Source organism: Paenibacillus polysaccharolyticus, assembly GCF_900102085.1.
GTDB lineage: Bacteria > Bacillota > Bacilli > Paenibacillales > Paenibacillaceae > Paenibacillus > Paenibacillus polysaccharolyticus.
Genome location: NZ_FMVM01000007.1, coordinates 230686 through 288356, shown reverse-complemented (window position 1 = coordinate 288356; position 57671 = coordinate 230686). Strand labels below are relative to the sequence as shown.

The following is a 57671-nucleotide window of genomic DNA, read 5'->3' as shown; positions in this document are numbered from 1 at the left end:
ATCGATCAGCTTACGGAGGAAGGTACTATTCAGGTATTTAACACGGTGAGCTTTGATGAGACCATTCTGGGCGTAGTCGGTCAGCTCCAGTTCGAGGTATTCGAATACCGGATGAAGGGTGAATATGGGGTAGATGTGCAGTTGCAACGGATGCAGTATCAGTTTGCCCGCTGGATCGTGGACGAGAACTTAGACCCGAGCAAATTCCGGATTAACTCTGCCCTGGTAAAAGATAAAAAGGGCAATTACGTTGTACTGTTCGAGAATGAGTATGCGATGAGAACGGCGATCGATAAAAATCCAACGGCAAAGTTCCTCGAAACCGCGCCTTAATGTTATCTTGATATAATGAAATCCCTCCGCCGGGTGGTGGAGGGATTTTTTTGCTTTACCCTTACCGATCTCGGCGGGGTTGATCCTGCCGGGTTAGGGGAGCTTTTTTTGCAGACAGAACAAACGGTTTGATGGTTCCCTTCACCCGTCAGTGCTTCAATTATCGAAGCGGTTGTACGGGAATGGTGTGCAGATGCTCCTGCGCGATCTGAATCAGTTCCTCCTGCTTGGCAGGCTCTGTGTTCTTCCAGATCATCTCGAAAATGGCGCCAAGTCCAGGCAACGCTGCTTCGGGTCCGTCTACTGAACCTTCGATCATCTCCCGGAGCTGGTCATCACTTTTGTCATGAACCTTATGAACAATCGCTTCACGCAGGCTTAATGTAATGGGCATCGCAATTCCCTCCTCGGTTTATTCGGCTGCTGTATTACTGTTCCCTGTGGAGGGTGAGCGCATTCAAGTTTTTCCGTCTTTGTGGTATACTACGAAGGATTATTTACGTTGGCATCGTACCAGAACTGGTGCGTCTTGCCGTAATGCAGCGGGAGGTTAAATACCCTGATGGCGAAGAAACAATATGCTGTAATCGGTATGGGACGATTCGGATCAAGTATAGCGAATGCGCTGAGCGGCATGGGATTTGACGTGCTGGCGATTGACGCGAACGAGCAGCGGACGCAGGAGATGTCCAATGTGGTAACCCATGCAGTATCGGCAGACTCAACGGATGAAGAAGCGCTGCGAGCGCTGGGCATACGTAATTTTGACGTTGTTGTTGTAGCGATTGGTGAAGATATACAGGCGAGTATTTTGACTACTTTGATATTGAAGGATATGGGTGTGCCCGTGCTGATTGTAAAAGCTCAAAATGAGTTACATGGCAAGGTGTTGCAGAAGATTGGTGCGGACAAAGTCATTTACCCGGAACGGGATATGGGTCTGCGTGTAGCGCATCACTTAACATCACCCAACATTCTGGACTATATTGAATTATCCGAGGATTACAGCATTTTGGAGATCAGAGCATCCGAGCAGATGATTGGCAAAAACCTGCTGGAGCTGAACATTCGGGCGCGTTTCGGCTGTAACGTCATGGCCATTAAAAGCGGAGGTTCAATGAACATCTCCCCTTATGCCGAGGATCGGATTGCAGATGGAGATGTGCTGGTTATTGTGGGGCACAAGGATCATCTGACGAAGCTTGAGCTGGCCTATCCGAAGTGATTAAGGAATAATAATGAGCCCGAAAATGGGAAGGATGGAACGATGGATATTGTATCACCGCAAAATACACGTGTAAAAGAGTGGGCACAGTTGCTGGAGAAAAAGCATCGAACCCGTCAACATAAATATATAATTGAGGGCATTCATCTCGTACAGGAAGCGCTACGTGCCGGAGCTGATCTGGAGTGTATCGTATACGACGGTGAGCAGGGAGTGCCTATAGAGCTGGCTGGACTGGAGAATCCACTGAAGCGAGTCGAGTGGGTCAGTGTGTCTCCTGCCGTGATCGCCAAATGTACGGATACGATGACGCCTCAGCCGGTATTTGCAATCGTGCGAAAAAGCAAAGAGCCACTGCAAAGTCTGATTGCAGAGCGGCAAGGATTGGTCGTTGTGCTGGACAATGTGCAAGATCCCGGAAATGTGGGCACGATCATTCGCAGTGCGGATGCCGCCGGAGCGGCAGGTGTCGTTCTTGGCGCTGGTTGTGCGGATGTGTATAATCCGAAGACGATTCGATCAACGATGGGCTCTTTGTTCCATTTGCCGATTGTGGAGGGAGAATTGCAGTCGTTGCTTCCTGAGGCAAAAGCCGCAGGTGTGAGGCTGGTTAGCACCTCTTTGCAGGCAGAGTATTCGTGTTACAGTTATGATTTTACCCAGCCGGTGTGGCTTGTCATTGGCAATGAAGGCAAGGGAATCTCGGACACCACGGCACAGCTCGTAGATGACGCAATTACGATTCCGATGCAAGGACAAGCGGAGTCGCTTAACGCCGCGATGGCAGCAACGATATTGTTGTTTGAAGCGATGCGGCAGCGGATGGGTTGAAATAGTACCTACCCTTATTATCCACCCCTATTACCTCCACCAATTGAATGGAGACTGGAAAAAGTGAGGGTTTTCCCTCAGCAGATTTCAGTCTTTTTGGTGATGATGTGAAACATTGAATGACCTATTCCACCTTCAATATGAAGTGTCTGGAATAGGTTTTATTTTTATTCAGGATTGAATTTACCAAATTAAATCGAACGATATCATAGACCTAAACCAATATATAGTATCAGCAGAAAGGGGGATGGGAAATGAGTGAAGAGAATGAGTACATAACATTGGTGAAACTGACCTTGGCTGGAGACCATGAGGCTTATGGAGAGTTATATGAGAAGACGGTAACGGATGTGTATCGTACGGTTCGTTTTCTAGTGCATGTGCGCTGATTATGCTAGCTATTCTTTTTCCGTCCGTCCTATCTAATGGCTACCTCTCATCCTCAACCGATATTGGTGCGGTGTGGTGTTGGTGGCTTTACGAAATATTTTGCAAAAATAAGAGGGGCTAGACATGCCGACACGGTGGCCGATCTCAGGAATGGATAAAGATGTACGACCAAGCAGTACGCAGGCTTGACGAATACGTGTGGCCTGAGCATATGCAATAATGCTGGTGCCGGTCGCCTTTTTAAACACATGGGACAGGTGATAGGGAGAGAGATGCAACTCACTCGCAATGTGTTCTAAACGAAAAGGTTCCGCGTAGTGTTGCTCAATCCATTGCATGGTTGCTTGGGCGTGGGGATCAATGATCTCTGAATGACCTGTTGGTTGGTTTGACAAATACTGATCCGGGAGACCGGCTGTTCTGTTCCAGATGTGACGTAGTTGCGTCAGTACATCCAGTACAAAAAGACAAGCATCTTCAGCAAGCTCATAAGGTAATAACTCAGGGTATTGTTCTCCGAAATGTTCCATTCGCTGAATGAGCGGTGAATCCGGTACGAGAAAGATCGGTTGAATAGAATACTGCTCATTGAGAAGGTGCTCGGTAAAATGATGCGTGGTTATGAAGTGTGGCCAATAGGCGTGTAGTAACTCTAACTCCACCATAAGCACCGTGCGTACAAATGGGTGTGCTTCAGATACCTGAATTTGCACATGGTGCATCTGAAAGGGGCGGAAAATCATAAGCGTACCCGGTTCAAGTGGAAATACCTTTCCCTCGGTAATCAACTGCCCGTAACCGTCATGAATATAAGTTAATTCCAGTTGTGAATGAGCATGAAAAACCTCACGAAAGGTTGCACGGGATGTACGGCGGCATACCAGGCTGAATTGCCTATCACTTATATGTGGCATAGAAACCAGATGACCTCCCTTACCATCGCAAGATAGTTATATTTTATCACAGAATACATGCATAAAAGCGCTCTATTCTGAGGTATTGTGAAGAAACTAAGGGAGGGATAGAGTGATGATGAATGTAGCTATTATTGGTGCGGGTGCGATTAGTAATGCGCATATCTCTGCGTATATGAAGTTCCCGGAGCGGTGCCGGATTGTGGCAGTAGTCGATGTGTATATGGAAAAAGCGCAAAAACGAATTGAAGAATACGGACTACACGATGCTGTGGCAGTAGCGGATTATCATGAACTACTTCAAAAAGATATTGATCTTGTATCGATCTGTACACCTCCATATACTCATGCTTCCATCGCGTGTGATTTCATGAAGGCCGGCAAGCATGTATTAGTTGAAAAACCGATGGCTTCTTCATTAGAGGAAGCGGACCAGATGCTGAAAGCAGCGCAGGATAGCGGCACACTGCTGTCGGTTGTTGCCCAGAATCGATTTACCACTCCCATGATGAAGCTTAAAAGTGTACTGGATAGCCGGCATATGGGACCGATTCTCCATGTTCAAGTGGACTCCTACTGGTGGCGGGGACATTCCTATTATGATCTGTGGTGGCGCGGGACCTGGGAAAAAGAAGGCGGCGGCTGTACGCTTAATCATGCGGTACATCATATAGATGCCATGCTCTGGATGATGGGGGCGCCCATCGAAGTGCAGGCTATGATGGCCAATACGGCGCATGATAATGCCGAGGTGGAGGACATATCTATGGCGATGCTACGCTTCAGCCAGGGAGCAGTGGGCATGATTACAAGTTCCGTGGTACATCACGGAGAGGAGCAGCAGTTGATTTTTCAAGGAAAAGAAGCCCGCGTGTCCGTTCCCTGGAAAGTGGTCGCATCCACTTCGCAAAGTCATGGATTCCCCGAACCTAATCCGGATCTTGAACGTAAGCTTCAGGAGCAGTATGATGCATTGCCGGAAGTTATTCATTCAGGCCACGCCGGACAGGTTGAGAATGTGTTGGATGCTATAGAGTATGGGACATCGCTAGTTGTTGATGGGGAGAGCGGACGGAATACACTGGAGCTAATTGTTGGGATATATAAGTCTGCAAGTACGGGGGAGAAGGTGGTTTTTCCAATACCATCGGACGATACATTTTATTCCAGAGAGAGTATGATGCGGCGTGTGGTTCACTTTTACGAGAAGAAGTCGTCTGTTGAAAATTTTGAGGATATAGGTATTACGCTTGGGCGCCGATTGGATGAAGAGTAATCATCTTATGTAAATCAAATCCCCTTTCGAGTAACCGAAAGGGGATCTTTTCTTAAAGATGTTACTCTAGAATTAAGCTAAAATGCATCCTTTAGTGATGATTTTACGATAATATCGTAGACTACCTGTGTTTTATCATCAACCAGAAATGCGATCATACAAACATCTTCCATATTTGATATACGATCATAGATTGAAATATCCTGATAAGTACCATCATTCATCTTTTTATAGTGATAATCGATGATCCCATTTCCTCTTACTCCAGATGATCCATATCGGCTTATAACATCGGTTATGGTGCTTTCACCCAATACGATTCCTTTTTTCGTAAGTCGTGAAACACCTGGTCGAATCGAATCTTCTTCATATAAGTATGTTTTCCAGCCATCTAATTCTCCATTTTGGTTAAAATGAGCATTGAATAAAGGATACATATCGTCATCAAAAATACTCTTCCCTGAAGAATTACCAAATTGTGCATCAATGGATTTTTTCGAGTCTCCAAATCTGAGTTCTGAATTATTGCCCTGAATAACCAAATTAAAATCTTCATCCGTCACAGGTTCTGTACTAAAATCAGGAATCACCTCAGGAGGTGTGTTCGCCATTTCAGGCAGAAGACCGAGGTCCGTAGGGATTTTTGGTCTTTGCTCAATGGTTAGTTTTCCATGTAAAGCAAGTTGGCGTATCCATTGAAGTGCCTCTGCCCTCGTAAGTGTACTTTCACCATCAAACTGTTGCGGAGAAGTTGCTTTGCTATTGGCTAATCCTTGTCCGATCAGGTAGGTGACCGCATATTGGCCAGTATAATGAACACCTTGGGATCCACTGATGATTTCGGCAACACGTAGTTTTGTGATCGGTTTCATTCTCAATGCAAAGTTGTTTGCTCCAATTGTCGGATGGTTGTATAGTTTAGCTGTTCTGTAGAGGCCTTCTGTCCAATTCTCACTGGGACGATACGCACTATTTGCACTTGCATTTGGAATAGCTAGACCCACTGCTCTGTAGAACATTTTAAGAAATTCAGCCTCTGTAATGACTTGGTCTGGTTTAAGGTTGGTATTCGTATATCCATTGATTATGTTACTGGAGATACCCCATTGAAATAAACGCTTGGCCCAGTGTTGATCCATATGCTTGATTGGTATTCCTTCCCATGTCCGGGCAGTTAATTCTTCACTATACAGCTCTTGAATTACAGATTCAGCTGTTACGGTTGTGGAACCTAATAATAATGCAGTTAAAATAGAGCAAGCGGCCATACGTTTAAGGCTTTTCAAATTATGTACCTTCCTTTGTTGGAAATTATTATAGCTATAATAATTTATCGGTTGCTTATCTTATGATGTAAAGAATAGGAATAAAATAGCAGAGGTGAAAGAGGATATATCCCTTTCTTACCTCTGCCTTTATGTTGGTGAGTTGATACAATTAAATTTACAACCACTTCTCCGCCCATCGCTCGACAGCGCTTAACGCGCGCCCGAGTTCGCTTCCTTTGCGGGACAACATATATTCAGTCCGAACAGGACGTTCAGTAACGACATGCCGCACGACCAATCCCTCTTCTTCCAATTCCTTCATACGTTCATTCAATACACGTTTGCTCAAATCGGGAATATAAGCATGAATTTCACTGAAGCGTTTGGGTTCTTCCATCAACGCATGGATAATTAAAGCTACCCATTTTCGGCCAATGATCTGATAAGATTGTTCCACTTTTGAGCACATCTGTTTGGCATTCTCATCATCGTTCATAACTGTACTCCTTTGGTTTAGTATCCCTTGTACTATACTTAGTATACTTATTGTAACCTTCTTGTCCACAGGTCTTATGTATAAAATGTCACAATCCAATTGCTATTAAACTTACCACATAAAGCGTTAACATTCAACAAAACCCCTGTAAACACTGGAGTTCACAGGTTCGACACGAATGTTGACGAATTGTGACGACAGGTGTAATATGGGTAACGTTAATTCTAAAGGTTACAATTTATAACCTGATCTAAGTTGATTAAGATTGTGGAGAGAAGGAATGTTCCCATGGTTGGATTGAGGCAACGGTAATAAACGGAGGCAAGGCGGGCGACGTGCCCACTTATTCCGTCTTTTGTCATGCTTGGATTTGACCATTTTGCAACATCATATACTATACTGCACAGATCATAGGAGGCACTCCAATGGATGCAATGACATTTGTCCTGTTCGGGGCAACAGGCGATTTAGCCAAACGTAAAATTTACCCTGCATTATACAATCTGTATGTAGATCAGAAAATGCCGAAGGCATTCTCCGTCATCGGTTTGGGCCGTCGTGAACTATCGGATGCAGACTTCCAAGCGAATGTGGAAAAGTCACTACAGGAATTCTCCCGTCAGAAGCCGGAGGAGGCATCACAGGTACGCGATTTCATCGGAGCTTTCCGTTACTGTTCGCTGAACAATACGAAGCTTGAAGATTACACCCGTTTGCTTCAGCTGGTGCAAGAGCGTGAACAAGAATTGAATATCCCGGAAAACCGCATGTTCTATATGTCGGTTGCACCTGAATTTTTCGAGCCAATCGCGCTGAATATTCAAGAAAGCGGCCTGGGTAACACAAAAGGCTGGAAGAAACTGATCATCGAAAAACCATTTGGACATGATTTGCAGTCTGCTCGTGAGCTGAATGAGAAGTTGAGCAATACCTTTGCGGAAGAAGAAATTTATCGGATCGACCACTTCCTGGGAAAACCAATGGTACAGAACATCGAAACACTGACGTATGCCAACCCGGTGATTCAGGCACTTTGGTCTAACCGTTACATTGCGAACGTACAGATTACAGCCAGTGAAACTGTAGGTGTTGAGGAACGCGCTGCGTATTATGACCAAAGTGGTGCGCTCCGCGACATGTTCCAGAATCACATGCTTCAACTGCTGATGATGATTGCATTACATCTGCCGAAACGTTGCACACCGCAAGAAATTCAGTATAAAAAGAAAAAAATTGCTGAGTCTTTGCGGCCTTTGACTAAAGAAAATGTGACTTCTGAAGTGGTTCGTGCCCAATATGGTGCAGGCGAGCTTCAAGGTTCCGCAGTTGTGGGTTATCTGAACGAGCCTGGTATTCCTGCTAACTCACAGAATGAAACATATGTAGCCGCAAGACTGTGGTTGGATGATCCGTTCTGGGACGAGGTTCCATTTTATATCCGCACAGGTAAACGCATGGCTGAGAAATCAACCCGAATCGTCGTTGAATTCAAGGCGCCGCTCAAAACTGGACATGAGTCTGAAAACACGATGGCTCCAAACCTGTTGACGCTGGAAATTGGTCCTGGCGAAAGTATCTCTCTTCAACTAAATGCGAAGAACCCACTGAACCATGGCGAGGTAGAACCGATGCATATGACCTTTAACTCAGGAGAACGTAACGTTCCTGAAGCGTACGAGAACTTGATCTTTGACGCGATGCGTGGAGATTCTACTTTCTTTGCACACTGGAACGAAGTTGAACTGGCATGGCAGTGGGTACAACCGATTCAGGAAGCCTTTGCGGCAGGTACTATTCCACTGGATACGTACAGTGCAGGTTCGAATGGACCTGAATCAGCCGATCGCCTGACTGAGGAGAATGGATTCCGTTGGTGGTAAGAGAGGAAACATTCCTCAACAATTTTTAAATAATTCATCGCTAAAATTATACCGTTCCAATTTTGCATAAGACCTTCTGACTAATTCAGCCAGAAGGCCGCAAACATTTTATATATAGATGGCAGAAGCATCACGGCTTAAGCACACATCATCATGGACCACGTAGTGGAGGGGACGGAATCGATTCTGCAGAAACGAAGTGTTCGCCTTTGTAGTCCAATTTTACCCGTACAGCTAGGAAATCATAAAAATTGGAATACAACAGCGATCGAAAGAACGATCCGTAACCGGAACGGTTGGTGGGCAAAAGCGGAATGTGTTCTGTATCCTGATTCTACTCAAAACATTCGCAAAACAGGAGGATTTTATCATGAAACTTGGACTTATCGGACTCGGAAAAATGGGCTTGAACCTGGGCAGAAACCTGATTGATCACAAACACGAAGTGGTTGCCTTTGACCTGAATGCAGAAGCGGTTAATGAAATGAAAGAATACGGCGCTCAAGGCGTGTCTTCATACAAAGAAATGGTTGAATCCTTGGAATCTCCGCGCGTGCTGTGGATCATGGTTCCTCATAACGTTGTAGATGCAGTGCTGGCTGAAGTGAGCCCGCTACTGTCCAAAGGTGATATCATCATCGAAGCAGGGAACTCTCACTACAAAGAGTCCATCCGTCGTTATGAGCAACTGAAACCACAAGGCATTCATTACATGGATGCAGGAACTTCAGGCGGTATGGAAGGTGCGCGTAACGGTGCATGTTACATGATCGGTGGAGATCCGGAAGCTTGGGCGATCGTTGAGCCGGCTTTCAAAGACACTTCCGTAGAAAACGGTTATCTGTATGCAGGTAAAGCAGGTAGCGGTCACTTCCTCAAAATGGTGCACAACGGAATCGAGTACGGTATGATGGCTTCCATCGGTGAAGGCTTCGACGTATTGGAGAAAAGCGGATTTGACTTCGACTTCGAACAAGTTGCGCGTGTATGGAACAACGGTTCCGTCATCCGTTCCTGGCTGATGGAATTGACAGAGCGTGCGTTCTCCAAAGATGCGAACCTGGATGAAATCAAAGGGGTTATGCACTCCTCCGGCGAAGGTCGCTGGACTGTTGAAACGGCATTTGACCTTCAAACGGCTACACCGGTTATCGCCCTGTCCTTGCTGATGCGTTACCGTTCCCTGGAAACCGATACGTTCACGGGTAAAGTCGTTGCAGCATTGCGTAACGAATTCGGTGGACATGCGGTGGAAAAAAACTAATCTGTTCATTAGAACAAACCTAAAGATTCCTTATTTGTAAAAAGTAAACCTTTCGCCTGTGCAGATGACATATCTGTTACGGGCGGAAGGTTTTTTTTGCGCCTGGAGTAGCCTGATGTGCACATCCTGCGGATTCGCCGATCAGGCCACTCCAACGTGCATTACAGGGTGCTGTCCTTCTTTTTCAGGACAACATTGCATATGGATATCATATAAGCCTATGGCTCATCCCGCAGGGGAGGGAAGCTCCGATGATACGAAAGAGATGGCGAAGCCGCAGACGACGCTCTAAGCCGCCAAGCGGTAAGCGGAAAGTATGGTTAATTGCTTTGCTCGTAGCTATATTTTGTTTGATGCAGGGCTTCGCATACGTGGACAAAAAGATGAAGCCGCCCATTATGCATCTGGCCAAGATCAGGGTGAAGCAGATTGCAACCGAGGCGATTAATAAAGCGATTACGGCTCAGGTTGCTGAAGGCAAGACAACGGAAGGTCTGATTGATTGGAAAACCGATACGGCGGGCAAAGTTTCAGGTTTCATGCTGAACTATAACGAACATATGCGCATCACGGCAAGTACGATGAATGTCGTGCAGTCTACCCTTCAGAACGTGCATATGTTAAAAGAAAAAATACCGCTGGGTCAGGCGCTGGGCAGCCCGGTTATGGCTTCCTTTGGCCCAAGCATCCCCGTTCGTATTGAACCTCAGGGGGCGGTGAAGGTTGACCTGAACACCCGTCAGCAGAATGCAGGTATTAACATGATTTTGGTCGAGGTATACATCCACATTATTGCCGAGGTTGCCGTTGTAGTTCCTTTTGACATGGAACCCGAGACCGTAGATACCGAAATCCCGATCTCATATTTACTCGTTGTGGGTGATGTACCGATGTATTATTACGATAATCAGGGCAGGCCTGTCGGAAGCAACGGTAGTAATGCTCCCGCAATTGCCTTGCCTTCAGGGCAGGCAGGCGTATCTAACGGCGGTAACGGTCACACGGGAAGTGGAAGTGGTGCGAACAGTGGGAATGGCAATGGAAACGGCACGCACAATAGTGGTGAGACACCAGGTAATCAGCCACAGATTCCAAATCCGCAGCAGGCGCCGGGAAACAATACACAGTCAAACGGGCTGGAACTTGAACTGGACCCGCCTGATCTGAACGGGAGTTTCCAGTCCGGACAAAATGGGCATTAGGCGCGAAGCGCTGGATTGCTTGCTCTCAGGCAATATTCCATCAAGCTTAACCATAGAAAGAGAAAGGGGAACCTCTCGTCAATCGTAGAGGTTCCCCTTTCAGAGCGCGTATTTAACAAGGTGTATGCTGTGCCTTTACTTGCTCTTCTTGTTTCTTTGGCTTCGTTCTTCCTGTTCCCAGTGTCTGAGTAACGGATAGGGATCGAAAGACCATTCATGCAGGCCGCTGTCACGGTAAATGCCGTAATGAAGATGCGGGGGGAACTTGCCTTGAGTTCCCGGCTTGCCGTAGCCAGAGCTGCCAACCCAGCCTACAACCTGCCCGGGAGTGACCACATCACCGATCCGAACTCCTTTATCAAAGCCGGACAAGTGAGCGTAATAATGATAGTGGTTGTTCAGATCCCGAATACCAATCCGCCATCCGCCGAATGGATTCCAACCTTTGATCTCCACAATGCCATAACATGTACTGCGAACAGGCAGACCATGTGGAGCAAAGATATCTGTACCTTCATGAATACGATATCCGCCCCAACTTCGTTTGGTTCCCCATGTGCTGCGATAGGAATAATTGGTACCCAAAGGAACGGGAAAGGCATGTCCGAATAGATCCAGATTGTCAAAATGCTCATATAATTTGGCAAATTGCTGAATTCGCTGCACGGCTCTTGAATTGTGATAGTACTCCCACAGGCCTATGCCAAAGTCTTCCTGTTTGTTTCCGTATTGCTGCATGATTGAGGCCATGCTGTAGAGTACATCCAAATCGTTGTTGGAGTCCGCAATCCCGTCTCCTGAACCATCTCTGCCTTTTCCATTGAAAAAAAGAATCGATTGCGGATGCTGGTCTGTCTCATCCGGGTTCAGCCAGCCTCTCCAAGCCGGAGACGTCAAGAAAATACCGGTCAAACGTTCAGGGTGTTTACGATCTTTGGGATGTGCTCGTGTAATCGTTCGTTCATACTGATCAATGGCGGCCAGCCTGTACCATGGAATTTGGGTCATCTGACCAATACTTTCATACAGATGTCGACGTGCGGCAAAAATGTCGGTTGCTTTGGGCTCTGCAGCTTGGGTTTGGGTCATTGTTTTATGGACAGACTCACCGTAAACATCAGCAGGCAGGAATGGGAGAAGCATCGCGCCTGCGAGTAACGTTTTGATGCAAAAGCTGTACGTATTACGGAGTATCCACTGATGTTGCACAGGGAAGCAGCCCCTTTCCGTTGAGATGATGCACTTATGCCCGATAAATCAAGCGATATCTTAGCGTTCTTCAAACGTTCTGTTTTTATCCATTTCGTTGTGTAAGCACAAGATGTGACAAATGGGGGTTTTTCCAAGCCTTTCATGGTATAATATGTTCCGAGCAACAGCCTAACTTCAGTAGAAAGAAGGTTTATGCATTGGCTAAACGTGTTAAAGAACCGAAACCGGACTGGATTCGGATCAAATTGACAACCGGAGATAATTATCAGGAAATTAAAAACATGATGCGTTCCAAAACATTGCATACCGTATGTGAGGAAGCACGGTGTCCGAATATTTATGAATGCTGGGCGAATCGAACAGCGACTTTTATGATTTTGGGCGATATTTGCACAAGAGCATGCCGATTTTGCGCGGTCAATACCGGTTTGCCTACGGAACTCGATTTACAGGAACCGGAACGTGTAGCTGAAGCAGCTGAACAGATGAACCTGCAACATTGTGTCATTACAAGTGTGGCCCGGGATGATTTGAAGGATGGAGGAGCAACCATTTTTGCCGAAACGGTAAAAGCTGTACGCAAGCGTCTGCCATTGTGCAGTGTGGAAGTGCTTATTCCAGATTTTATGGGTGATCGGGATTCACTGCAGATCGTTATGGATGCTAAACCGGATATTTTGAACCATAACATCGAAACCGTTGAACGGTTGTCAGACAAGGTGCGTGCCAAAGCCAAGTATAAACGTTCACTGGAATTGCTCGCTCGTGCCAAAGAGATGCAACCTAACATCCCAACGAAATCGAGTATTATGCTCGGTGTAGGTGAAGAATATAACGAAATTTTGGCAACGATGGATGATCTTCGTGCGGTGAACTGTGACATTATGACGATTGGTCAGTACTTACAGCCATCCGAGAAACATCTGTTTGTTGAGAAGTATTATCCGCCTGAAGAATTTGCAACATTGAAACAAGAAGGATTGAAGCGTGGATTCAGTCACGTCGAATCCGGTCCGATGGTACGCAGTTCTTATCATGCCCATGAACAGGTAAAATCAGCGAATCAGCATACGGAGCAGGCGGCAACACACGCGTGATGGAGGAATCCGGATTGGAACAGAATAAAAACACGGAAGAACAGCTGGAGAACGAGCAACAGAACGAGCAACAGCTGCAGGAAACGGAACAGGAGTCTGTACAGGAGCAGGAGAAGCCTAAGGCACCTGTCATTGTTCAAGTCGGCGGTAAAAATTATGAAATTGTACAGAACCACAAGCAGGGTTGGAACCCTGAAGTGTTCCGTGATCGGTACAGCGAAGTGCTGGAGCGTTACGACTATATTATTGGTGACTGGGGTTATAGCCAGCTTAGACTCAAAGGCTTTTATCGAGACAATCACCCCAAAGCAACGAAGGATTCAACCATCTCTTATCTTGTGGATTACATTAACGAGTACTGTAACTTTGGCTGTGCATACTTCGTACTGCAGAAGTGCAAAGAGCAGCCACAAGCCAAAGCAAAAAGCGGTTCCTGAGAAGGACCGCCTTTTTGATGCGTATACATAAACTTTTGGCTGGTCAGACAGGTTGCCTAATCAAGAAAGGCTGTGCGAACCCGGTTCCAGAACGGATATGGGCGAAAACGCGCAAAACTGACCTTCTGCTCCGAGACCTGGCAACGAACGGAGATCAGATCCTCCACCATTACATTGACATGATCAATGGTTAGCAACAGACGCTGATCTTTACGTGAGAAAATGTCACAATGGTGATGCTTGGGCAAAATCACAGGTGAACCGAGCGTCCGGTAGACACGGTTGTTAATGGATGCAATCTCAGCAATCTGAATAGCTTCAATCGTTGGATGTACCATGGCTCCGCCGAGTGCTTTATTGTACGCCGTACTACCTGAAGGAGTGGAAACACAGATCCCGTCCCCCCGGAACATCTCAAATGTAACGTCGTTGATGTCCACTTGTGCTACGACGGTACCATCTACCCCTTTTAACGTGAATTCATTCAGGGCGATGTACGAGGCGTTACCTGATTTCTTACGAATCTCCAGTTCGAGCAATGGATACTTCACAATACGAGGTTTAAGGAGATCGGGATCCCCTTTACCGCTCATAAGTCGAACCAATTCCCTTAATTCTTCCTTCTTCCAATCGGCATAGAAGCCGAGGTGGCCCGTATGAACCCCAACAAAAGCAATATCCGGAATGCGGTCGATGAAATTGTGAAAAGCTTGAAGCATCGTTCCATCGCCTCCGATGGAGATGACAATCTCCGGCGATTCTGCATCCAGCTTGAATCCTTCTTCCTTCGCCAGCGCATGAAACTGCTGACTGAGATCAATCGATAACTGGTCTCCGCGGTCTTGAACATAGTATCTCAAGATGAAAGCTCCTTTGTGGTCATTATACTACCGATGATAATCAATTCCGCGCCAGAACACAACGTCCGATTCAACTTCTGGGCAAACTATTTGGACAAAGCCCTATTTTTCGCTCCGTTTGGGAATCAGTAACGAACGAATCCAGGTAAGACATAAGAGAGTAGCGAGCATACCGACGAACATCTTTATTCCTGTTATTCCAATGACATTCCATCCGGGTGTGTGAGCGAAGACAGAAGGGTTCAGCGTGTTCTCCAGAAATGCAGGCGAGGCCGATATGTTCATGAATAGCGGCCATAACAAAATGACGAGTAGAGGTGCAACTGCCGCATGAATTGCTCGAGCCAGTAAAAAAGGCCCGTATCGCATTGGCGTATTGCTTAACACGCTCATAATTTGCGCATGTACGGATAACCCGCCCCAGGAAAGTACAAATGCAGCGGCAGCAACTTTAAAGACAAGAGGAATGGAGGTGGATGCAGCTCCAGCTTCTTTGGCTCCAAGTGTCACTTCAAATAATCCGCCGACCAGACTGTGGGACAGGGATGGTGGTAAACCGGCAAGTTGAAGTCCTTGTTCCGTTAGAGTGTATAGCATGCCTAGCCATCCGGTCTGAACCAATAATTCCATAATGACGGAGAAGAATACAACTAGCCCGCCTACGATAATAATAAGCCGGAGGGAAGAGGATATAGCATGCCGAAGCAATTCCCCTAAGGTCCGCCCATCGGCTTGTCTCGCTTCGTGCATCGCATAGATCGCACTCAGGAAACGGTTGCGATGCTCTCCGTGAGCGGGAGGGGATTCAGACGGTAGAGTTGCAGCGGGACGGCCATGGAAACGCATGAGCACACCTACAAGAATAGCCGCAGAGTAATGGGAGGCCACAAGAATTGGAGCGATGGACGTATTGTGGAAAAAACCGACAGACACAGCCCCAATCATAAAGATCGGATCAGATGAGGTAGTGAAAGCAACCAAGCGCTCACCCTCCTCTCTTGTAACCAGTTTCTGTTCCCATAATTGTGCGGTCAGTTTAGCCCCTGTAGGGTAACCAGAAGCACAGCTTACGGCAAAGACAAACCCGCCGCTTCCGGGAACGCGGAATATCGGGCGCATAAGTGGATTAAGCAATGTACCCAAAAAATGCACAATACCAAAACCGAGTAGCAACTCGGATAAAACCAGAAATGGAAAAAGGGAAGGGAACAGAACATCCCACCAGATCGATAGTCCCCTCACACTGGCATGCCAAGTTTCAGATGGGTACAAAGCCATCAGAACACAAAAGAAAAGGAGAGCAAGGATGACCAGGATTTGCATGATGCGCTTTGAAACGTTCATGAATTTCTCTCCTTTTAGGGTTAAGATGCAGGAATCACAGTCCATGATGGAGCTTTTGCCATAAATATATGAAAAAGATCGGACAAACAGTACAAAATAATAATGGGAAAGCGCTTGCAAAAGTGGCTGTGTTTTTGAATGATGTATGCTAAAATGGTAAAAACGCCTGAACGTCACCTAATTGCCATAAAGGTGGAATCAATAAGGATGGAGTGATGATCATGAGTCTTGTCGCCGGAGTCCTGGTCTGTGCATTTGTGTATGTGATACGTGCCTCGCTGGTGCGTACTGAAGAGGAAGATTGGCGAAGTTATTAATGGAATATGTGATGCGCCAGCCTTGAAGGTTGGCGCTTTTTTTGTCATTTTGGCCCGGAACTCCTTGGTACGTAAGGCTCTGGTCAAATCTGATCTTTCATGTGATATAGGACTTTTTGGTTTTTTTTGATAGAATGAAGATGCTGGCTTTTAGGGCCAGCTTGTTGATCTGTTGTTTATCATGTTCCTGTAGCATGTGTTATATTACAAAATTCGACATATTGAAGGAGGGAAGAAGTATGAATTCCAGTTTAAGTATTTATGACAATCTTGGCGGTGAACAAGGTGTTCGGGCGCTGGTGGAGGCTTTTTATCCAATCGTATTGCAGAATGAACAACTAGCACCGCTCTTCCCGGAAGATATTACTCCGGTAATGGACAAGCAATACATGTTCCTGTCTCAATTTTTTGGTGGTCCTGCATTGTTCTCTGAGGCCTACGGACATCCGATGATGCGTGCTCGTCATATGCACTTTGAGGTGACGGTAGAGCGAGCAGAGGCATGGCTTGCATGTATGAATCAAGCGTTAACACAAATTGGTGTGGAAGAACCGTTGCATTCGTTTATTTTGCAGCGTTTATCGGGGCCAGCTCACCATTTTGTGAATACGCCATAGTTCCAAATATACGACAAGCCTTACGGGAGAGGGATGGAACAAGTGGAATTAGAGCCGCTGTATAAGGTGAAGGTGACATGTCATTATTGCGAGAATGAATTTGAAACGTCACGAGTCAGACCTAGTTTGAAACGGCCTTACCGAACAGATTCTGATTTTTGTGCTTATTACAAACAGGAAAATCCGGATTTTTATGTTGTCCGAATCTGTCCTTCGTGTGGATTTGCCTCTACCGAAAATTCTTCAGGTAATCTGAATGAGATACAGCGCAAGGCGTTCATCGAGCAGATCGGAAACCGCTGGGTTAAGCGAGATTATAGTGGAGCAAGAAATCTGGAACAGGCACTTGCTACGTACAAATTGGGTCTGCTATGTGCTCAGGTTATTCAGGAAAAGGATCGTGTCGTTGCTGGCCTGTTGCATCATATAGCCTGGTTGTATCGGTATATGGAAGATCATACACAGGAGCATCGTTTTCTCGAATTCAGCCTGGAAGCTTATATCAAGGTGTTTGAACGGGAAGGAACAGGCGGTAATGAGGCCAAGTTACTGTATCTGCTTGGAGAACTGAATCGCAGAGTAGGAAGGTTCCATGAAGCGGTTCAATGGTTCGGTAGAGTCATTCATGACAAACGCATTACAGATGCAGCGATGATTCGTGCGTCAAGAGAACAATGGGCGTTGCTACGTGAACAGATGATATCAGGAAAAATGGAACTGCCACAAGAGATGCTGGAAACAGACAAAGAGGCTGCAAAGCGCAGCCCTCTCTAAGTGTATTGCAGGATGTATTTATCGAACAGGACGACTGGACAACAGGTAATCGTTATCGGTATCAATGACGGTCATGCTGCTATTACAGCAGGGAAAGACAAGCAATTTCTTTTTTCCTTCACGGATACGGATGAGTTCCTTGGGTTTGAGGGGAAGTAGCACATTGTTTGCACCGCAAAAAGGGCATTGCTGTACATAGATATCCCCCATAATGACATCGTATGGCCAACTGTTCTCAAAAGGAATCATTCGGATTTGTCTTCCTGATCTGAAGGTTTAGCGGCCTCTTCCTTGGCCAGTTCTGCAATCTTCTGCATGAGAATATGTTGAGGCATATGCATCAGATGTTCTAGAGGCACGCCCAGAGATGCTGCTAATTTGACGGCTGTTTCAGCCGATACTTGTAAAGGTTTCATACACTTACCTCCTGAAAAAGTTGCTTATTATTTCTCTAGTATAGAGATACGTTGCGTATAAAACCAGTTTTTAATTCAATTCTATTCACCCGAATCTATAGAAAGAGGTGCCTTATTAGATGAAAATGCCATTACATCCTGTATGGGATCTGGAGTCCATCTTTAGTGGAGGTTCTTCTTCCGAAGCATTCGCCGCATATCTGAGTGAACTGGAAACGGATGTGCGAAAGTTGCAAGAAACATTGAATCAAACGGTTGCTCCAGCAACATTGGAAGATACAGAGGCTTTTGATCCTATTCTTGAACTGTTGCAAAATTGTTATGTTCGAATCTCTGAAGGGTCTGCGTTCGTATCTTGTCTGTCCGCTCAAAATCAGCAAGATAAAAAAGCGACTCAACTTCAAGGGACTGTTAGTTCCATTGCTGCGATGCTCAGCAGCAGTAAATCCAAATTCGACAATACACTTAGCCAGATGCCAGAAGATGTATGGGCGGAATGGCTTGAACGTCCTGAAATCCAACCTTTGTCCTTTGTGTTAAACGAGAGTCGTACACAAGCGAAAGAAAAATTGTCACCGGAGCTGGAAGGGCTTGCTCTGGATCTGGCTGTGGATGGTTATCATGGTTGGGGCAAATTCTACAATACAATTGTAAGTAAAGTGAATATCCCGTTTGAACAGGATGGGGAGACAGTTATGCTGTCCGCAGGACAGGCCGCTAACAAGCTTAGTGACAGTGATCGTGCAGTACGTGAGCAGGTATATGCATCCTGGGAGCAGGCCTGGACAGATGTGGAGGATTTCTGCGCAGACACGTTGAATCATCTTGCGGGTTTCCGTCTGAAATTGTACGAGAAGCGTGGCTGGCATGATATCTTGAAAGAACCTCTCTCCATAAACCGGATGTCACGCCAAACACTGGATACGATGTGGGAAGTCATCAACGGAGCCAAACCGGTACTTGTACAGTATTTGGAGCGAAAAGCCCAATTGCTGGGTGTCGATAAGCTAAGCTGGAGCGATGTAGAAGCACCGGTAGGCAAGTCTGTTGGTAAAGTGACGTATGACGGGGCAGCTCAGACAATCGTGGAGCAATTTGCCAAGTTCAGTCCCAAACTGTCGAGCTTTGCAGAGATGGCTTTTGAGAAACGATGGATTGAAGCCGAAGATCGTCCAGGTAAACGTCCAGGGGGATTCTGCACTTCACTGCCACTAAGCAAAGCGACTCGCATCTTTATGACCTTCTCTGGAACGGCATCGAATGTATCCACACTCGCGCACGAACTTGGTCATGGATACCACCAGCATATCATGGAAGAACTGCCGGCATTGAATCAGCGTTACGCGATGAACGTAGCTGAGACGGCTTCTACATTCGCAGAGATGATCGTTGCCGATGCATTGGTGCAAACTGCAAGTGATGAGCAGGAGAAGCTGGCGTTGCTTGAAGATAAAATACAGCGTAGTGTTGCGTTCTTTATGAACATTCATGCCCGTTTCCTGTTTGAGAATCGTTTCTATGAGCAACGTAAGAAAGGCCTGGTAAGTGCCGACGAGTTGAGCAGATTAATGGTGGAGGCTCAAGAAGAGGCATACTGCGGCGTTCTGGCATCAAATCATCCTCATTTCTGGGCATCGAAACTGCATTTCTATCTGACAGGTGTACCTTTCTATAACTTCCCATACACCTTCGGGTACATGTTTAGTGCGGGAATCTATGCTCGGGCACAACAAGAAGGTACGGCTTTTGCGGGGAAATATGATGATTTGCTGCGTGATACTGGACGAATGACTGTGGAGGAACTAGCTCAGAAACATCTGGGTACAGATCTGACACAACCGGACTTCTGGCAAAATGCTGCGAATTTAGTTATTGCCGATATTGAGCAATTTTTAGAGATGACCTCAGATATAAAATAGCGTAGCCAACTATTTCGAGAAAAGAGAAGCCATAGTGGATTGTCTGACAGACATCTATTATGGCTTCTTTTATTTGTAATGCTCCTTAAAGTCGAATGTATATTTTGTCGTAAATAAATGAAAAAACTCGTTTTAAGGAGAGGGATTGGCAATTAATTGTGCAAATTATAGGGATAATTACCCAAAGTTGTTTATATTTGTTGAGTAAGCGTATATGATGTCATATAATGAGTCGTAAGTCCTTGCCTTATAGGACTAAAAGCATAATAGGAGGAGTGTTAACGTGAAAACGGAGCAACTTTCATTAGCAAGACAGTTAGATCTGGTGTTTAAAGAGCTTGATCAGGAGCTGTCAGGATTAGATTCAGGGGTAGTTTTTGTGCAAATACGAAATAACGTTATTGGGAAATTCGGCATTCGACATAATCCGATAACTGGTAAAGATGGACGGATGGAGATGGAGGGTGAGGGACTTAATCATGCGCAACGTGCTTCCTTCCGCGCTATGGCACTGGAGACACTGAAATTTAAGCGGAATTGGACACATGGTGAGATTAGCTATGACTTTACCGTTAGACAAGGCATGATCATGATCGATGCGACGATGGAATCCAATTACAACATGGCGAACTTGATGATTCGCTACCCTAGAACGAATACATATCTGGATTCGGGGATGGGATCTGGCTCATAATTTAGCAAAACCAGAGAATGATATCGTTAAGTTTATTACACATTGTTTACTACAGAAAGAAATAAAGCGGCACTTCCGAAGAAGGCCGCCATTCATTTTCAGCAACACTCAAGCAATAATTACGAGCTTACGAACGACCCGATAATTGCTGCTCAGCGATTTGTACCAGACGTTTTGTAATATATCCACCCAGAGATCCAGTCTCACGGGAAGTATAGTTACCGTAGTAACCATCTTGAGGAATTGTTACACCCAGCTCTTGCGCAGCTTCCATTTTCAGTTGTTGCAATGCTGCGTTCGCTTGAGGTACTACCAGATTGTTAGAGCGGCTTCCGCCACCTTGGTTTTGGCTTCCGTACATATGTCTCACCTCCTTGTGGGTTAGTGATGTTAGTATGGATCGAGAATGAGGAAATATACATGATATGGCGTAAGGGAATATATGGATAATCAAACGAAGGCATGTCAACTCAAAAAGCCGATCCAGTGCGGATCGGCTTGTTTTGCATCATTGCGAGAATAGCAAAAGTCGAGGTAGTTCATCTATTGTAAAAAAAGTATTGCTTAGTCAATTGGTGGAACAACCTCGATATGGGTGAACAGCTCTACAGGTTGCTCTGGTTCAAGCCGGATCAGTCCAGTTACATCCTCAGTCAATGGCAGATTCGGCGCATCCGGCAACCAGGTGTAAGGTTCAATACACAAGAATTGATCGGATTCTCCTTTGGTATACAAAACCCAGTGTTTGAAAAATGCTTCATCTACTGAATATTTCAGTGTATATCCATCATTTCTCCGCAAATGAGCCACTGCAGGCTGACCTTCCGCCGCACGAAGCAACGTATCCCAGTCTCTTCCCTGCATGTTGATTCCTTCCCCGATAGAGGACCATTCATCATGTAACGTTTCTATTTCGCCTGTAGGCAGCTGATCTTCATTTTGTGCATACAATCCGGAAACAGGTAGCTGTAGTGTCCAATCTTCAGGTTTACCGTCGAGCAAAAACCATGTATGATATCCCATCCCAAAGGGAGCAGGTGTTGAACTCAAATTGGTGACACGCAACCGCTGGGTCAGTACAGCATTTTTCAAGCTGAATGTCATTTCAAGTTTCAGAGGGGTGGGGAACTGTTCCATCCAATGTTTTTCATTTTCGGTTAATAGTTCGGTTGTGATTGCACAGCCGTCCTCATCTTCTTCAATATCACTGACACACCAAGACTGGCTGCGATGGAGACCGTGAATATGATTGCCATTCGCCGTATTCTGATCGAACTGATAACGTACTCCTTCATACTCGAATTGTCCCTGGTGAATACGTCCTGGTGGTATGAGCAACGGGACTCCAAAATGATAGGGCTTCTGTAAATAGAAAGCCAGATCGTTTTCGTCCGGGCGACGAACGATATCCCTATTCTGCACCAAATCGCGAATCGAGATGATGTTATTTCCCAGACGAGGCAGCAGGGTGATTTCCAATTCACGGCTATGTAGGATATACGTGTCGTAACCATTCCATTGACCTTTGGTCACTTGTTTCATATCGATGCTCCTTTTCCCACTTGAAATCTGTCTGCATGCAGTTGTGTGCTTCTGAACTGCTGCAGGCGTGTCATTGTGATCATTCCAACTTTTTGAGACATCCTGTAATGAGCTTCATAGCCTTCACAGGATAAGCAATACCATCATAACAGATTTTCAAGCTTCGCGAAAAAAAACTCATCTCATTTTGACATTCAGGCTTATGGGCATTAATATGGAATTCTAAAAGCTTATTATGAACTGAATGATATCAAAGCGATGACGGGGACAAGTAGGCAAGGAGTATTCTCTTCAGAAAGCCAGTGGTTGATGCGAACTGGTGTGAACTCTTTTTTGAATGGACCCTTGAGTGTATAACTGAACAGATCGAGCTATACAGGGAGATCTCATTAGGTTATGCCGGTTATTCCACGTTAAGGAACAATGAAGGCTTTTTCCCTGCTATATTCCTGCATATCAGGATAGCGGAGAGGAAAGCGAATAAGGGTGGCACCACGGTCTCACGTCCCTTGCGGATGTGGGGCTTTTTTGCGTTCGCAGAGCGAAGATGCTTTGTGTCCAAGCGTTGGAAGTTAAGAAGCCAAATTTTTGAATTCTAATTTCTAGTTAAGTTGGACGATTCATTTACACGATAACGGAGAGGATAGAAAAAACCTGGAAAAGCGAAGCGTTCGCCTTTATCACCGGATTTTTCCTTTTGAAATAAAGAATCAAAAAAATCTGGGGATAACAGCGATTGTAAGGTTATTCTGTCATCGAAGTGGGTTGTGTAAAATCTTTAGTTCAACTTATTTAGAATCTATGTGAATTAGGGAGGCGTATCAGATGAAAACGGTATTATCAGGTATTCAGCCGAGCGGTAAGCTTACACTGGGCAACTACATTGGTGCGATTAAAAATTTTGTGAAATTACAGCATGACTATAAGTGTCATTTTATGGTTGTAGATCTTCATGCTATTACAGTGGCACAGGAGCCAGCGGCACTGCGTGAACAGTCCGAGGCTGTGGCCGCATTGTTCATCGCGGCAGGAATTGATCCGAGCAAATCAAACGTATTCCTGCAATCTCACGTACCACAGCACGCAGAGCTCGGATGGTTGATGACAACGCTCACCTCTATGGGTGAGCTGGAGCGTATGACCCAGTTTAAAGACAAATCTTCCGGCAAAGATTCTGTCGGCGCAGGACTGTTCGTTTATCCATCCCTGATGGCTGCAGATATATTGCTGTATAATGCAGATCTCGTGCCTGTCGGGGAAGATCAGAAACAGCATCTGGAGCTGACTCGTGATCTGGCAGGGCGCTTTAACCATCGTTACGGAGAATATTTCACCATTCCTGAACCTTATATTCCACAGGTCGGTGCGCGTGTCATGTCACTGGATGATGCTTCCTCAAAAATGAGCAAAAGTAACCCCAATGCAGGAAGTTATATCGCCCTGTTAGATCCGCCGGATGTCATTCGCAAAAAAATTAGCCGTGCTACGACGGATTCCGGTCGTGAAGTTGTCTATGATCCGGCGAATAAGCCAGAGGTGAGCAACTTGATGAGCATCTATGCGGAATGTGCGGGTATGACACTGAATGAGGTGGCGGAGCGTTACGAAGGAAAAATGTACGGCCCATTCAAAAAGGAACTCGCCGAAGTCGTTGTCTCTGTTATCGAACCGTTACAAGCAAGATACAACGAAATTCGTGAGTCTGGTGAGCTTGCAGATGTATTAGAGACTTCGGCACGTCGTGCTGAAGAGGATGCTGCGAAGACGCTGGATGCGGTGAAAGAGCGGATGGGTTTCGTTCCTAGACGTAAGCTGTAATTGGGAATACAGGTTCAGCAAAGTCAATTTAGCATAAAGACCATGAACGGTTAATCATGTGAACATAGAAGAGGAGACGGATGAATCCATCCGCCTCCTCTTTTTTGACTTATTAACTTCGATAGCTTATGAAGCTGATTCGGAAGCCGAGCGGGCTTCCTGACGTTCTTTTTTCGCCCGGATGATAAATCCCCAAACGATATTAGCCATGGATAGAACAAACAGCAGGGCTGCAAGCCAGCCGTTGTAAGAAATCGTGATTGCTGTAACCGTTAACAAAACTATCGAAGAAAATGCAAACCATAAGGATAAGCCTTTGCTCATTGGGAAAAACCTCCATGTACAAATTTATTGAATTTTCGTATAACCTGAAGCGTGCGAGCCATAATAATCTTGCAAGCTTGCAATACATTACAGACACAGATTGAAAGGAGATTTTAAATATGGCTCAAGGATCTCGCTCTTCTAACAACTTGGTGGTGCCTCAAGCGACAGCAGCTCTGCAACAATTGAAAATGGAGGCTGCACAAGAACTGGGTGTAACTATCCCGCAAGACGGATACTATGGTAACTACACTTCCCGTGAGACTGGATCTTTGGGTGGATATATCACCAAACGTCTGGTACAAATCGCTGAGCAGTCTCTGTCTGGCAAATAATTTATATACCAAAGCAGTAAAAGCCCGGAGCGGATAACGCTCCGGGCTTTTCCCGCGCAATCGTTCCTATAACGATTGTGCCCTGCAACCAAGGTCTGCGTCAAGGGCGAGCAGATAAAAGTTTTTTATCCATTTTTTCATCACTTAGCCAGCCTACGTAAGTATCAATTGTTTTGAAGTTACGATCCATGACCACTACGGCGACAAAGGGATACTGTTTCCGGTGTCGATACCGAACATCAGCCCAGCGAACTTTATATCCGGCAGGAAGTTCCTCCACCTCGGCTACAGCATAAGAAGTGAAATAGAGGAATGCACTAACCTCCGGTGCCTTGCGTGAGGCTACAACGGCTGCATGAGTGGAAGAGGTGGCATGCAGGCTCCAGGTCAGCTCAGAACCATCGATCTTACCAAGCTCATAACTTCCATCCTTATTCGTTTTGACAACATGCCAGCGGCTCCAGGAAATCGTTGGAATCACAATGTATTTGGCTGGTTCCGGACTGTTATCCATACGTCTCACTTTTCGAACCACCAGTGCCCGCGCGATGGTACGCCATACATAATATATTCCAATCAGGATATACAGCGTAGTAAAGAGTGGAGCAGGTGCAATAAGGTCGAAAGCCCATAATAGAATCGCAATCACATGTGTAGTAAACAGGAACGGGTCAAAGATATGAATGATGTTCCAGGCAATCCAGCGTTCTGTAAAAGGACGGGCAGCCTGTGTTCCATACGTATTGAACAAGTCGGTAAAGACATGTATGCCTACAGCTACAGCAGTCCAGAGGGCAACATGACCAAGTGAAACTCCTGAAAAAATCAATCCGATCACACCCGTAATTAGCAGTACCCATAACAACAGAAACGGCAACGAGTGGGACAGTCCCCGATGATTTCGAATATATAGCGAATTACTTTTAAAACGCAGTGCAGTATCAATGTCAGGGGCTTGGGAGCCAGCGATCGTGCCTACCATGACGGCGGCTGCCAGCATGGGGTCGGTTGCAACGACAGGATCAACATAGGCGAGACCCGCCAAACCAATGCCCATAACAAAATGTGTAGAGGTATCCATAAATCTCTCCTTTATAAGGTGTAACGTCAGTGTATCGTCATCAAAATTAACCTTCTCTATCTAGGTGATACCCAATTCTAGTGTATATTATCCACCCGCATGGATGCAAAACATGCTAAGCCCTGGTAACAATCTGTCCATTTCCCAACAAATGTACGAACATTGTCAAACTATTCCGTGGTTTCTTGTGATAAAATTTATATCGGAAGTCGCGTGGATTTAATAAACATGTCGCGATGAGACATATTTTGTGAACAACGACCTTGTCATAAGCCAAGATATGTCCCGTAATGAAGGCACTGTATTATACATATGTATCCCTTGGCTGAAATGATAACGTAGATTTAATTTATCACGTTAACCGAAATCATTTTGTATCAGTAAGCCAGGGCAGCTTAACAGAGGGTTTTTATGGATCAAATATGTATGCGCATTCACTAGTACATTGTTAGGGGGAAGGGAAGAGGATGCAGGTCATTAAGAAATACAAATGGACGTGGATTTTGCTCGGTATTGCACTGATTATGGCGTTGTATTTAATGTGGAATACGGCATTTGCCAGCCAGGAGAAATTACCCGAGATTCGGGAGATCCAATCGTTTTCCATGGAAAATGTGGATGGTCGTAACGTATCGTTGGCGGATACGCAAGGCAAAGTGCGATTGTTCTACTTTTATTTCACCAGTTGCCCTGATGTTTGCCCGATTACGACATTTACGCTGTCTCAGGTGCAGGACTTGTTGAAAGAAGATGGAACATTCGGAGATAAGGCATCCTTTGTATCGATTTCCTTCGACCCAAAAGTAGATACGAGGGAGAAGATCAAAACCTTTGCCGACCGTTTCCACGCGGATTATTCTGGCTGGTATTTCCTGCGTGGGGATATGGATAAAACCAAGCAGTTCGCCAAAGAATCGTTCCAGATTCTGATCGAAGGCGAGAACAAGGATGATTTTGCCCATATGAACATGATTGGTCTGGTGGATGAGAATAACCAGCTTCGCAAGGTTTATAACGCTTTTAATACAGAAGATGTGCAGCCGGAAGCCATCGCAGAGGACATTCGCAGGCTGATTAAAGAATAACACCGTAAAATGTTAAGCACGAAGTCTTTAGCAAAGGCTGTCTCTGGTTGCTATAACCAGAAACAGCCTTTTATTTGTTGTTCTTTTTAATACGAAGGTTCGTCAGGATACTGGATATATTCCTCCAGTCCTGCCTTCTCTAATTGCGAGATGATGTATTCATCAGGTGTACCTTCAACCCCTGCGTACCCACGTCTTGTATACATTTGTACCGCATCGGGAAAAGCATCGCGCAGTACACCTCTTATCTTTTTACCTGAGCTGTCATTGTCCATGAATAAATAAACTTCATCATATCCTACTTGCTTGCGCAGCGTCTCCAGTTTAAGGGAGTTCAGCGTTCCGAATGTGCACAAAATATTGATCTCTGGACCCACTAAACGTTTGAGTTTACTGCGATCATTCTTACCTTCCACAATGACATGAATAGGCATCTTATTCACCCCTGATTCGAGAGCTGATGTCGACATTCCCCGGGAAATGTTACAGCGAAAATCGACTGAATGTACTTATAGTGTATCTGGAAATGGGGGAATGATGCAAAGTTTAAATTGTTCTGCAGAAGGCTCTAACGTATAAGTTGGTCAGGACAAGCTTATATACTTCACCCCAGGATGCTTTTCGCATCGGAAGATGAGAGCGGGGCAGTATGTCTTGACGTATAATAGGGAAGTAGCAAGATGCCGATCATCAGCAAAATAAAAGCAATGAAATAAGGAGATACCCCCAGCCTCAGCTGTCCAGCCGTAATCGGACCAATAAACGAACCAATAGAGGTGGCAATCGATTGCAGAGAGAAAATACGCCCAAGCTTGCCACCACCGCTTAAGTGAATAAAAAGTGTAGCCATCGCGGGGAAAATGATACCTTTGGACATCCCGAGCACAAATAACACGATGGATAACGAAATTTGCGGAACGGCTGCCATCACGAAAAAACTCAAGGACATCAGCAGTACACCAGCAACTAAACGCAGTTTGGGCGAATAACGGTTAAGAAACAGCATGCTGAGTGTAAAGAGCGCACCGATGCTAATGATTGAAAACAGTAAACCTGTCGACATCATGGAGGAATGCCCGCCTCCCCGCAGCGGTAATTCAAAGAACAGAATACCTTGAGCGCAGGCAATAACCAAGGGTAGCATGAAATAACGCCAGGAAACGGGCAGGAATGCTTTTGGCGCTTCTGCTGGCGAATGATCAGAGTTAGCTTTAGCCGAGCCGGAAGGCGCAAGGCCAGGTTTTGCGGGTTCGGTCAATGGCTGCGGCTGGCGAACGAGGCCACGCGGCATGGTAAGCAGTGCAATGACACCTGTCAGAATGAGTAGATAGCCGAGACTCGAGAAGGTGGCAGAGAACCCCATGGCACCGACGATCACGGCACCTGCGGCTGGTGACACCACCGAAGCCAGCGTGTGCACGACACCGTGACCCGACATGTATTTTCCTTGTTTCACCGGGTCATTGGAGAGTTGAGCGAGCAGGGCCAGACATGCCGGAGATAGAAAGGCTAATACAAAGCCGCTAATAGAACGTAGCGCGAGCAGTTGCCAAGGGGTATGAATGTGAGCCTGCAGAAGTAGGATGAACCCCGCACCGACCAGACTGAACACAATATATCGACGGCTCCCGTGTTTATCAATCTGTGTTCCAGCAATCAGATTGCCAGGCAGGTGGGTTAAGGAATAGATGCCCATCATCCAGCCGATAAAGGTTGGAGCCGCACCGAGCGATATCGCAAACGGCGTCAGAATGGGATACTGGGCATGCAGATCAAACACAGCTAGAAACAAAAACAGGTATAGCCAGATGGCCGTTTTCACTAGAGCCCCTCCTTGTTAGGCGATGCCTGTTTGTACACAGGTCTTGAACGTGTCCACGTTCGTCGGACGAATCCTCATGGTACTACTTGTACGCCCCGCAGGACGAACTTAGACCGTTTATTTTTGCCGGAGAGGGCTTAGCTGACAGCAGGTTCGGAAATCATGTATAATATTCGGGAAGTCATGAATCAATTCTAATTCGGAAGGTGTAATCATGAACATAGAAGTAATCAAAGAGTTTGTGATGCAGAACTGGCTGGTGATCGTCGTTGCACTGATCATTTTGTTCTTTGTTCTGAATGTGGTCAAAACGATGTTAAAATGGGCGATTGCCATCATCATTATTGCGGCTCTGCTGATATACAGCGGCATCTCCATTGAACAGATCAAACAAACCGTCACAGACGTGCAGTCCAGCACGATGGACACACTCAAGAAAGAAGCAACAAGCATCATGCTGAAGGAAGCCTCCAAGGCCACCTATGCGGCGGGGAAAAATGGTGAATTTACGATAACCAGTCCTAACGTTGAGCTTAAGGGTAGCACGAAGTCGGATAAAGTCGATGTGACGTTCCGCGGTATTTCTGTTGGTGAGTGGAAACTCGACAACGATACGATCCGCACATTTGTCGAACAGGCACAAAAAAATAAAACAGCACCTGCTTCGTAGTTTAAAGGAGGAATGAAGACGTGCTGCAAACTTGGCTGGACAGCCTGAAGGAGTTTAATGGGATTACCATTCTGCTGTTGCTGATCGTAGCAGCATCCTTATTACAGGGATGGTCCAGAGGGGCTTCACGTTCTGCGGGGAGACTCTTTGGTTTCCTGATGGACGGTATTATGGCGGTCATTGGTATTTTGTTATCTATCGGTCTGACGTTATGGCTTGCGCCTTATGTACAGCAATGGTTATCTGTACATGCCGGGGATATGCCTAATCGTGAGTTGAACCGGTGGGAACAGCTGTATTATACGCTGGTTACAGCGATCGCAGATTTCCCGCTTATGCGGTTTGCCGTATTATTTGTATTGAGTTACGGCTTGATTCGCATGATTCTTGGATTTTTAACAACCTTCATATTTCGCAGAAGACATGCAGGAGATGAGCAAGCTGCGCCAAAAGGGATTTTTAGCCGGCTGACAGGCGCAGTGATCGGCACGGTCATCGGTTCGGTCCGAGGAATCATTGTGATTGCCGTATTGTTCATGATTGTAAGTCTCTATCCGGGTAGTATGTTCAGCCGTTATGTGGAGGCATCTCCGATCTATATGCAGGGTGCTAAATCGGTGATTGAGCCTTTGTCTGGTACGTTTATCAAGGACAAACTTCCGGTATTCACGCAGGCTGTGCAGAAGGAACTCGGAGGTATTTTGCAACGGAAGTATGAAGTGATTGACCACAATATTCCAGCCGATATTGAGCAAGCCGCGCAGGAGATTGTCAAAGGAAAATCGACGGATGAGGCAAAAGCCAGAGCTCTGTATGACTGGGTTGGCACCCGGGTTCAATACGACTACGGGAAAGTGGATGATTATGAACAGAGGGGAATATGGCATGAACAGACCCCTCAGAATACTTTTGATACGCGCAAAGGGGTATGTATCGATTATGCCCGCTTATATGCGGTAATGGCACGTTCTCAGGGGCTTGATGTCAGGGTTGTTACAGGTCTGGGATATAACGGTCAGGGAGGGTACGGCCCTCATGCATGGAATGAAGTCTATTTGAGTGATTCGAATCGCTGGGTTCCGCTTGATCCAACGTGGGCCATCAGCGGAGATTGGTTTAACCCACCTAACTTTGCCGACACGCATCTGAAAGATCAGTCAGCCTGATAGTACACCGGACACGGATATGGTTCGGAATATGACGACGTTGCCAGGTTATCATGCCGGTAAGTTAAGGTTCTGCGGTATGCATCAAGTCATGAAAGAGGTAGGATGAATGAAAAAGCATTCCAATGAGAAGGATGAACTTGCGGACAAACGGCGTTTTAGTTACCGGATGAACGTATTTTTCTTCGCTTCCTTTGTTATTTTTAGTGTAATCATTGTACGCTTGGCGTTTTTACAATTCGTTGAAGGACCTGAGCTCAGTCAGGAAGAAGCAAGTAACATTACGAAGGATGTGCCGCTTGCTCCGGTGAGAGGAACCATCTACGATTCTACGGGGACGGTGAAACTGGCGTATTCCAAGCCGATTCAGTCGCTGTATCTCACATTGTACAAAAACTACGGGGATGTGGATGGCCAGCCGAATCCGAAAATTGGTGAAGTTCAAGAGATGGCTACGCGTCTGCATGATGTTTTTGAAAAGTATAAAACCCCGAATTCCGAATCCTTGACCGTTGATCAAATCATGGAGGAAATGGATCTGAATTCCCGCAAGGCTAACGGGTTTATGCCGCGTCTGATCAAGAGTGATTTGTCCGAAGGGGAGGTTGCTTATTTCCTCCAGCATAAGGATGAATTCAAAGGTATTCAGATTGTGGAAGAAAGTGTACGTTACTACGATCCGGATACAGTGGCCGTTCAATCGATTGGTTATTTGAAAAAATTCAAAAGCTCCAAAACGTTGAAAAAGTATAAAGAAGTAGATGAAGCAAACAAAACGCAGACTGATCCAGGTCTGGTCTATACGGAAAATGAGTTTGTTGGATTTGATGGACTGGAGTTACAGTATCAGGATAAGCTGCGGGGCAAAAGTGGTTATACGTCGGTTGACGTTGATTTACGTAACTTGCCTGAAGGGGTAGCAGGCACAACCCCGCCGCAAAAAGGGTATGATCTGATCTCCAGCATTAACAAAAATGTGCAGGTGAAAACAGAGCAAGCGATTATGGATCAGTTAAGCTGGTTGCATCGCAATCCGGTATCCGGCAGATTACATCCCAATGCCAAAACAGGCTTTGCTGTAGCGATGGAAGTGGATACAGGGAAGGTTGTAGCGGCAGCCAGTATGCCTGATTACGACACCAATGTGTGGAGAACGGGCAGCATCAGTACAGAAGATTACGATAAAATCAAATATATTTATCAAAACGGTACAATCCGGGGATTTCTACCTAGTGATTCCAAAAAAAGAGCTGAATCTGTCGTATTGCTCGGCTCAACGATTAAGCCACTGAGTGTATTGATCGGTTTGAAGGAAGGTTTCTTTACTACTAATTCGGTGTATATCGACCGGGGTTCAACCACGTTTGGTGGAGATAACCGCCGCGTACAGAACTCATCGGGGCACGTTTACGGTGCCATGTACCCTCGTGATGCGATTCGTCATTCCTCTAACGTATTTATGATTGACGAGATTGGTAAGAAGCTGTACTCGCGATATGGTGCTAAGGGCGTTGACGTGTGGGACAAGTACATGGAGCAGTTTGGTCTTGGTATAAAAACAGGAGTGGACTTGCCGAATGAATGGGCTGGGCGTAAAGAATATGAAAGTGAAACAGAAAGCTCCCTGACCAAACTAGCCTATGCTTCCTTTGGACAACAAGGAAAATATACAACCATGCAGCTCGCGCAGTATACCGTGATGCTTGCCAATAAAGGAAAACGAATGGAACCACAGCTTGTCAAAGAGTTCCGGGATTCGGAAGGCAATGTGGTGGAGAAAGTAAAACCGAAGGTACTCAGTACAGCGGACTTCAGTGATGCATACTGGAATGAGGTACAGCGTGGTATGGCTACCGAGGTTTCTGCCTTTGGCGGTTTCCCTTATGATTTTGCCAGAAAAACAGGTACGTCGACACAGAATATTGGAGGGAAACTGGTGGATAACGGGGTATTTATCGCTTTTGCACCCCGTAACAATCCAAAACTGGCTGTTGCGGTCATGATCCCGGAAGGGGGCTTTGGCTCCAACAGTGCGGCTCCGGTTGCACGTGCGATTTTCGATGCATACGACCAGGAATTCGGCCTGGATGGTGTTCCGAAAAAAAATAAAGATAAAGAAACAGAAACAAGTACACAGTGATGCAGTGATGGAGATCGTGTTCTCCATATGGTAAAAGGCCCCCAGAACGGGGCCTTTTTTTGTTGCTTTTTTTATGGAACCCAGGCAGTCTTCTTACGTTATATACAGAGGGCTTCTTATTACGAAAATGTAACCAAAATTAGAAAGACGTTACAGTCTGCATTTGCTACACTTAAGAGGTGAGAGTTTGCTATTTTGGTCTGTTGTCTGTTGGGGTCTGTTATGACGTTTCGGTATGTATAGATCGTGTGATTTTTAAACTTGTACAAAGAACGGAGAGGGGAGCATATGTTTAATCGACTTAAAAATAAACCGCCGAACGAAGACGAGAGAGCGGTAAATCAATCGACCAGCGCGAGGCTGAATGTGTTTTTTTTCGTGGCATTTGTCATATTCAGCATTCTGATCTTCCGACTGGCATTTGTGCAGTTTGTCGAAGGGCCTGAACTGACGTACATGGAATCTACGCGTAATACAAAAGATATCCCTCTAGCCCCGGTGCGCGGGCCCATCTATGATGCGACCGGGAAAGTGGCGCTTGCTTATTCGGAGCCGGTACAGTCACTGTATGTGCTGTTATATGAAGATTATCGTAATGATGATCGCAGGCAGGAAGCCGAAGGATTGGCTCGTGAACTTGCGGATATATTCAAACGATTCAATCCGGGAGACGAGAAGCAGCCAGATGCAGAGGAGATTATAAAACGGCTGGATCTGGATCACCAAAAAACATTCGGTTATGTTCCAAGACTGGTCAAGTCCGATCTAACGACCCAGGAAATTGCTTTTTTTCTAGAGAAAAAAACGGAGTATCCCGGCGTAATGGTGCTAGAAGAGAATGTACGGAGATATGACCCTGATCGAGTCGCTGTCCAGGTTGTTGGTTACACACGGGAATTCAAGCGAGTACCCACAACACTCAAGCAGTACAAATCGATCATAGAGCAATCTGGGTCTCAGCGTGATCCTGGACTGGTCTACTCTCAGGATGAGAGGGTTGGATTCGATGGGTTGGAGCTGCAATATCAGCAGGAGCTTCGCGGAAGAAGCGGATATCAATCCATTGATATTGACTCTAGGAATTTACCTACAGGCACGATGGAATTGACTCCACCAGAGAAGGGGTACAGTCTGATCTCCACGATCAACAAGGAGGTTCAGCTTGCCGCGCAAAAGGCTATTACGGATGAATTACGAAAGCTTCCAAAGGCCATTACAGGTTACGCTGTAGCTATGGAAGTGGATACAGGCAATGTGGTAGCTATGGCAAGTATGCCAGACTATGATCCGAATGACTGGGATTATGACAAAATCAAGTATGTTTTCCGAAACGGGACGACAGAGTCTTTCCCGCCCAATGATAATAAGCCAAGCCGTGCAGAGTCCGTTGTTCTGCTTGGATCGGTTATTAAACCGCTCAGTGTGCTTGTCGGCCTGAAAGAGGGACTGTTCACTACGGGGAGTACTTATCCTGATAAAGGTTACGCTGTATTAGGCAAGGATGGAAGACAAGTAAAGAACTCACATTCGGCCTACAACGGTAATATTACCGCACGGAGAGCGATTGAAAAGTCGTCCAATGCATTTATGATTGATATGGTGGGCAAGCGTTTGCTGAATAAATATGGTGCCACAAAAGCCCTTGCTAAGTGGGACGAATACATGAAGGATTTTGGTTTGGGTGTCTCGACAGGCATTGATCTGCCCAAAGAATTTCTTGGTCAGTTGGAGTATAAAGCAGACAATAATGAGTCTGCACTGACACGTCTTGCGTTTGCGTCATTTGGTCAGCAAGCCAAATATACAACGATGCAACTTGCCCAGTACACCACAATGCTTGCGAATAAGGGCAAACGAATGGAGCCACACTTGGTGAAGGAAATCCGTGATGCGGATGGCAATGTGGTGAAGAAGTTTGAGCCAAAGGTTCTTAATGAGGTGCAGTTTGCGGATGCGCACTGGAACGAAGTGCATAAAGGAATGGTCACCAAAGTAAGCTCCTTCGACGGTTTCCCTTATGATTTTGCCAGAAAAACAGGAACATCCGAGCAAGGAACCGGACCGAATAAAAAGGAGAACGGTGTCTTTATCGCCTTTGCGCCAAGAGACAAACCGAAACTGGCTGTAGCGGTTATCGTGCCGGAAGGCGGTTTTGGATCGGTCAGTGCTTCCCCGATCGCACGCAAAATTTTTGATGCATACGATGAAGTGTATGGCTTGAATGGCATCCCAAAGGGGAAGAAGGACCAGAATAAAGAACAAGATTGATGATTAAAGGCATAAAATAATAGGAAACAATGGCCTGCTCATAAAAGTATTGAATAAACGGCTTTAGATTGAACTCATAAGTAATAGGACAGGCAAGGGAAAATACCCCTTGCCTTTTATTTTTCCATCGGCTAAAATTTGCACAAGGGAAACATTATTAGACGAGTTTAAAAGTTGGTACCTTGTACAACTTAATTAGTTGCGGACAAATATTTTAGGACAGGGAAAGGGGACGGTTAATTTGTTAATGGTGAAGATGAGGAGTATCCAACGTGGAGTCATTACGCTGATAGGTGTTGTTCTGGTCATAGTACTTACAGCTTGTTCGAGTACTTCGGGAGTAGACGGTACCGGCAAAGTGCAAGTTACGGCAACCACAGGCATGATTGCGGATGTAGCACGAGAGGTGGGCGGAGCATATGTTGAGGTTACCGGATTGATGGGACCGGGAGTAGACCCACATCTGTATAAGGCATCCCAAGGGGATATTCGCAAACTGGAGCAAGCCAAGGTGATTTTCTATAACGGCCTGCATCTGGAAGGGAAAATGACCAGTATTCTGGAGAAAATGTCCAAAAGCAAACAAGTTACCGCAGTTGCCGAAAATATTCCGGTAGAGGAGTTGCATTCCGGTCAAGCGACAGGTGGGACAGAGTATGATCCGCATGTATGGTTTAACGTCAAGCACTGGATGCGTGCAACCGAAGCTGTGCGTGACACGCTGGTGGAAGCAGATCCGGATCATGCGGAACAGTATAAGACGCAGGCAGCAACATATCTGGAGAAGCTACAAGCGTTGGATACGGAAGTGCGGGAGAAAATCGGGCAGATCCCTGAGGAAAGCCGAGTGCTGGTAACAGCACATGATGCATTTGGTTACTTTGGTCAAGCCTATGGCATTAAAGTGATGGGTCTCCAAGGCATCAGCACGGCAGCAGAATATGGCGCCAAAGATGTAAGTGAACTAAGAGATTTTCTCGTGGAAAATCAAATCAAAGCCGTATTTATCGAATCGAGTGTACCTGCTAAAGCGATGGAAGCGATTATTGCTGGGGCAGCTGAAAAGGGCCATACCGTAAAAATTGGTGGCGAACTGTTCTCTGACGCTATGGGGGCTGAGGGAACTGTAGAGGGCACCTATATCGGAATGGTGCGGCACAATGTCGAAACGATCGCGGCGGCTTTGAAATAATATAACATCTGAAGAGAGGAGAGCTATGATGATGAAAAATACCAATACAACCAAACAAGCATTAGAAACTATAGAAAACGATCAACTCGGACATGAAAAGGCAACGGTCTCTTCGCCTCTTTGTGTAAGGAACCTGGCCGTGGCTTATCACAAAAAGCCGGTGCTTAGCAATGTTTCCTTTGATATACCTGAAGGGCAACTCATCGGCATTCTTGGACCGAACGGTGCAGGCAAGTCAACGTTGATCAAAGCGGTTCTGGGGCTTGTTCCGAAAATGCACGGTGACATTGAGATCTTTGGACGATCTTATCGTGAAACCAGGCGGCGTATCGGTTATGTGCCACAGAGGGAGTCCGTAGATTGGGACTTTCCGACACATGCATTAGATGTTGTCATGATGGGAAGATATGGACATCTGGGCTGGTTCCGCCGCCCGGGAAAAAAGGAAAAGGATCTTGCGGCTCATTGCCTGGAGCAAGTTGGTATGGGGGATTACATGTATCGGCAGATCAGCCAGTTGTCCGGCGGACAGCAACAGCGCGTATTCCTGGCCAGAGCACTGGTACAGGATGCAGACTTGTATTTCATGGATGAACCTTTTGCAGGAGTGGACGCAACGACAGAGAAAGCGATCATCTCCCTGCTAGAGCAATTAAAAAAGCAGGGCAAAACCGTTCTAGTTGTTCACCATGACCTGGCAACGGTAGAGGAATACTTCGATCATGTATTGTTGCTCAACGGACGTTTGGTTGCCGCTGGGCCAACAAGAGAAGTATTTGTACCGGATTTATTACAGGAAACCTACGGAGGTCGCATCGCGATGATCGGCAGCCAAGCGGAGAAAGGCCAGGTGTAGTTATGTGGAATTGGGTTGTTTCTATATTGTCAGACCCGAACACACGCTGGATTTTGCTCGGTTGTCTGCTCCTCGGATTCAGCAGTGGCATTATCGGCTCATTTACCTTTCTTCGTCGTCAAAGTCTGATGGGCGATACATTGGCACACGCGGCATTGCCTGGAATCTGTATTGCGTTTATGTTGACGGAAACGAAGTCGATTGGATTGTTTCTGTTTGGCGCACTGATTGCAGGAATTGTAGCCACTTTCGGTATTTCGTGGATAACCCGGTTTTCACGGATTAAGCAGGATGCGGCAATGGGCATCGTACTGACGGTATTTTTCGGTATCGGTGTTGTGATGCTGACACGTATTCAGCACAGTGCAAGTGGAAGCCAGAGCGGGCTTGACAAGTACCTGTTTGGGCAAGCAGCATCGATGGTGCTTACGGATGTGTATGTGATGGGCGGGGTAAGTCTTGTATTACTCATCGCATGCCTTGTCTGGTTCAAGGAATTCAAGCTCGTGAGCTTTGATCCGGGTTTTGCAAGAGGTATGGGATTGCCCGTCGGAGTGTTGGAGCAACTCATTCTGCTACTGACGGTTATAGCTGTTGTCGCCGGAATCCAGGCGGTAGGTGTGGTGCTGGTTGCGGCACTGCTGGTGACCCCAGCAGCAGCAGCAAGGTGCTGGACCAATTCGCTTGCACTGATGGTGTTGCTGGCTGGATTGTTCGGCGCATTAAGCGGTGCCGTAGGAACACTCTTCAGCACGCTTGTCCCTAATCTGCCTACTGGACCAGTGACTGTACTTGCGGCTACGGTGCTGTTTGTTGGATCTGCGCTGTTCGCACCAAGGCGAGGGTTACTTGCCCGCAAGTTGCGGAGCATCCAGGCGAAGTCGACTTACATGCGTGAAGAGCAAGCCGCGCTACAGGTGCATGCTGCACAGCCTCAAACACAGAAACAGGGGGAGATGTAGATGGCCACATTTTGGATTATTCTCACCGCAATACTCGTCTCCTCCGCTTGCGCCATTCTCGGTTGCTTCCTGATTCTGCGGCGCATGGCTCTGGTCGGAGATGCGATCAGTCACGCCGTGCTTCCGGGGATTGCAATTGCGTTTCTGTGGAGCGGCTCCAGAGACTCCCTGTGGATGTTGCTGGGTGCAACCGTGTTTGGGTTGTTGACAGTGTTTTTCATTCAGACTCTTCAAGCGGGAGGACTGTCTTCGGATGCATCCATCGGTATTGTATTTACAGCACTCTTTGCTGTAGGGGTCATCCTGATCAGCCTGAATGCACAGCATATCGATCTGGATCTGGACTGTGTATTGTTCGGTGAGATTGCCTATGTGCAATGGGATACGTTAACGCTGTGGGGAATGGATGTAGGACCTAGAGCGGTCTGGATGCTGGGCATTACGTTACTTGTTATTCTCGTTGTTGTAGGACTGTTCTACAAGCAGTTCAAATTATGCGCGTTTGACCCGGCTTTGGCTGCGGCTTGCGGCATTCCGGTGGTCTTATTTCACTATGCGCTCATGGGACTTGTGTCCATGACGTCCGTTGCCTCTTTTGAAAGTGTAGGCTCTATTCTTGTAGTAGGTATGCTGATTGTACCTGCGGCTGCGGCTTATCTGCTCACGGATCAGCTTGGTAAAATGATTCTTTATGCGGTACTGATCGGTGCAGCTTCTTCTGTCGGCGGTTACCTGATGGCGTACGCGATGGATGCTTCTATTGCAGGTTGCATGGTGGCTGTGGCTGGCATTCTGTTTGTACTTGCGTTACTTCTGTCACCGAAACATGGCATTGTACTTCGTTATGTTCGCCGTAAATATGCCGCACGTTGAACATGATTTCATAAATTTAGATGACCGTCTGCATCGCAGGCGGTTTTTGGCGTTCCGGTTTTTAGGTTACTTTGTTGCATACGCGTGATCTGTGGTAAAATGTCGTTAGCTGTGACGTCCGGGGCGTCCGCCATTTCGCGGATACCGGGCGATCTTGTTGTTTTAGAGGAGAGAGACATACTGGAGGAGGATTCACAACATGAGCGAACTGAAATATAAACTGCTGGCCCTGGATATGGACGGCACGTTGCTGAATGATAATCATGAAATTACACAGGAGACGGCCAAATGGATTCAGATTGCCATTCGTCGCGGGGTGCATGTGTGCTTGTCTACAGGAAGAGCCGTATACCACGCCATGCCATATGCGGTGCAGCTTGGGCTGGAAACACCAATGGTTACGGTCAACGGTAGCGAGGTCTGGAAAGCTCCACATGAGCTTCACCTGCGCCATCTGATGGACCCGGCGTTAATTCGCAAGATGCACGAGATTGGGGAGAAATATAACAGTTGGTACTGGGCATACTCCGTGGAAGAGCTGTATAACCGTGATCGCTGGACGGATAACATCGAAGGATTAGAATGGCTGAAATTTGGATTTACCACCGAGGATGATGAGATTCGTCATCAGATTATGATGGAACTGCAGGACATGGGCGGTCTGCAAATGACCAATTCCTCTCCTGTAAACATTGAGGTAAACCCGGAGAACGTATCCAAAGCTACCGGTGTAGCCGAAGTATGCCAATTGCTGGGCATCGACATGTCCGAGGTGGTCGCTGTTGGCGACAGTCTGAACGATCTGGCTGTCATTGAAGCTGTCGGTCTGGGTGTTGCGATGGGCAATGCACAGGAGCAAGTGAAACAAGCGGCAGATTTAGTTATCGGAAGCAACAATGAGGATGGCATCGCACATCTGATTCGTGAACATATTCTGAAGGGGGAGTAACCTTTGCTCGCAACCGTTGGCTGGATTTTAATTGTACTGCTGTTTGCAGTAGGTATGGCAGGTACGGTGTACCCGATTCTGCCGGGTGCAATCGCGATTTTCTTCGCATTTCTGGTCTACGGCTGGTTCTTCAGCTTTGATCCGTTTGGGGGCGGGTTCTGGACTATCCAGATTCTGATCGTGGTGGTGCTGTTCGTGGCCGATTACGTCGTTAGTGCCTGGGGTGTCAAAAAGTTTGGCGGTTCCAAGCTGTCTACAACGCTGAGTACCATCGGAGTAATTATTGGCCCGTTCGTGATTCCAGCCTTTGGACTTGTCCTGGGGCCATTCATCGGTGCGTTTATCGGAGAGCTGATCGGCGGTTCCTCGCCTTCCAAAGCATCCAAAGTCGGATTTGGCTCTGTCGTCGGGCTGTTTACCAGCACGGTAATGAAAATTATTTTGCAACTTGTGATGATTGTTCTATTTATAATCTGGGTGGTTCGATTCGCCTAGAATATCAGGTTAGCTAGCTAAGGTCCGGAGAGGTCCGGTGTGGGGGAAAGAAGGGGAATCCGTTTTGTCTAAGAAGGAAACATTTATTAAAGGTACGCTCATATTGGCGGCTGCCGCATTGATTGCAAGGGTACTGGGTCTGGTACAACGTGTGCCGCTGGAGCATATCCTCGGGGATATTGGTAACGCATCGTTCACGATCTCCAATACGGTGTATTTAATGCTGTTAACTGTCGCAACGGCGGGCATACCGAGTACGCTGAGTAAAATGGTCTCGGAACGCTACGCGCTCGGACGCGCGGGCGAAGCGCAGCAGATATACCGTGCAGCCTTGATCTTTGCGGCCGTGGCCGGTGTGGTCATGTCTGTTCTGCTATGGTTCGCAGCGCCATTTTATGCCACCCATATTTCCAAAGTGCCGGAATCCGTGAGTGCCATCCGGGCGCTTGCTCCGGCCCTGTTACTCTTCCCGGCGATCGCAATGATGCGTGGTTATTTCCAGGGACGCGGCAATATGACCGCAGGTGGTATCTCGCAGATCGTGGAGCAGTTTGCGCGTGTAGGTGTAGCGATTATTGTGGCCTATGTGATGTTGCAATGGAATTACGATGATCAGACGATTGCAGCCGGGGCATCCTTCGGTGGGGTGTTCGGTAGTATCGGTGCATTTGCGGTGATGCTGTACTTTACATTAAAGCTACGCAAAAGTGACCGTGCGGCACAGCTACATTATGAGCGTGCAGAGCAATTGCCGATGCGCGGAATTTACACTGATATTTTCAAACTTTCAATTCCGATTGTGTTGTCTTCACTTGCTGTTCCGGCAATCAACTTTATCGACTCTTCCCTCGTCGTTCCCCTGCTTAGTGGACGGATCGGTCTGGAAGAAGCTACAGGCGTACTGGCAATTCTGGGTGCCAAAGCCCAGAGTATAGCCGGTATTCCGCCTATTCTCGCCATAGCGCTCAGTCAGTCCCTTGTGCCTGTCATTTCGGCGGCTTTTGCCCGCAAAGATGAGCTACATCTGAAAAATCAGGTAACGCTGGCGCTACGTATTTCCATTCTGACGGGAATGCCGATTGTGATTACCCTGTGTGCGGCGGCTTATTCGGTAAACGGATTGCTCTTCACAACTCCAGATGGCACGCCGATTATTGCATTGCTTACGTTCGGCACTATTTTCCAGATTACAATGATGACAACGAACTCCATGTTGCTCGGGGTTGGAAAACCACGAATCACAATGATTAGTGTAGCGGCAGGAATTATCGTGAAGCTGATTGCGAGTCTTATCCTCGCGCCGATCTTCGGCATTTACGGGATCATCATTGCAACAGCGCTATGTTTCCTCGTCATCACATATCTGAATCTGCGTGTGTTACGTAAAATCGTTGATTTTTCAATTATGGGGGATCGCTGGATTGGATTTATCATTACGGTGCTTCTCGCGGCAGCTGTCGGTTTTGCGGCCAATTGGAGTGGAAACCAGATCTTTGGTGCGTTCCTGCCTGCACGGGTATCTTTCCTGTTAACCTGTATGGTCGTGGGTGTGCTGGTCGTTGTGGTATATCTCGTACTGATGGTGGTTCTTCGTGTGTTGCGTAAGGACGAGCTGGGGAGTTATCCGCGGATTCTGCAAAAAATTCTTCGTCCCCTTATGCGTCTGCAACGCGGCGCCGGACAACGAGGATAAATTTAGGTGAAAAAAGCGCGGTCTGCACTTGTAGCAGACCGTGCTTTTTTATTGTTTTATTGCATAAGAGGCTGGTTCCCGTGACGGTGAACGTTATCCTTACTTTGGTCTTACACAGCAGAATCTACTCGATCTGCTTTAGTGACGTTACGATCCTGTTAAAGCCGTATTCGGATACCGTTTTTTCTTTTTCTCCTGCCAATTAGTGAGTAAGAACTTGCACATCATGAGCGAGAGCTGTTTTTAACATGCCGTACCGATGCTCATGACTCATATCAAACAGCCAAGGTCTGCGTGGCGCAGTGAGGTATCCGAGGCAATCTCGTGTTTCCAGCCAGTCATGTCTTGTAATCGGTTCATAAGGTGTGTCCCCCCAGACAGCGAGCAACTCAGGTGAGTAAAGACGCTGACCTTCCGGAAGCCATTCCTCATTCATTAAAACTTCCGTGTACAGATTATGATCAGTGGGCCCCTCGTGATGCTTGGTAAACAGGCCCGGCCAATATTCCGCCCTTGAGCCGCCGTGAGGAACGGTGCGTGCGAACTCCAACACTTGCTGGAGCACTTGCTCCACACCGAATAATAGGGCATACAGTCCTTTGCCGAACTGGATGCGTTCATTCAGTTTGCCAAAGTGTTCAATGACCCGTCCGGTAAGTCCACCTCCTTGTGCAAGAGGGAAAACGATGTGGTTCAGCCCGGCCAGATTATGCAGATGAAAAGCAGGTTTGGAGAGTACTACTTTTTGAAAATAAGGATGTTGCACCACCCGGCTCTCGATATAGTTCTGCTCATTAATAATTAAGGCCACACTCAGTATGGAACTGCAACGTTCGAGCCAAAATCGCTCCCAGAACGGGGTCATAAACGACGATACATGAAAATGAGATAACAGATGGAAGCAGCTTCGTCCAAGCCGCCGACTGTGGATATACAGCTGCAATTGAGGATAGGCATCCTGAAAAATAAGGGCATTGCACCGCTCCAGCAAGCGATACATATGCTCACGATCCTTCTGATTTTGCAGATTATGCATCAGGTCACTGTGCAGGTCGGTCATATGATATCCACCGTTGCGGGATACCATATGCGCCAGTAGCGCCCAATGTAGCTCGGGATACTGCTCGTAGCATTCCAGATAAGCGGCGGTTCGAGTCACATTACTGCGATTCTGCTGCTGCGTTAAGGTTTTGATCTCTTCGAGAATGATGCAATCCTCTTCACACACCAGCGCACGTTGTGCCTGATTGTTGCGTGCAGGAGATGGCTTGCCTGTTGTAGGGATTAACTTCTCCACCTCAGCTTGCAGAGCGGCAGCTGTATCTGCGTTCCAATTCAGGTCACGCAAAGGATGTCTAAGCCTTGCGGACGCATGCCAGGCGGCTTGTTTACCTCGCCATACTTCCAGGGCTGCTCCGGGAATGGAGCGAATGATCTGTACAATGGAGCCTGAATGCTGGTTTTCCGAAGAGTCATTTCTGGTGAAAGTCATGAATGGAACATCCTTTCATGAATATCTGTGTTTGATATGCCAGGACTTGTGGTTATTCTAAGTATGCGCTGAACATTTGACTTCCAATCACCAATTTGCTTCACTTAGAGGGAGACGAGGTACAGAAAGGGAGATGTGACAATGGAACAGATTACATCCAAGCCGGAATTTGATGTGGCGATTCAATCTCCACGTTTGACAGTGGCCGTATTTAAGGCAGACTGGTGCGGGGATTGCAAATACATCGATCCGTTTATGCCTGAGGTGGAAACGAAGTATTCACGTGACTTGACCCTGATTGAAGTGGATGTTGATCAGGTGGGTACAGTAAGTCAGGAGCAAAATATTTTGGGTATTCCAAGTTTTGTAGCCTACACGGACGGACGTGAACTGGTGCGCTATGTGAACAAGCTGCGTAAGTCGAGAGAAGAGATTGAGCAGTTTTTGGATCGTGCGGTTGAGGTCTACAATACCATTCACAAGTAAGGCCTAAGTGCATCGCAGGGAATGAATGTCTTCAAGACAGGGTAGACTGTAAGATAGGTATGCAAATACAAGGCTGTCGGTTGAGCCGTCTTCAGGCTTAAGACTGCCTTGTTTTTATTTGGCTTGAGGTGAGTAGCTTAAGGCTACCGAGATGGGTAGGGGCCTACATACATAAATTCGAAATATAATGACCTGCTGGTCAAAATTTTAATAGACGTTAACATTTTGTCACAAAGCGCGGCGTCAATGATGCTTTTATCCGGTATAATGGATTTAGTTGTGAAATTAGTGTCAAAGTACAAAACAAGTGCTGTAATGAGCCTTCTTATGGAAACAACACTAGCAACAATAATGAATCGGCATTGATTATCAAGCGAAGAACTTCTTCGCCATCTTAAAACAACAGCGGGTGAGAAAAAATTGAAGCACTTAACATTGTTTAAATGGTTAACCGTATTAACCTGTCTTGTTATGTTCTTGGCTACCTTTGGCGGCGGGATCGTGACGAAAACCGAATCGGGCCTTGGCTGCGGAACACAGTGGCCTTTATGTAACGGTAAGCTTGTACCAGCACATACTGTTGCCTCTCTGATTGAATACTCCCACCGTGCTGTCAGTGCATTGGCAGGGCTGTTGTCCATCGCATCTTTTGTTGCCTTCTTACGTTTTGGCAAGCAGCGTCGTGATTTGCAATTGTTCTCGTTTCTAACCCTTTTATTTGTGATTATTCAGGGAATTATGGGCGCTTTCGCCGTTGTGTTCTCGCAATCTTCCGCGGTCATGGCGCTACACTTTGGGTTCGCACTCATTGCTTTTGCCAGTTCATTGATGATGGCTCTCGGGATTAGGCAAGAGGCGAGATATGGCGGTTTGGAACGTCTGAACCAGTATCCGCGCGTTAGTAAGGGATTTCGTAACCTGGTCTGGTTTTCAACCATCTATACGTACCTGGTCGTGTATACAGGCGCATTTGTAAGCCATACGAATTCGGCTGGCGGGTGTTCCGGATTCCCGCTATGTAATGGGCAGATTGTGCCTGAACTTTCTGGCGGGGTAGCTGTGGCCTTTGCCCATCGTCTGGCAGCTGTGTCACTCGTGATCGTAATCGCGATCCTAGGACATTTTGCTTACCGTAAACACCCGGACAACCGTGAGCTACGGACACTCGGTGTGTTATCCGTCGTTTTAATTCTGTTGCAAGTGGTTATCGGTATGTTCATGATGTGGACTATTAATCGCCCGGAAGTTTACATGTTTGTGGCGCTGGCACATATGCTGGATATCGCTATACTGTTCGGTATCTTGACCTATATGAGCTTCCTTGTGTACAAGCTGCACCGCCCAGTGAACCGTTTCTAAACAGCTTATGAATTTTGTGTTTTAAAAAAGTAAGTTTATTACATTGTCCTGAAGCTGCGCTGGGCCATGTTGGAAAGTCCACCATCCGGTGATGTAGATCATTGGAGAGGTGGACTTTTGTTTGATGTCGGAGGTAGCAGGGCAACCTAAATCAAGTTGTAACGATTAACCGAACGTCACATAGCGCTTTAATTCATCTTCAGCTGTTCAACAGCTGTGAAAACATATATATTTTGCATCATCAGTGGAAAGAGGAGGTCTTCTATGCTACGTACGTTACTGGGAGAAAAGCCACGAGTGAATCAAGGGAAACTGAAACAAGCCATGGATACCATGGCGTTTACACTGGAGTCTTTTGAAAAACAGATGTATGTGGATCATGATCCGAACCATGATTATCGGAACCTGTATGTATGGACACAGGGACTAATCTCTTCGTTGGATGAACTGGAGCAAAGTTATTTTGCCGCCGCACATTTTCGTAAAAAAGTAGTTGCAGGTTCAACGCGCGATATGAGTTCTGCTGAGAAATCTGAGTATGCCCGGTACGTTTATTTTTATAAAGATGCCTTTATTCGGTGCTTCGCGATTCTGGACAAATTGGGTACGGTCTTGAATGAAGTTTTCCAACTAAATACATCCAAAACCAAAGTGCATTTCTCCTATTATACCGTTCTGAGGCAATTCGAATATTATCGGGATCATCATGAGTTGGCGCAGCAATTAATTAAGATTAAGGAAGCGTACCGAGAACCGATGAGCAGATTGCGAAAGCGACGTAATATGGAGATTCATTACATGAATTCGGAAATGCAGGATGATTTGTGGCAGTTACATCAGACGTTGCGTGGCAAAGTGAAGCTGGAGGATCTTGATCAGCATCTTCTTGAAATGCAGCAAGGTGTAGATATGGTCTGTGAAACACTGAATATGGCCTATCGATACATCAATCGAATCTGGCGTAAACAGATTTTGAAACATTAGGTATAGCAATGATTTTAAATAATACCATTTGACAAATCGGAATACTTTGATTATACTGAGTTCCAGATCGAATCTTACATGGAATCGTGTCTTCAATACAGCATTTGATGCAGTTCGGTCATTATACTTGACGAACTACATGAAACTATATAATCCTACAACTTTATATTTCTCTTATCGAGAGTGGCGGAGGGACAGGCCCGATGAAGCCCGGCAACCGATCAACGATGATGACATGAATGGTTATCCTTGTTGATGTTAGGTGCTAATTCCTACAGAATCATGTTGCACATGATTTTGGCAGATGAGAAGGTCATTTCACGTGAAGAGCCATCTTTGTATCTGCAAAGGGCTCTTTTTTTGCGTAGAACGGGGAGTTTTCCCTTCCTTCGGGTAAAGATATATGTAGGTGATGGGGAAGGAGCAGTATTAGTGATTGAATTGGTTGGATTAACCAAAACATATGGCAGACGTGCCAAAACAACGACGGCGTTGTCACACCTTGATCTGAAGATTCAGAAGGGTGAGATTTTTGGAGTTATTGGTCATTCAGGTGCAGGGAAAAGCACATTGATTCGATGTATCAATTTACTTGAGCGCCCGACAGAAGGTGAGGTTTGGGTCGATGGTATTAACCTGACTGAGCTTAGCAAAAGTGAACTACAGCAGCAAAGACGCAAGATTGGTATGATCTTTCAGCATTTTAATCTGCTGTCTTCTGCAACGGTATACGACAATGTGGCTTTCCCTTTAAAACTGGTCAACACACCTAAGGATGCGATTGATCGCAAGGTGAAGGAAATGCTCGCTCTGGTTGGTCTGGAGCAACATAGCAGCAAATATCCGGCACAGCTGTCTGGCGGACAGAAGCAGCGTGTAGGTATAGCGAGAGCTCTGGCAAGTGATCCGAATGTTCTTCTCTGTGATGAGGCAACCTCGGCACTTGATCCGCAAACCACCAATTCGATTCTGAAGTTATTGCTGGATATCAATGAAAAGTATAATCTGACGATTGTGCTAATTACTCACGAAATGCACGTCATCCAGAACATTTGCGATCGGGTGGCTGTTATTCATCAAGGTGGTATTGTGGAGCAAGGTCCAGTAACGGAAGTGTTCCTGAAACCGCAACATGCAATCACGCGGGATTTTGTCTCACGTGACAGCGAAGGTGGACTGGCACTGGAGGAAGCGGTTATGGCAAATGCCGGGACAGAGTTGCCAGCAGGTGTTTCTTCCAAGTTAGTGAAGGTTTCATTTCTTGGAGATAAAACCTATGAGGCGATTCTGTCGAGAACAGTTCGCAAAACAGGTGTGGATTTCGCTATTCTGCAAGGTACAATCTCTACAATCAAGCAGGTTCCTTATGGTCAACTGACGGTACGTTTTGAAGGTGACTCCGCTGCGATTGAACAGACCTTGTCTGAACTAACCGCAGAAGGACTTGATGTGGAGGTGCTCCGATAATGGATTTTTCCAAAGTACGCTGGGAAGAGGTCGGTACGGCCTCCATTGAAACATTGCAGATTCTTGCTGTATCCGGCTTGTTTACTGTTCTCTTGGGTTTGCCGCTTGGTGTCATTCTGTTTATGACAGGCAGATCGGCTTCACCTAGTTCAAAGCTAACCTACATCATATTATCAGTTATTGTTAATATTTTACGTTCGGTACCTTTCATCATATTAATTGTTGCTCTTATTCCGTTTACGCGTACGCTGGTGGGCACCGCTACAGGTGTGCTTGGTGTCATTCCACCGCTGGTTATCTCGGCTGCTCCGTATTTTGCACGTCTGGTGGAGAATACTTTACGTGAAGTGGACCGCGGCGTCATTGAAGCAGCTCAGGCAATGGGGGCATCTACAGCTCAGATCGTAAGACGGGTGTTGTTACCTGAGGCTCTACCTGGCTTGCTTGCCGGAATTACAATTACCATCGTTACGTTGGTGTCCTATACGGCCATGGCGGGTATGGTCGGCGGTGGAGGTCTGGGTACACTGGCCATTAACTATGGATACTATCGATATCAGAATGAGATCATGATTATTTCTGTTGTATCCATGATTATACTGGTTCAGCTCTTGCAGATGATTGGCGATCGTCTGGTCATTTATTTCACCCGGAAATAACAGATAGATTGAAAAATAAAAATGCGAAGGGGTTTTACAGATGAAAAAATGGTCTATTATTTTACTCAGCTTGATGATGATTGCCGTGCTCGCAGCTTGCGGCAACAACAAGAAATCCGACAGTGGTGCGGATAACGCAGCAGGTGCTCCGCGTACCGTTGAATTGAAAGTCGGTGCTTCTCCTACACCACATGCTGAAATTCTGGAAAGCATCAAACCTGAACTTGAAGCACAAGGCATTCGTTTGCAAGTGGTGACGTTTAACGACTATGTGCAACCTAACCAACAGCTGGCAGATAAGAAACTGGACGCAAACTTCTTCCAGCATCAGCCTTACCTTGATACAGAGAACAAAGAGCGCGGATTCAACCTTGTTGCTGTGACTCCAGTCCATGTTGAGCCTTTCGGTGGTTACTCCAAAAAGATTAAATCCCTGGATGAACTGAAAGATGGCGCTAAAGTGGCTATTCCAAACGACCCATCGAATGGTGGACGTGCACTCTTGTTGCTTGCGAAAAAAGGTCTGATTACCCTCAAAGATGATACAAACATCGCATCCACTAAACAGGACATTACGGCAAATCCGAAAAACCTGGAAATCATCGAACTGGATGCAGCCATGATGCCTCGTCAGCTGGATGAAGCTGATCTGGTATTTATCAACGCAAACTATGCGCTGGAAGCAAACCTCAATCCATCTAAAGATGCATTGTTGATCGAAGATTTGCAAGGCAATCCATATGCAAACATTCTGGTGTCCCGTGAAGATAACAAAGATGCCGACGCTATCAAAAAACTGGCAGAAGCTCTTCACTCCGAAACGGTGAAAAAATTCATCAAAGAACGTTACCAAGGTGCAGTTGAACCTGCATTTTAAGGTTCTCTGAGAGATCAGCGTAAGTATTGCTGATATGTATTACAACAAAGGCCGCGGCTCTCTAATGTGAGAGCGCGGCCTTTTCTTATTGTTAGTAAACTGTGTTGGTTAACTTGAATTTATGATTATGTATTCTCTGTTTTTGAATTTTTATCCGAAGAGCGGTAGTACGTTAGTTCATTCTGTTCCGCAGTATGTTGTTGCTCGTGTTCTTCATAGTTATATTCCCGGGTCACCGGATACTGTGTTTCCTCTTGATGGAGTGCATCTCTTTTCTGTTGGTATCTGACCCAGCTAAATAACAATATGAATAAACCCAGCCCCCAATACCATCTATGCTTCAAAAATTTCCAAATACTTTCCTCTTCCGCGGTATAAGGAATTCCCCCCAGCACGAGACTGTTCAGGCCAAGACGTGATGTTTGGTCGGTTTTATCATTATAATCTTCATATCTGAATCCTGGATTCACGGTAAGATGCCCAAGTACCGTTTCTTCAAAAGCAGCACGACTTTGCTCCAAATTCGCTTTTTCGGTTACAAGAATCGCCGTGATATAACCTTCGCGTGTTAAGAGATTAACATTATAATTGACCAAGGCTTGTTCGTAGCTATCTTTGAATCCGAGTGCATAAATCAGTTGATGACTGGAAGGATTATAATCAGGTGCAACCTCCCACCCTGTTACATGGAGTTCGTTTTCTTCTGTTGCATTACGGTTATGTTCAACTTCCCAACGCATATAGTTACTTAATAACTCGTGAGCATCCAATTGATTTTCGTCATCGTCATGAATATGCCCGCTCTGCACGTATTCGAATATGACAGACCATGAACCCATGGGATCGTTACTGTACAGGCTTCCGATCTCATTCCCGTTCGGCTGATTACCAAGTTCCAGCATGGAGCGTTGTGTATCCGTTTTACCTAGAAATGAGTAGTTTGCTGGAAGCTCAAGTGAGACTTTGCCATCGAGAGATACGGTATTCGGGCCATCCACCCATTCGTATTCATTGGATGAGGTAATGTTCTCATTGGTAGCAGAGACGGGGCCGATATCCGCTAATAGTATAGAATACATTAGAACTAATGACACTGTGAGTCTAAATGAACTCAATTTGAACCATTTCTTCATTGAACACGATCCTTTCGAACATGATAATGGCGTTTTTTAGATAAGAAACGACGTTAAGACATTATCACAGGTATGTAAGGTAATCAAGATAAATTTGGATAATAAGGACTTATTTGTATTCTTCAAATAAATGGAACAGATTGTGAGCACATGCAAGTTGTGAGGCAAGCTTAAATCTTTTATACTGAATGAGTGACTGCTCTTTGAAGAGGGGGATGAACGTGAAGGGAAAGATTGCCCTCATAACGGGAAGTGCCAAAGGTCTTGGTAAAATGACAGCCCTCAGTCTGGCGGATCAGGGATGCCACATTGCCCTTAATTATGTGTATAGCAGAACAGAAGCCGAATCGTTGCAAGCTCAGATTATCGCCAAAGGGGTGCGCTGCATTGCCGTTCAGGCGGATATATCCAAAGTAGAAGAGATGCACACACTCATTACAGAGGTAGAGACACAGCTGGGTCATGTAGACATTCTGGTGAATAATGCTGGTCCATTTGTACGAGAGCGTCGGGTGTTCGCAGATTATTCTGAAGCAGAAGTGCAGATGTTAGTGCAGGGCAACCTGCTCGGGCCAATGATTCTGGATCAGCTTGTTTTGCCGGAAATGCGCCGCAAACAATGGGGACGTATTATTCATTTTGGCTTCAGTCACGCGGGTGAAGCAAGATCCTGGCCTCATCGTGCCGTATATGCTGCTGCCAAGGTAGGTCTGGTTTCGTTTACGAAAACTCTTGCCGTGGAAGAAGCGCCTTACGGGATTACGGTGAACATGGTATGTCCCGGTGATATTCGGGGTGCGAACAAAGAGAAAACGATTGATGACATTGCAGGGATATCTGATAAAGAAACACCAAGAGGTCGGCCTGGCAGTGGGGAAGATATTGCGCGAGTGATCACGTACCTGTGCTTAGATCATTCGGATTTTATAACAGGCAACATTATGGATGTGTCCGGAGGACTTGACCCGATCAGGCCTACAATCTGATGGAATTACAAAAAAAGAGCCTCTCGCTTCTTGCGAAGCGAAAGGCTCTCTGAGGTTTATTTCGTGAAGGATTGATTAGAATACTTGTACAACTTCTTGTACACCCTCAACTTCTTCAAGAAGGGCGCGTTCAATCCCGGCTTTTAAGGTAATGGTGGAGCTTGGGCAACTGCCGCAGGCACCGACCAGTTTCAGCTTAATGATGCCGTCCTCCACATCGACCAGTTCCACGTCACCGCCATCGCGTTGCAGGAACGGACGAAGTTTATCAAGCACATCAGATACCTCATCATACATGGTGCTTTGTGCGTTTTCGCTCATATTGTTCAACTCCTTTCCTTCCTATATTATATTACAAATGACCATAAATTAAAATGGTCAAACAAAGCAGGTGAACTGAAATGAGACCAATTATTGAATTTTGTGCTAACAATATGCATTTTGGCACGGATGAAGTCATGGATCAACTGGATGAAAATCCGGACTATGACGTGATTGAATACGGCTGCCTGACCAATTGTGGTCAATGTTATATGACACCTTTTGCCTTGGTCAATGGTGAAGTCGTAACCACAGATAAAGTAGAAGATCTATATAACGCCATTCTAGCCAAAATAGCCGAAGCGGATGCCTGGGACGCGCTAGATCTCGATTAACCGAGATGGCGTTTCGACATCCAGAGCACGCCGCTTTTCAAAATACGAGGCACTCGTCCCATCATGGATGTTTTGCCCATCAGCCCAAATCCAGCTTTTTTGCCAAGCGCGCCAAGTGTGCCGCGAAGCTTAAGAGGCTGCGGATTGGGCTTTTCGCCTTTCCAGAGGGCATGCTGAATATGAGCGATCTGTTCACCCTGAACCTCCGCAGCCTGACCACTCGGTGCATAAGGTACACTGGCACAGTCACCTACCACGTAAACGTCGGTATACTCCGGAATCTGATAGTACTCATTTAATACGACACGACCTTGTGGGTCTTTCGTTACATCAAGATCTTGAACGACTTTCACCGGCTGAATGCCTGCCGTCCATACAACAGCATCCGTTTGAATCTGTTCATCGCGGTTGTAGATCGCGTTAGGCTCGACTCGCGAGATAGCAATATGTCCTCGTGCTTCAACCTGATGTTCGCCGAACCATTCGTGAACATAAGAGGAGAGACGTTGAGGGAATGCGGATAATACTCGTTCACCGCGATCCAGAATACTGATATTCAGATCCGGTCTGCTTTCGCGTAATTCGGCTGCCATCTCAACACCACTTAGGCCACCGCCCACAATGTGAACATGCCCATAAGCTTTTACCTCATTCAGACGCAGGTATGTCTCGCGTGTTTTGCTGAAACTTTGAATGGTACAGCTGTATTCTTCAGCACCAGGTGTATTGTGGAAACGATCCGTACAACCTAGTCCAATCACAAGCTTGTCATATTCAAGCGGTTCCTGACCTTCGAATTCAATCTGACGCTGCTCCAGATTAATGGCTGTAACCTCACCGAAACGATGTGTTACTTTCTCATTTACCGGAAAATGGATACGCAGGTCGTAATCGGATACTGTTCCTGCTGCGAGTGCGTAATATTCGGTCTTTAATCCTTGAAAGGGGCTGCGATCCACCAGTACAATTTGCGTATCTGACGGGATTTTACCTTCCAGAAGTTCCTTGATGATCGTGAGGCCGCCATAACCGCCTCCAAGAATGACGAAATTTTTCATGACTCGGCTTCCTTTCTGCATCAGTCCCATTGCTGGGGCTGTAACCTGCGGAGTAGCTATGTCCTCACATAGCTGCTCCGTGTGTTGTTTTTAGTTTAAATAATTTGAATAATTCATAATGAAAAGATGAAAATTTGAAATATGTGATCACAGTTAAGCATCACTCTGATCAAACGTCCCCCCCTGATTGAAGAAAGTATCGTTCTTTGATGAGTGATGCTTCTGCTGCTGTAATCCTTGCCTAGATCAATGAAACTAATTAGAGCTATTCGTAAACCTGTATTTCATTGTAGAACGTATCACGTTCTACTGGAATACGTCCCGCACCCTTAATAAGCCATATGAGCTCTTTACGTGTAAGGCCTTCAGGTGTGAGAGCACCTGCGGCATGACTAATCCGTTCGCGAACAATCGTACCATGTGCATCTGAAGCACCGAATCCAAGGGCAACTTGAGCCAGCTGTGGTCCGATGTTAATGAAGTATGCTTTGATATGATCGATGTTATCCAGCATCAGTCGGCTAATCGCTATTGTTTTGAGATCCTCATAAGCCGAGTTACGACGCATAATGCTTGCGTTTTTACTTTTTGGCTGCATGGAAAGCGGAATAAAGACCATGAATCCGTTGGTCTCGTCTTGCAGTTCACGAATCTGCACCATATGATTGACGCGGTCCTCATAGGATTCGATCGATCCATACAACATCGTCGTATGTGTACGCATGCCCAGCTCATGAGCTGTGCGGTGCACCTCAAGATAACGATCCACGTTGGCTTTGTCTACACGCATTTTTTTGCGGTATTCATCCGAGAGAATCTCGGCACCGCCACCAGTCAGTGTTTTCAGGCCAGCTTTTTGCAACTCCTGCAGAACTTCCTTGATGCTCAGGCCGCTAATGCGGGTGAAGAAATCAATCTCTGCCGCAGTGTAAGCTTTCAGCGTGACATCCGGATATTTTTCGTTTAAAGCACGTAGTGAATCGACATAATATTGAAAAGGAACATGGTTGTTATGTCCACCTACAATATGGAACTCACGCACGCCTGGATGAATATGCTGTTCCACATAGTCGATCATTTCCGGACCGGATAACGTATAAGAGCCTTCCTCACCCTGGTCTTTGCGGAAATTACAAAATGCGCAGCGAGCTTCGCATACGTTGGTGAAATAAAGGCTCATGTTCTCAATAAAATAGACTTTCTTCCCGTTCTTCCGCAGATTGGCCTCATTGGCCAGCTGGCCCAAAGTCAGCAGATCATCTGTTTGATACAGATACACGCCGTCTTCTACGCTCAGCCTTACGCCGTTCTGTACTTTCTCAACGATTTCAGCCATTCTTTTGTCGGTGAACGGTGTTACCAATGTAGACATGCTGTTTCCTCCTGTTCTTTACCGGAATTCGAGTTGTGGTGTGTTGAACCAATAAACAGAAATACATAGCAAAGATGCGGTCAACTGCCGCCTTCCTGTGAAAGACTAACTCTTATTACCCGGTGCAGCGTATGCTGCAATCGAAAAGTTTATTTTTTCAAAAGGAGTCGAAGTGACTCTATATGCATTGGGGACTGAGAACCAGTCTCGAAATGTGAAAAAAATTACAACTCCATATATGACCAACATCCAAATATCTCATGACAAAATATTGACATTTTCAGAGTGACCACCTATCCATTATAAACCTCGTGCCGCAGGGGTTCAATACACTGGGAAGAAAAAGGAGTTCAGGGGGAACGCGGAAGCGGGCAAACATGACTTGAGCCCCTTGACGGAGTGGAGTATAATTTGAAGGAAGAGTGATGAAAAGGAGAGTGACCTGGCATGATTAGTATCAGCGAAACGGCTGCAGACCGATTGAAAGAGATGCTTGCACAGCAAGAGACCCCTGGAATGTTCCTGCGTCTTGGCGTAGCACCGGGCGGTTGTACCGGATTTTCGTACGCCATGGGCTTTGACGATAAAGAGTCCGATGAGGATATATATATGGACATTCAGGACATGAAAGTCGTTGTGGAGAAAGAAAATGTGAAATATTTGAATGGACTTGAAATTGATTTTGAAGATTCCGGTATGTCCGGCGGATTCACCATTCACAACCCGAACGCAGTAGCTACATGCGGCTGCGGCTCGTCCTTCCGTACACGTGAAGAAGCAGGGGTACCGGATAAAGATTGTTAATCTGCAAATAGTGTGGGTTTGAGCGTGGCGAATCATTAAAGCGTTCAAAAAAGATACAGCGGTTAAGGCACACTTTCGGCGAAGAGGATTCGCTGGAAGTGTGCTTTTTTGTGCTTTGTGTAGTTAGTTGGATAGGTACTTTAAGCCGATCTGAAGTGGGGGTGTTGATTACGCATTTGCGATATTGACATTTTGTTCCATGTGTAGGTATATTATTTTGTGCAAACGTTTGCAATAATTGAACTTATCATCAACATATTTGCCAGTGTCATACCCGATAATCGTTGGTGTATAAGAGGTTATTCATTTCTTAAATATGCAAACGTTTGTGCAAAAAGGCGTTATCTTGCTTGGATAGCTCGAAGATTTTTTTAGCAGAGAATCAAAGAATGATAGGATTACAGGAGAGAGGAGGCGCGATAGCAGGCTCATTTTCACATTCAAACAAAAGATTCGTTAGCAAGGTTCTACTGACTTTCAAATGAATTCAAATTCATGGTCCCCACAGGGGCAACAGATAAGGGAGGAAAAACATGAAGCTTGTGCGCAGGCTAGGCGCATTTCTGTTGGCATTATCCATCGTTGTTTCCACGCATACCACAGCAGCTTATGCTGAAATCTCCGCTTCCCATGTGTACCATAACCATATGCCGAATTTCTGGGCTTACTACGATACGGCCAAGTATGCTTCCACACCTGTAGGATCACCCATCCGATACACCTATGACGGGCAAGTCATAGAATTGAAAAAGAATCCCCCAGCAGGTTATCCGTATTTTCTGCCTGGTGGTGCACCGATGCCACATGACGATCTGGTCGCTTATTACACGCATCATGCGAAAACCGGAGCCTATCTCAGTTGGCCATGGCAAGTGGCAGGTGATCTCAAAAATAACCATCCAGCCGCAGGCATGCAGGTAACCATGTCAGGCTCCCTCCTGAACAATGTAGACAGCTTTATGTATACCAATAATGTAAACGGTTACAACAACAAATCTTGGGGTGCTCCCTGGAAGAGCGCGTACAACAATCTGAAAACGACCCATGGAGAACGCACGATGGACCTCGTTCATTTTTCCGGGCACCACTCCATGGGGCCACTTGCGGGTAATGAATATTTGCTCAAGGATCTGATATACCAAAATGCAGTCATGGCTCAACCTTTTTTCCTAGGGGACAGCTTCAAATCATCCAAAGGTTTCTTCCCGACAGAGCTTGGCTTCTCGGAACGCATTATTCCCGTGCTGGATCAGCTGGGCATTGAATGGTCTGTGATCGGCAACAATCACTTTTCACGTACCCTCAAAGATTATCCGTTGTTGAACGATCCTGGCAAGGATACGATGATTTCTCCACCAAATCGAGCCGATCTGCAAAACACCAGTAGTGTTGGTTCGTGGGTGTCTGCACCGATGTTCAATGAAAAACAGGTCGTGTACAACAAATACCCATTTGCCTCTACACCGCACTGGGTGCGGCACGTGAATCCCGAAACCGGAGCAGAGAAGAAGATTGTTGGTATCCCTGTAGCTCAGGCAGAATCATGGGAAGAAGGCTACCAAGGCTCGGTGAAGGCAGATGCACTCAAACCATTTGAGGGACTAGTGGATCAGAAGCAGTTTTTTGTTATTGCACATGATGGGGATAATTCTTCAGGCCGTGCAGGTTCTGAGGACACTTGGCGCAATGCAGGCGATGTGACTTATGCACAACCCGGGGTAAAAGGAGAGAGCATCAACGAGTACTTGCGTACGAATACGCCAAAAGCCGAGGATGTGGTACATGTGCAGGATGGCTCGTGGATCGATACGCGTGACTCCTCATCCGATCCGACATGGTATCACTGGCGTCTACCTTTTGGCATCTGGAAAGGACAGTTTGATGCGTTCAACAAAGCTACCGGTCTTCAACTGGAGCCCAAAAAGAATCTGGACGGGGTTCAGGAAGGCATGACGGTATCCTTTGAATACGGTTATCACTATCTGGAGCGTAACTTTGCCCTGGAACAGGCAGCGCTCAATTATGCAAAGACAGCCGAACAAATGTGGCTGGATGACAACCCGAACCATTGGAAACCTTCTACAGCACTGGATCGGGAGATCACCTACGAAGGCAATCAGCTGAATCCATGGATGATGGCTTACCCAGTCAAGGGAGATCCCGCAAACAATTATAAGGGTGGGGCGAACCCGGCAGAACTGAGCTGGTATTTCCTTTTGCCAGCGCTGGATTCCGGTTTTGGATACTATGATGAAAATGTGGATGACGGTGTGAAGCCGACACTCTCCTTTAATCAGTCTC

The 57671-nt window shown here is 46.2% G+C and carries 58 protein-coding genes, 1 riboswitch and 1 other annotated feature (2 of these 60 only partly in view); of the genes, 38 read left to right on the top strand and 20 right to left on the bottom strand.

What is annotated here, in order from left to right; genetic code table 11:
• Positions 1-333: the 3' end of a peptide chain release factor 3 gene (locus tag BLQ13_RS12090; RefSeq protein ID WP_090919682.1), read on the top strand. 1251 nt of this gene lie to the left of the window's left edge; only the last 333 of its 1584 coding nucleotides appear in the window; its start codon lies beyond the left edge, outside the window; it ends in the stop codon at positions 331-333.
• A gap of 160 nt (positions 334-493) precedes the next feature.
• On the opposite strand, the gene sspI is transcribed toward BLQ13_RS12090, so the two are convergent.
• On the bottom strand, positions 494-727 hold the full coding sequence (sspI, locus tag BLQ13_RS12085) for a small acid-soluble spore protein SspI (RefSeq protein WP_036673259.1): 234 nt from the start codon (positions 725-727) through the stop codon (positions 494-496).
• 168 nt (positions 728-895) lie between these two features.
• Here sspI and BLQ13_RS12080 point away from each other — a divergent pair, with 168 nt between their 5' ends.
• The 3 genes from BLQ13_RS12080 (at position 896) to BLQ13_RS29005 (ending at position 2778) form a co-directional block, all read left to right on the top strand.
• Positions 896-1558, top strand: a complete 663-nt coding sequence (locus BLQ13_RS12080; protein WP_090919680.1) for a potassium channel family protein — start codon at positions 896-898, stop codon at positions 1556-1558.
• Positions 1559-1600: 42 nt separating this feature from the next.
• Positions 1601-2389 carry a TrmH family RNA methyltransferase gene (locus BLQ13_RS12075; protein WP_090919678.1) on the top strand — a complete coding sequence of 263 codons (789 nt, stop codon included), beginning with the start codon at positions 1601-1603 and terminating at the stop codon, positions 2387-2389.
• A gap of 254 nt (positions 2390-2643) precedes the next feature.
• Entirely contained in the window at positions 2644-2778 is a 135-nt protein-coding gene (locus tag BLQ13_RS29005; RefSeq protein ID WP_276326739.1) for a hypothetical protein, read from the top strand.
• A gap of 33 nt (positions 2779-2811) precedes the next feature.
• On the opposite strand, the gene BLQ13_RS12065 is transcribed toward BLQ13_RS29005, so the two are convergent.
• A complete protein-coding gene (locus BLQ13_RS12065; RefSeq protein ID WP_090919675.1) occupies positions 2812-3693 on the bottom strand; it encodes an AraC family transcriptional regulator in 882 nt (293 codons plus the stop codon).
• A gap of 115 nt (positions 3694-3808) precedes the next feature.
• On the opposite strand from BLQ13_RS12065, the gene BLQ13_RS12060 reads away from it, so the two are divergent.
• A complete protein-coding gene (locus BLQ13_RS12060; RefSeq protein WP_090919672.1) occupies positions 3809-4969 on the top strand; it encodes a Gfo/Idh/MocA family protein in 1161 nt (386 codons plus the stop codon).
• A 77-nt stretch (positions 4970-5046) separates the two neighbouring features.
• Here the strand turns inward: BLQ13_RS12060 and BLQ13_RS12055 are convergent, their stop codons facing one another.
• A complete protein-coding gene (locus tag BLQ13_RS12055) occupies positions 5047-6255 on the bottom strand; it encodes an S-layer homology domain-containing protein (RefSeq protein WP_090919669.1) in 1209 nt (402 codons plus the stop codon).
• A 157-nt stretch (positions 6256-6412) separates the two neighbouring features.
• On the bottom strand, positions 6413-6733 hold the full coding sequence (locus tag BLQ13_RS12050; RefSeq protein ID WP_090919666.1) for a winged helix-turn-helix transcriptional regulator: 321 nt from the start codon (positions 6731-6733) through the stop codon (positions 6413-6415).
• Between the two features lie 425 nt (positions 6734-7158).
• Here BLQ13_RS12050 and zwf point away from each other — a divergent pair, with 425 nt between their 5' ends.
• The 3 genes from zwf to yunB all read left to right on the top strand — a co-directional run bounded on the left by zwf (position 7159) and on the right by yunB (position 11079).
• Complete coding sequence (gene zwf, locus BLQ13_RS12045; protein WP_090919663.1) at positions 7159-8613, top strand: glucose-6-phosphate dehydrogenase; 1455 nt, start codon at positions 7159-7161, stop codon at positions 8611-8613.
• A gap of 370 nt (positions 8614-8983) precedes the next feature.
• The gene (gene gnd, locus BLQ13_RS12040) at positions 8984-9877 is read left to right on the top strand and encodes a phosphogluconate dehydrogenase (NAD(+)-dependent, decarboxylating) (RefSeq protein WP_090919660.1); all 894 of its coding nucleotides are present in this window, start codon (positions 8984-8986) and stop codon (positions 9875-9877) included.
• A gap of 251 nt (positions 9878-10128) precedes the next feature.
• Complete coding sequence (yunB, locus tag BLQ13_RS12035) at positions 10129-11079, top strand: sporulation protein YunB (RefSeq protein WP_090919657.1); 951 nt, start codon at positions 10129-10131, stop codon at positions 11077-11079.
• Between the two features lie 135 nt (positions 11080-11214).
• Here yunB and BLQ13_RS12030 read toward each other — a convergent pair whose 3' ends face one another.
• The gene (locus BLQ13_RS12030; RefSeq protein WP_090919809.1) at positions 11215-12222 is read right to left on the bottom strand and encodes a M23 family metallopeptidase; all 1008 of its coding nucleotides are present in this window, start codon (positions 12220-12222) and stop codon (positions 11215-11217) included.
• A 266-nt stretch (positions 12223-12488) separates the two neighbouring features.
• Between BLQ13_RS12030 and lipA the strand changes: the two genes are divergently transcribed.
• The gene (lipA, locus tag BLQ13_RS12025; protein WP_090919653.1) at positions 12489-13388 is read left to right on the top strand and encodes a lipoyl synthase; all 900 of its coding nucleotides are present in this window, start codon (positions 12489-12491) and stop codon (positions 13386-13388) included.
• A gap of 14 nt (positions 13389-13402) precedes the next feature.
• The gene (locus BLQ13_RS28825; RefSeq protein WP_244159298.1) at positions 13403-13825 is read left to right on the top strand and encodes a YutD family protein; all 423 of its coding nucleotides are present in this window, start codon (positions 13403-13405) and stop codon (positions 13823-13825) included.
• 56 nt (positions 13826-13881) lie between these two features.
• Here BLQ13_RS28825 and BLQ13_RS12015 read toward each other — a convergent pair whose 3' ends face one another.
• Both BLQ13_RS12015 and ylbJ read right to left on the bottom strand, forming a co-directional pair.
• Positions 13882-14685, bottom strand: a complete 804-nt coding sequence (locus BLQ13_RS12015) for an NAD kinase (RefSeq protein WP_090919650.1) — start codon at positions 14683-14685, stop codon at positions 13882-13884.
• 102 nt (positions 14686-14787) lie between these two features.
• Positions 14788-16029 (bottom strand): sporulation integral membrane protein YlbJ, encoded by a 1242-nt coding sequence (ylbJ, locus tag BLQ13_RS12010; protein ID WP_090919647.1) that lies wholly within the window; start codon positions 16027-16029, stop codon positions 14788-14790.
• 556 nt (positions 16030-16585) lie between these two features.
• Here ylbJ and BLQ13_RS12005 point away from each other — a divergent pair.
• Together BLQ13_RS12005 and BLQ13_RS12000 are read left to right on the top strand one after the other, a co-directional pair.
• Positions 16586-16963 carry a globin domain-containing protein gene (locus tag BLQ13_RS12005; protein WP_090919642.1) on the top strand — a complete coding sequence of 126 codons (378 nt, stop codon included), beginning with the start codon at positions 16586-16588 and terminating at the stop codon, positions 16961-16963.
• A gap of 42 nt (positions 16964-17005) precedes the next feature.
• Positions 17006-17737 carry a DUF2225 domain-containing protein gene (locus BLQ13_RS12000; RefSeq protein ID WP_090919806.1) on the top strand — a complete coding sequence of 244 codons (732 nt, stop codon included), beginning with the start codon at positions 17006-17008 and terminating at the stop codon, positions 17735-17737.
• Positions 17738-17755: 18 nt separating this feature from the next.
• Here the strand turns inward: BLQ13_RS12000 and BLQ13_RS11995 are convergent, their stop codons facing one another.
• Positions 17756-17986, bottom strand: coding sequence for a hypothetical protein (locus BLQ13_RS11995; RefSeq protein ID WP_090919639.1), 231 nt, complete (start codon positions 17984-17986; stop codon positions 17756-17758).
• Positions 17983-18153: a YycC family protein gene (locus BLQ13_RS11990; RefSeq protein ID WP_090919636.1), complete on the bottom strand. Its 171-nt coding sequence runs from the start codon at positions 18151-18153 to the stop codon at positions 17983-17985. The genes BLQ13_RS11995 and BLQ13_RS11990 overlap by 4 nt, the downstream gene beginning before the upstream one ends.
• Positions 18154-18272: 119 nt before the next feature.
• Here BLQ13_RS11990 and BLQ13_RS11985 point away from each other — a divergent pair, with 119 nt between their 5' ends.
• Together BLQ13_RS11985 and BLQ13_RS11980 are read left to right on the top strand one after the other, a co-directional pair.
• Positions 18273-20072, top strand: coding sequence for a M3 family oligoendopeptidase (locus BLQ13_RS11985; RefSeq protein ID WP_090919633.1), 1800 nt, complete (start codon positions 18273-18275; stop codon positions 20070-20072).
• A 283-nt stretch (positions 20073-20355) separates the two neighbouring features.
• Positions 20356-20766, top strand: a complete 411-nt coding sequence (locus tag BLQ13_RS11980) for an O-methyltransferase (RefSeq protein ID WP_090919630.1) — start codon at positions 20356-20358, stop codon at positions 20764-20766.
• Positions 20767-20893: 127 nt separating this feature from the next.
• On the opposite strand, the gene BLQ13_RS11975 is transcribed toward BLQ13_RS11980, so the two are convergent.
• Together BLQ13_RS11975 and BLQ13_RS11970 are read right to left on the bottom strand one after the other, a co-directional pair.
• The gene (locus tag BLQ13_RS11975) at positions 20894-21127 is read right to left on the bottom strand and encodes an alpha/beta-type small acid-soluble spore protein (protein ID WP_090919627.1); all 234 of its coding nucleotides are present in this window, start codon (positions 21125-21127) and stop codon (positions 20894-20896) included.
• Positions 21128-21330: 203 nt separating this feature from the next.
• Positions 21331-22308, bottom strand: a complete 978-nt coding sequence (locus BLQ13_RS11970) for an aldose 1-epimerase (RefSeq protein ID WP_090919625.1) — start codon at positions 22306-22308, stop codon at positions 21331-21333.
• A gap of 249 nt (positions 22309-22557) precedes the next feature.
• Positions 22558-22821, top strand: a binding site (T-box leader).
• Positions 22822-23133: 312 nt separating this feature from the next.
• Here BLQ13_RS11970 and trpS point away from each other — a divergent pair.
• On the top strand, positions 23134-24126 hold the full coding sequence (gene trpS / locus BLQ13_RS11960) for a tryptophan--tRNA ligase (protein ID WP_090919620.1): 993 nt from the start codon (positions 23134-23136) through the stop codon (positions 24124-24126).
• Between the two features lie 126 nt (positions 24127-24252).
• Here the strand turns inward: trpS and BLQ13_RS11955 are convergent, their stop codons facing one another.
• Positions 24253-24450 carry a hypothetical protein gene (locus tag BLQ13_RS11955; protein WP_090919617.1) on the bottom strand — a complete coding sequence of 66 codons (198 nt, stop codon included), beginning with the start codon at positions 24448-24450 and terminating at the stop codon, positions 24253-24255.
• 119 nt (positions 24451-24569) lie between these two features.
• On the opposite strand from BLQ13_RS11955, the gene BLQ13_RS11950 reads away from it, so the two are divergent.
• Positions 24570-24785 carry an alpha/beta-type small acid-soluble spore protein gene (locus tag BLQ13_RS11950; RefSeq protein ID WP_090919614.1) on the top strand — a complete coding sequence of 72 codons (216 nt, stop codon included), beginning with the start codon at positions 24570-24572 and terminating at the stop codon, positions 24783-24785.
• Positions 24786-24885: 100 nt separating this feature from the next.
• Here the strand turns inward: BLQ13_RS11950 and BLQ13_RS11945 are convergent, their stop codons facing one another.
• On the bottom strand, positions 24886-25866 hold the full coding sequence (locus BLQ13_RS11945) for a metal-dependent hydrolase (protein ID WP_090919611.1): 981 nt from the start codon (positions 25864-25866) through the stop codon (positions 24886-24888).
• A 467-nt stretch (positions 25867-26333) separates the two neighbouring features.
• Between BLQ13_RS11945 and BLQ13_RS11940 the strand changes: the two genes are divergently transcribed.
• Complete coding sequence (locus BLQ13_RS11940; protein WP_090919608.1) at positions 26334-26951, top strand: SCO family protein; 618 nt, start codon at positions 26334-26336, stop codon at positions 26949-26951.
• 86 nt (positions 26952-27037) lie between these two features.
• Here BLQ13_RS11940 and BLQ13_RS11935 read toward each other — a convergent pair whose 3' ends face one another.
• On the bottom strand, positions 27038-27385 hold the full coding sequence (locus BLQ13_RS11935; RefSeq protein ID WP_090919605.1) for a toprim domain-containing protein: 348 nt from the start codon (positions 27383-27385) through the stop codon (positions 27038-27040).
• A gap of 170 nt (positions 27386-27555) precedes the next feature.
• Positions 27556-28773, bottom strand: coding sequence for an MFS transporter (locus BLQ13_RS11930; RefSeq protein WP_090919602.1), 1218 nt, complete (start codon positions 28771-28773; stop codon positions 27556-27558).
• A 214-nt stretch (positions 28774-28987) separates the two neighbouring features.
• Between BLQ13_RS11930 and BLQ13_RS11925 the strand changes: the two genes are divergently transcribed.
• From BLQ13_RS11925 to BLQ13_RS11875, 11 genes are all read left to right on the top strand, one after another.
• On the top strand, positions 28988-29443 hold the full coding sequence (locus BLQ13_RS11925; RefSeq protein ID WP_090919599.1) for an ATPase: 456 nt from the start codon (positions 28988-28990) through the stop codon (positions 29441-29443).
• 20 nt (positions 29444-29463) lie between these two features.
• Positions 29464-30609, top strand: a complete 1146-nt coding sequence (locus BLQ13_RS11920; RefSeq protein ID WP_090919596.1) for a transglutaminase family protein — start codon at positions 29464-29466, stop codon at positions 30607-30609.
• Positions 30610-30718: 109 nt separating this feature from the next.
• Complete coding sequence (locus BLQ13_RS11915) at positions 30719-32749, top strand: peptidoglycan D,D-transpeptidase FtsI family protein (RefSeq protein WP_090919593.1); 2031 nt, start codon at positions 30719-30721, stop codon at positions 32747-32749.
• Positions 32750-33037: 288 nt separating this feature from the next.
• Positions 33038-35017, top strand: a complete 1980-nt coding sequence (locus BLQ13_RS11910; RefSeq protein ID WP_090919588.1) for a peptidoglycan D,D-transpeptidase FtsI family protein — start codon at positions 33038-33040, stop codon at positions 35015-35017.
• A 247-nt stretch (positions 35018-35264) separates the two neighbouring features.
• Positions 35265-36209 carry a metal ABC transporter solute-binding protein, Zn/Mn family gene (locus BLQ13_RS11905; protein WP_090919585.1) on the top strand — a complete coding sequence of 315 codons (945 nt, stop codon included), beginning with the start codon at positions 35265-35267 and terminating at the stop codon, positions 36207-36209.
• 25 nt (positions 36210-36234) lie between these two features.
• Positions 36235-37065 carry a metal ABC transporter ATP-binding protein gene (locus BLQ13_RS11900; protein ID WP_244159297.1) on the top strand — a complete coding sequence of 277 codons (831 nt, stop codon included), beginning with the start codon at positions 36235-36237 and terminating at the stop codon, positions 37063-37065.
• A 2-nt stretch (positions 37066-37067) separates the two neighbouring features.
• Positions 37068-38027, top strand: coding sequence for a metal ABC transporter permease (locus tag BLQ13_RS11895; RefSeq protein WP_090919582.1), 960 nt, complete (start codon positions 37068-37070; stop codon positions 38025-38027).
• Positions 38028-38900 (top strand): metal ABC transporter permease, encoded by an 873-nt coding sequence (locus BLQ13_RS11890; protein WP_090919579.1) that lies wholly within the window; start codon positions 38028-38030, stop codon positions 38898-38900. It abuts the gene before it with no gap.
• 199 nt (positions 38901-39099) lie between these two features.
• Positions 39100-39849 (top strand): Cof-type HAD-IIB family hydrolase, encoded by a 750-nt coding sequence (locus BLQ13_RS11885; protein ID WP_090919577.1) that lies wholly within the window; start codon positions 39100-39102, stop codon positions 39847-39849.
• Between the two features lie 54 nt (positions 39850-39903).
• The gene (locus BLQ13_RS11880) at positions 39904-40344 is read left to right on the top strand and encodes a DUF456 domain-containing protein (protein WP_090919802.1); all 441 of its coding nucleotides are present in this window, start codon (positions 39904-39906) and stop codon (positions 40342-40344) included.
• A 64-nt stretch (positions 40345-40408) separates the two neighbouring features.
• Positions 40409-42037, top strand: a complete 1629-nt coding sequence (locus tag BLQ13_RS11875; RefSeq protein ID WP_090919799.1) for a putative polysaccharide biosynthesis protein — start codon at positions 40409-40411, stop codon at positions 42035-42037.
• Between the two features lie 202 nt (positions 42038-42239).
• On the opposite strand, the gene BLQ13_RS11870 is transcribed toward BLQ13_RS11875, so the two are convergent.
• Positions 42240-43529 carry a DUF2515 family protein gene (locus BLQ13_RS11870; protein WP_090919574.1) on the bottom strand — a complete coding sequence of 430 codons (1290 nt, stop codon included), beginning with the start codon at positions 43527-43529 and terminating at the stop codon, positions 42240-42242.
• 141 nt (positions 43530-43670) lie between these two features.
• Between BLQ13_RS11870 and BLQ13_RS11865 the strand changes: the two genes are divergently transcribed.
• From BLQ13_RS11865 to BLQ13_RS11840, 6 genes are all read left to right on the top strand, one after another.
• Positions 43671-44015, top strand: a complete 345-nt coding sequence (locus BLQ13_RS11865) for a thioredoxin family protein (protein ID WP_090919572.1) — start codon at positions 43671-43673, stop codon at positions 44013-44015.
• 420 nt (positions 44016-44435) lie between these two features.
• A complete protein-coding gene (locus BLQ13_RS11860; RefSeq protein WP_139168884.1) occupies positions 44436-45374 on the top strand; it encodes a COX15/CtaA family protein in 939 nt (312 codons plus the stop codon).
• A 264-nt stretch (positions 45375-45638) separates the two neighbouring features.
• Complete coding sequence (locus BLQ13_RS11855) at positions 45639-46358, top strand: Cthe_2314 family HEPN domain-containing protein (protein ID WP_090919569.1); 720 nt, start codon at positions 45639-45641, stop codon at positions 46356-46358.
• A 171-nt stretch (positions 46359-46529) separates the two neighbouring features.
• Positions 46530-46669: riboswitch (SAM riboswitch) on the top strand.
• Between the two features lie 121 nt (positions 46670-46790).
• On the top strand, positions 46791-47825 hold the full coding sequence (locus tag BLQ13_RS11850; RefSeq protein WP_090919792.1) for a methionine ABC transporter ATP-binding protein: 1035 nt from the start codon (positions 46791-46793) through the stop codon (positions 47823-47825).
• A complete protein-coding gene (locus BLQ13_RS11845) occupies positions 47825-48484 on the top strand; it encodes a methionine ABC transporter permease (protein ID WP_090919566.1) in 660 nt (219 codons plus the stop codon). Before BLQ13_RS11850 ends, BLQ13_RS11845 begins: the two co-directional genes overlap by 1 nt.
• A gap of 40 nt (positions 48485-48524) precedes the next feature.
• Positions 48525-49361, top strand: a complete 837-nt coding sequence (locus tag BLQ13_RS11840; protein ID WP_090919563.1) for a MetQ/NlpA family ABC transporter substrate-binding protein — start codon at positions 48525-48527, stop codon at positions 49359-49361.
• Between the two features lie 125 nt (positions 49362-49486).
• On the opposite strand, the gene BLQ13_RS11835 is transcribed toward BLQ13_RS11840, so the two are convergent.
• A complete protein-coding gene (locus BLQ13_RS11835; RefSeq protein WP_090919560.1) occupies positions 49487-50494 on the bottom strand; it encodes a DUF2167 domain-containing protein in 1008 nt (335 codons plus the stop codon).
• Between the two features lie 221 nt (positions 50495-50715).
• Here BLQ13_RS11835 and BLQ13_RS11830 point away from each other — a divergent pair, with 221 nt between their 5' ends.
• On the top strand, positions 50716-51480 hold the full coding sequence (locus BLQ13_RS11830) for an SDR family oxidoreductase (protein WP_090919557.1): 765 nt from the start codon (positions 50716-50718) through the stop codon (positions 51478-51480).
• A gap of 75 nt (positions 51481-51555) precedes the next feature.
• Here the strand turns inward: BLQ13_RS11830 and BLQ13_RS11825 are convergent, their stop codons facing one another.
• Positions 51556-51801 (bottom strand): NifU family protein, encoded by a 246-nt coding sequence (locus tag BLQ13_RS11825; RefSeq protein WP_053783253.1) that lies wholly within the window; start codon positions 51799-51801, stop codon positions 51556-51558.
• Positions 51802-51881: 80 nt separating this feature from the next.
• On the opposite strand from BLQ13_RS11825, the gene BLQ13_RS11820 reads away from it, so the two are divergent.
• A complete protein-coding gene (locus BLQ13_RS11820) occupies positions 51882-52136 on the top strand; it encodes a YuzB family protein (protein WP_090919554.1) in 255 nt (84 codons plus the stop codon).
• Here the strand turns inward: BLQ13_RS11820 and BLQ13_RS11815 are convergent.
• On the bottom strand, positions 52133-53194 hold the full coding sequence (locus tag BLQ13_RS11815; RefSeq protein WP_090919552.1) for an NAD(P)/FAD-dependent oxidoreductase: 1062 nt from the start codon (positions 53192-53194) through the stop codon (positions 52133-52135). The genes BLQ13_RS11820 and BLQ13_RS11815 overlap by 4 nt on opposite strands.
• A 265-nt stretch (positions 53195-53459) precedes the next feature.
• The gene (gene mqnE, locus BLQ13_RS11810) at positions 53460-54566 is read right to left on the bottom strand and encodes an aminofutalosine synthase MqnE (protein WP_090919549.1); all 1107 of its coding nucleotides are present in this window, start codon (positions 54564-54566) and stop codon (positions 53460-53462) included.
• A 447-nt stretch (positions 54567-55013) separates the two neighbouring features.
• On the opposite strand from mqnE, the gene BLQ13_RS11805 reads away from it, so the two are divergent.
• Both BLQ13_RS11805 and BLQ13_RS11800 read left to right on the top strand, forming a co-directional pair.
• The gene (locus tag BLQ13_RS11805; protein ID WP_090919545.1) at positions 55014-55370 is read left to right on the top strand and encodes a HesB/IscA family protein; all 357 of its coding nucleotides are present in this window, start codon (positions 55014-55016) and stop codon (positions 55368-55370) included.
• Positions 55371-55903: 533 nt separating this feature from the next.
• On the top strand, positions 55904-57671 hold the start of the coding sequence (locus BLQ13_RS11800; RefSeq protein WP_090919542.1) for a carbohydrate binding domain-containing protein. The gene runs 2135 nt beyond the window's last position; only the first 1768 of its 3903 coding nucleotides appear in the window; it begins with the start codon at positions 55904-55906; its stop codon lies off the right edge, out of view.

Excerpts from the sequence above, each read along its gene's own strand:
- BLQ13_RS11900 (WP_244159297.1), top strand. The coding sequence starts at position 36,235 with ATGATGATGAAAAATACCAATACAACCAAACAAGCATTAGAAACTATA.
- BLQ13_RS11815 (WP_090919552.1), bottom strand. The coding sequence starts at position 53,194 with ATGAAAAATTTCGTCATTCTTGGAGGCGGTTATGGCGGCCTCACGATC.
- BLQ13_RS11885 (WP_090919577.1), top strand. The coding sequence starts at position 39,100 with ATGAGCGAACTGAAATATAAACTGCTGGCCCTGGATATGGACGGCACG.
- BLQ13_RS12065 (WP_090919675.1), bottom strand. The coding sequence starts at position 3,693 with ATGCCACATATAAGTGATAGGCAATTCAGCCTGGTATGCCGCCGTACA.
- BLQ13_RS11955 (WP_090919617.1), bottom strand. The coding sequence starts at position 24,450 with ATGAGCAAAGGCTTATCCTTATGGTTTGCATTTTCTTCGATAGTTTTG.
- BLQ13_RS11985 (WP_090919633.1), top strand. The coding sequence starts at position 18,273 with ATGAAAATGCCATTACATCCTGTATGGGATCTGGAGTCCATCTTTAGT.
- BLQ13_RS12080 (WP_090919680.1), top strand. The coding sequence starts at position 896 with ATGGCGAAGAAACAATATGCTGTAATCGGTATGGGACGATTCGGATCA.
- BLQ13_RS11825 (WP_053783253.1), bottom strand. The coding sequence starts at position 51,801 with ATGAGCGAAAACGCACAAAGCACCATGTATGATGAGGTATCTGATGTG.
- BLQ13_RS11950 (WP_090919614.1), top strand. The coding sequence starts at position 24,570 with ATGGCTCAAGGATCTCGCTCTTCTAACAACTTGGTGGTGCCTCAAGCG.
- zwf (WP_090919663.1), top strand. The coding sequence starts at position 7,159 with ATGGATGCAATGACATTTGTCCTGTTCGGGGCAACAGGCGATTTAGCC.
- BLQ13_RS11915 (WP_090919593.1), top strand. The coding sequence starts at position 30,719 with ATGAAAAAGCATTCCAATGAGAAGGATGAACTTGCGGACAAACGGCGT.
- BLQ13_RS11840 (WP_090919563.1), top strand. The coding sequence starts at position 48,525 with ATGAAAAAATGGTCTATTATTTTACTCAGCTTGATGATGATTGCCGTG.
- BLQ13_RS11880 (WP_090919802.1), top strand. The coding sequence starts at position 39,904 with ATGGCAGGTACGGTGTACCCGATTCTGCCGGGTGCAATCGCGATTTTC.
- BLQ13_RS12005 (WP_090919642.1), top strand. The coding sequence starts at position 16,586 with ATGAATTCCAGTTTAAGTATTTATGACAATCTTGGCGGTGAACAAGGT.
- BLQ13_RS11970 (WP_090919625.1), bottom strand. The coding sequence starts at position 22,308 with ATGAAACAAGTGACCAAAGGTCAATGGAATGGTTACGACACGTATATC.
- BLQ13_RS11820 (WP_090919554.1), top strand. The coding sequence starts at position 51,882 with ATGAGACCAATTATTGAATTTTGTGCTAACAATATGCATTTTGGCACG.
- BLQ13_RS11865 (WP_090919572.1), top strand. The coding sequence starts at position 43,671 with ATGGAACAGATTACATCCAAGCCGGAATTTGATGTGGCGATTCAATCT.
- BLQ13_RS11845 (WP_090919566.1), top strand. The coding sequence starts at position 47,825 with ATGGATTTTTCCAAAGTACGCTGGGAAGAGGTCGGTACGGCCTCCATT.
- ylbJ (WP_090919647.1), bottom strand. The coding sequence starts at position 16,029 with ATGAACGTTTCAAAGCGCATCATGCAAATCCTGGTCATCCTTGCTCTC.
- BLQ13_RS11910 (WP_090919588.1), top strand. The coding sequence starts at position 33,038 with ATGTTTAATCGACTTAAAAATAAACCGCCGAACGAAGACGAGAGAGCG.
- BLQ13_RS11890 (WP_090919579.1), top strand. The coding sequence starts at position 38,028 with ATGGCCACATTTTGGATTATTCTCACCGCAATACTCGTCTCCTCCGCT.
- yunB (WP_090919657.1), top strand. The coding sequence starts at position 10,129 with ATGATACGAAAGAGATGGCGAAGCCGCAGACGACGCTCTAAGCCGCCA.
- BLQ13_RS29005 (WP_276326739.1), top strand. The coding sequence starts at position 2,644 with ATGAGTGAAGAGAATGAGTACATAACATTGGTGAAACTGACCTTGGCT.
- BLQ13_RS12075 (WP_090919678.1), top strand. The coding sequence starts at position 1,601 with ATGGATATTGTATCACCGCAAAATACACGTGTAAAAGAGTGGGCACAG.
- BLQ13_RS11990 (WP_090919636.1), bottom strand. The coding sequence starts at position 18,153 with ATGAAACCTTTACAAGTATCGGCTGAAACAGCCGTCAAATTAGCAGCA.
- BLQ13_RS11895 (WP_090919582.1), top strand. The coding sequence starts at position 37,068 with ATGTGGAATTGGGTTGTTTCTATATTGTCAGACCCGAACACACGCTGG.
- BLQ13_RS11935 (WP_090919605.1), bottom strand. The coding sequence starts at position 27,385 with ATGCCTATTCATGTCATTGTGGAAGGTAAGAATGATCGCAGTAAACTC.
- BLQ13_RS11870 (WP_090919574.1), bottom strand. The coding sequence starts at position 43,529 with ATGACTTTCACCAGAAATGACTCTTCGGAAAACCAGCATTCAGGCTCC.
- BLQ13_RS12050 (WP_090919666.1), bottom strand. The coding sequence starts at position 6,733 with ATGAACGATGATGAGAATGCCAAACAGATGTGCTCAAAAGTGGAACAA.
- BLQ13_RS11855 (WP_090919569.1), top strand. The coding sequence starts at position 45,639 with ATGCTACGTACGTTACTGGGAGAAAAGCCACGAGTGAATCAAGGGAAA.
- trpS (WP_090919620.1), top strand. The coding sequence starts at position 23,134 with ATGAAAACGGTATTATCAGGTATTCAGCCGAGCGGTAAGCTTACACTG.
- BLQ13_RS11905 (WP_090919585.1), top strand. The coding sequence starts at position 35,265 with ATGGTGAAGATGAGGAGTATCCAACGTGGAGTCATTACGCTGATAGGT.
- BLQ13_RS12030 (WP_090919809.1), bottom strand. The coding sequence starts at position 12,222 with ATGCTTCTCCCATTCCTGCCTGCTGATGTTTACGGTGAGTCTGTCCAT.
- BLQ13_RS11945 (WP_090919611.1), bottom strand. The coding sequence starts at position 25,866 with ATGGATACCTCTACACATTTTGTTATGGGCATTGGTTTGGCGGGTCTC.
- sspI (WP_036673259.1), bottom strand. The coding sequence starts at position 727 with ATGCCCATTACATTAAGCCTGCGTGAAGCGATTGTTCATAAGGTTCAT.
- BLQ13_RS11925 (WP_090919599.1), top strand. The coding sequence starts at position 28,988 with ATGAACATAGAAGTAATCAAAGAGTTTGTGATGCAGAACTGGCTGGTG.
- BLQ13_RS11940 (WP_090919608.1), top strand. The coding sequence starts at position 26,334 with ATGCAGGTCATTAAGAAATACAAATGGACGTGGATTTTGCTCGGTATT.
- BLQ13_RS11995 (WP_090919639.1), bottom strand. The coding sequence starts at position 17,986 with ATGATTCCTTTTGAGAACAGTTGGCCATACGATGTCATTATGGGGGAT.
- gnd (WP_090919660.1), top strand. The coding sequence starts at position 8,984 with ATGAAACTTGGACTTATCGGACTCGGAAAAATGGGCTTGAACCTGGGC.
- BLQ13_RS11835 (WP_090919560.1), bottom strand. The coding sequence starts at position 50,494 with ATGAAGAAATGGTTCAAATTGAGTTCATTTAGACTCACAGTGTCATTA.
- BLQ13_RS12060 (WP_090919672.1), top strand. The coding sequence starts at position 3,809 with ATGATGAATGTAGCTATTATTGGTGCGGGTGCGATTAGTAATGCGCAT.
- mqnE (WP_090919549.1), bottom strand. The coding sequence starts at position 54,566 with ATGTCTACATTGGTAACACCGTTCACCGACAAAAGAATGGCTGAAATC.
- BLQ13_RS11975 (WP_090919627.1), bottom strand. The coding sequence starts at position 21,127 with ATGTACGGAAGCCAAAACCAAGGTGGCGGAAGCCGCTCTAACAATCTG.
- BLQ13_RS11805 (WP_090919545.1), top strand. The coding sequence starts at position 55,014 with ATGATTAGTATCAGCGAAACGGCTGCAGACCGATTGAAAGAGATGCTT.